Here is a 55,764-nt window from a genome sequence, read left to right on the forward strand (position 1 = left end):
GCCGCGCTGCGGCAGCGCCTTCAGCGGCGACGGCATGTGCCTGCAATCCGGCTGGAAGACCATCATAGTTGCAGGCGCGGCTCTGCTCGCGCTTGCCGCCGTCCTCGTCCGGCGCCGGGAATGGACGCGCGACGTGCTCCGTCTGTCGAAGATCCGCTGGGTCTGGCCGTGCTTCGTGGTCGTCCTCTTCCTCGCCGGCGGAGAAGCGGCGGAGCATCGGATCCATGTCGAGATCGAGGAGTCGCTGGAACTAGCGGCCTATCTCTATGTCACCGCTTACGGCCTCTGGATCCTGCGCCAGACGCGGGCCGCAACCAACGCTGCAGAGCCTCGGCTGGCGGCCGGGCGGCGGCGCGCCGACGAGGTTCCGGGGTAGACCGGCGGCCGGCCGACACGATCCATTAAGCCTTACAGAGCATCATGGCCGGGTCCCGTCGACGCTGGAAACCCATGTCTCTCGTTGTGTCCCCGACCCGTATCCCTCTTTTTCTCGGCCTCGCCGCCCTGCTGATGCTGGCTTCCTGCGCTAGCATGCCGCGGACGATGTCGTCCGAGGAATGCATGACGCGGGTGATGTATTTCGAGTCCAACCGTTCCAGCGCCGAGGGCATGCTGGCGGTCGGCACCGTGGTGATGAACCGGATGAACTCCGGCAAATATCCCAAAAGCGTCTGCGGCGTCGTCGGCCAGAAGAACCAGTTCGCGCCCGGCGTCCTGTCGAAGCCGATGGGCAAGGGCCGCGAGCTCGCGACGAAGACGGCACGCATCGTGCTGCGCGGCAGCAAGCATCCCGAGGTCGGCCGGGCGATGTTCTTCCACACCGCCGGCTATTCCTACCCCTACAACAACATGCACTACGTCGCGATCGCCGGCGGCAACGCCTTCTACGAGAAGCGCCGCGATGCCAGCTCGACGCAGGCCGAGGTCGCCGCCCGCGGCAGCCGCCTCAACTACGAGCCGCCGGAGCGCCGGGTCGTCGTCCGCACCGCGCCGGCGCGGCAGGTGATGGTGGTTCCAGAACCCGTGACCCCGGCGGACTGGAACCAGCCGCAGGACATCAGGACCTTCCAGGCCAGACCCCAGGCGACGCCCGCCCCCATTACGCCGGCGCCCCAGACCCTCGACGCACAGCGTCTTGCACCGATGAGCATTGACGAGGTCATCGCCGGACAAGGCCTCTATTAGGCGGCGCAGCCTGTTCGGGTAATCGACTTCCACCCTCCCGCCGGCTAAGTCCGGCCGTCTGCCGGCGAGCGACGCCGGCCCTCGTGGGAGAAAGCGCCATGTCCGACCAACTCGTCTGGGGCATCATGGGGGCGGCCAACATCGCCCTTCGCAAGGTCATTCCAGGCATGCTCGGCGATGCCACGTCGCACATCCGCGGCATTGCCTCGCGCGACAGGGCCAAGGCGAAAGCTGCCGCCGAACAGTTCGGCTTCGAGACGCACTATGACAGCTACGAGGCGCTGCTCGCCGACCCCGCGATCGAGGCGGTCTACATTCCACTGCCGAACCATCTGCATGTGCCTTGGTCGGTGAAGGCGCTGGAGGCCGGCAAGCACGTGCTCTGCGAGAAGCCGATCGCGCTCGACGCGGCAGAGGCCGGACAGCTGATCGCAGCGCGCGATCGCAACGGCAAACAGGTGCTCGAGGCCTTCATGGTGCGCCAGCATCCGCAATGGCTGCGCGCCCGTGAGATCCTGCGCAGCGGCGAGATCGGCCCGGCAAAACTGGTGCAGACGACGCTCAGCTACTTCAACGCCGACCCCGCCAATGTGCGCAACATCGCCGAGATCGGCGGCGGAGCGCTCTACGACGTCGGCTGCTATGCCCTGCAGCTCGGGCGCTTTCTCTTCGAGAGCGAGCCACTTCGCGCCATCTCGCTGATCGACCGCGACCCCGAGATGAAGACCGACCGGCTGACCTCGGCCATTCTCGATTTCGGCGCCGGCCGGCAGCTGGCCTTTTCCACCTCGACGCAGCTCGTCCCCGCGCAGCGCACGCAGATTTTCGGCACCACCGGCCGCATCGAGGTGCCGGTCTCGCTCAACGCACCGCAAGGCGAGGAAACGCGGATTCACGTCGACACGACGGGGGCGATCGACGGCAGCGGCATCCGCACCGAAACGCTCGCGTCTTGCGACCAGTACACGCTGCAGTCCGCCATGGCGGTCCGGGTATTCCAAGGGCTGGAGACACCAGATTTTCCGATCGAGGATGCCATCGCCAACATGCGGTGCATCGACGCGGTCTACCGCTCGGGGCTGAGCGGCGCCTGGGAGACAATCTGACGCGGCAGGACGGCAGCGCCTTCAAACGAGAACGCCGAGCAGCCGGAGCGAGCTAAGGATCAGGCCGTCTTCCAGACCGCGCTGCCAGCCATCGCAGCGGCAAGCTTGGTCTCGCCCCATCAAGAGTAGCCAAAGGCCGAGGGCGAGAGGAATACCGATACCGGCTGCCAGCTGACCGATCACGCCGACCGAGCGTTCCACCCGGTCGTCAGCGGTGACGGACGTTCCGTTTAATGCGACACGCCGGGCATGGCGGCGCCCGTCAGTGAAGCGTAGGAATGGCGGATGGCACACGAAGCGACGATCAATGAAGAGCCCTCGATGCGATATCGGTGCAGGCCACCTCTGTCTGCGATGATACCATCGCCATCGGCGATGTTTTCGACACTGGCGATGGTTCGGATACTGCGCGCCCCGGTTTCAAGGCACTAAGCTGCAATGGCGCATTTCGCCCTGATCTGCCCCCCGTTCTACAGTCACATCAAGGTGTTTGAGGCACTCGCGAGCGTCCTCGTGGCGCGCGGCCATCACGCCACCTTCGTGCTGAATGCCGGCGCGGAGAAGCTTCTGACGCCGGGTGAACAGGTGGCTTGGAGGATCGTCGGCCGCGGGGATACCGACCTTGCCGCGATCACGCGCCGCGCAGCGCGGCCGAACGGCCCGCTCGGCATCCTGCGCACGGTCGCAGATACCACTTCGCTGACCGCCGCCCTCTGCCGGGACGGACCAGCAATCCTCCGCGAGCTCGGCATCGATGCAGTGATCGGCGACCAGATGGAGCCGGCTGCCGGCCTTTTGGCCGCCGCGCTGGGCCTGAAACAGATCTCGGTGGCCGCAGCACTGCCGGTCAACAGCGCGCCGGGCGTCCCGCTGCCCTTCCTCGACTGGCCCTATGATCCCTCGCAGGAGGGACTGAAGCGCAACCGCGGCGGCGAGCGGGTGGCCGCGCTCCTTCTGCGCCGGCAACGGCGTGGGCTGGAGGAATGGTCACGGCATTTCGGCCTGCCGCGCCGGGGCAGCCTCGAGGACTGCCTGTCGCCGCTGCTGCAAATCGCGCAATGCCCGGCGGCGTTTGATTTCCCGCGGCCGCCGCTCAGCGGCTTCCACGCGGTGGGCCCGATCCGCAACGAGACCCATGCGGCGACCGCGTCCCTGCCGTTCGCCATCGACTCGGCAAGGCCTTTCGTCTTCGCCTCGCTCGGTACGCTGCAGGGACACCGCCTCGACATCTTCCAGGCGATCGCGACAGCGTCCCGGCGGCTCGGCGCGCAGCTGCTCGTCGCCCATTGCGGCGGCCTTACCCCGGAACAGGCCGGCACGATCGACGCCGACGCCGTCACCGACTTCGCCGACCAGGCCGCCGTTCTCGACCGCGCCGACGTTTGTGTGACGCATGGCGGCATGAACACCGTGCTCGATGCGCTGCAGCGCCACGTGCCGCTGCTGGTCATTCCGATCGCCTTCGACCAGCCCGGCATCGCCGCCCGCGTGGTGCACCATGGCGTCGGGCGGATGCGGGCGCGCCGCGGCCTGACGGCGGCCAAGGTCGAGATGGATCTTAGCGCCCTCATCGGATCGCCGGGCACGCGCGCCGCGGTCCTGGCGCTCGGTCGCGACATCAGTGCCGATCAGCACGGCGCCCGGCATGCCGCGGACCTGATCGAGGCGGCCATCGGCGGCTGAGATCGATCGGCAGCAGCGCCTCGGATCGACTGAGGACGCGCCTTCGTCAGAGCACCTTACCGTCCACGCCGAAACGGTGGACCGGTCCGCCCCGGGGCGACAGCCCGATCGTGGTGCCGACGGCGATCTCGCTTTGGCCGGGAAGGCGGACGGTGAGTTCCGCGCCCTCGCTCAGCGTCACGTAGAGATAGGTGTCGGAGCCGAGGTGTTCAGCGTGACGGACCGTGCCGGACCAGCGGGCGCCCTCGCCGTCGACGGCCAGATGCTCGGGCCGGATGCCGATCGTCTCGGCGCCCTCGCGCGCGGCATAGGCGCCGATGAGGAAGTTCATCTTCGGCGAGCCGATGAAGCCGGCGACGAAGAGGTTGTCCGGCTTGTTGTAGAGATCGATCGGCCGGCCAACCTGCTCGATGCGGCCGGCGTTCAGTACCACGATCTTGTCGGCGAGCGTCATCGCCTCGATCTGGTCGTGGGTGACGTAGATCATGGTGGCGCCGAGCGCGCGGTGCAGGCGGGCGATCTCCAGCCGTGTGTTGACGCGCAGTGCCGCGTCGAGGTTGGACAGCGGCTCGTCGAACAGGAAGAGTTTCGGGTCGCGGACGATCGCCCGGCCGATGGCGACGCGCTGGCGCTGGCCGCCGGACAGCTCGGACGGGCGGCGCTTCAGGAGCGCCGTGAGGTCGAGCAGGTTTGCGGCTTTCGCCACCGCCGCCTCGCGCTCGGCCTTGCCGATGCCGGCCTGCTTCAGCGCGAGATCCATGTTGCCGGCGACCGTGAGATGCGGGTAGAGCGCATAGGACTGGAACACCATGGCAATGCCGCGCTCGGCCGGCGGCACCGCATCGACCGACTTTCCGGCAATCTCGACCGAACCGGAGGTCTGGTCTTCGAGCCCGGCGATGATGCGCAGGAGCGTCGACTTCCCGCAGCCGGACGGGCCGACGAAGACGACGAACTCGCCGGTCCCGACCTCGAGATCGATGCCCTTCAGGACCTCGGTGGTGCCGAAAGTCTTGACGATCCGGCTGAGACGCAGCGACTTCATGATGGCATCCTTGTCTGGCTCACAGCGTCACGCTGCGGTTCTCGCGCATGCTGACCTCGGCCGCGAGCACGATTTCCAGCGAGCGCACCGCGTCCTCGTTGTGGCGGGTGAGGTCGAGGTCTTCGCAGATGGCTTTCAGCACAAACGCCTGCTCGCGGTCGCAGAGCGCCTGGTGGTCCGGCTCGTCCGCCGTCGACAGCCATGTGTCAGGCCTCGCGAAACGGCCATCGGCGCCGCGCTCGGCATGGTGGACGCGGATGCGGGCGGTGCGGGTGTGCGTGTCGATGTCGCTGGAGGCGGCGCCTTCCTCCATGACGATCGACACCGAGCCTTTCGGGCTCATCACGTCCTTCACGAAGAAGGCGGTCTCGGAAATCATCGGGCCCCAGCCCGCCTCGTACCAGCCGACCGACCCGTCGTCGAACAGCACCTGCAGATGACCGTAATTGACCTGGCTTTCGGCGATCTCGTCCGACAGCCGCACGCCCATGCCGCGCACCTCGACCGGCCTGGCATCGGTGATCTGGCACATCACGTCGACATAGTGGACGCCGCAATCGACCAGCGGCGAGGTCGTCTGCATCAGCCGCTTGTGGATCTCCCAGGCAGGCCCCGTCGACTGTTGGTTGAGGTTCAGCCGCATGACGAAGGGGGGGCCGAGCTCGCGGGCCGTCTCAATGAACTGGATCCAGGACGGGTGGTGGCGCAGGATGTAGCCGATGACGAGCTTTTTGCCGGTGCGCTTGGCCGCGTCCGTCACCCGGCGCGCCTCCTCGGCGGTGCCGGCGAGCGGCTTCTCGACGAAGACATGCGCGCCGGCCTCCATGGCGCGCACGGCGAAGTCCGCATGGCTGTCGGTATAGGTGCTGATGGCGACGAGGTCCGGCGATAGCGCCAAACCCGCATCGAAGCTGCTCAGCAACGGATAGGCGGCGAGTTCCGGTGGCAGGTCGACGGGCGAACGGTTGTAGAAGCCTACGATCTCGAAGCCGGGATGGGCGTGATAGGCCAGCGCATGGCTGCGGCCCATCTGGCCGAGCCCGGCGACGAAGACGCGAAGGGGTGGGCTGTCACTCATTCGGTGTTCCATCTTCGAAACTTGCGAGCGCTGCCTTAGCGGCATCGACGATCGCAGGCACAGACTGACTGGCGGCGGACCAGAGCCGATCGACAGCGATCTCGAAATATCCGTGGCTCAGCTTGTTGCGGATTGCGTAGGCCGTGCGCAGGTCGAGCCCGGCAAGGACGCTCGTGTGATCAGGTACGAGCCTCATCAGATGTCCCGAGGCCTCGCCGATCACCTCGATGCATTTCATGACGGCATGCTGCGTCATCAAGTCTGCTGCAAAAGTCTTTCGGTCCTTGCCAGCAATATGGCGCGCGACCGCGTCCCCCCACTCAATAATGTCTTCAAGCCGGGCTCTGGGGCTTCGCTGCGTCGCCATCGTCAAAGTGGCCGCTGGTCACGCAGGACGTTCGGGCGAATGTCCTTCTTCAGCGTGTCCAACGTGAAAAGATCGACGCGGACTCCCAAGAGATCGATGAGCTGGAGCTCCAGTCCAACCAGGTCGAAGAGCGACACGTCAGCGGGCGCATCTACCAGGATGTCGAGATCACTGCCGTCGCTGTCGTCACCACGCCCAACGGAGCCGAACAGCCGTGGATTGTTAAACTGCGAGGCGGCAATCACCGCCAGCACCGCGTCGCGCTTTTCCGCCAGGATCTCCGAAGGCTTCATCTCACCCTCCCTCACTTCACCGCGCCGGAGGTAATGCCGCGGATGAGGTTCTTCGAGAAGAGGAGATAGAGCACCAGAACCGGCAGGATCGCCAGCGACAGCGCCGACAGCACCGCCTCCCAGTTGGTGAGGTACTGGCCAAGGAACTGCTGGGCGCCGAGCGTGACCGTCTTAGTGGACTCGCCGGGGGCGAGGATCAGCGGGAACCAGAGGTCGTTCCAGATCGGGATCATGGTGAACACCGCGACCGTCGCCATCGCCGGCCGCACCAAAGGCAGGACGAGGACGAAGAACACCTTGTACTCCGACATCCCGTCGATCCGCCCGGCATTCTTCAGATCGTCCGAGACCTGGCGCATGAACTCCGACAGGATGAAGACGGCCAGCGGCAGGCCTTGCGCGGTGTAGACGAGGACCAGCGCCGTCAGCGTGTTGACGAGGCCCGACGCCACCATCATCTCGAGGATTGCCACCGTACCTAGCCGGATCGGGATCATGATGCCGAGCGCCAGGAAAAGGCCGAGCAGCATGTTGCCGCGGAACTTGTATTCCGACAGCGCAAAGGCCGCCATCGCCCCGAACAAAAGGACCAGGAAGATTGCCAGCAGCGTGACGATCAGGCTGTTCTGGAAGTAGAGCAGGAAGTCGCCTTGCGCCGCGACGGTGCGGTAGCCGGCGACGTTCGCCGTCTCCGGCAGCGGCGGCATCAGCGGGCTGCCGAAGATGGCGCGGCGGGTCTTGAACGAGTTCATCACCACCAGGAGCACCGGCAGGACGGCGATCAGCGAATAGGCGACGAGCGCGAGATGGACGAGGCCGGTGCGCAAGGATGCGGGACGGGAACGGGCCATGTCAGCGCCTACATCTGGTAGCGGCGAATGCGCCGCTGGATGACGAAGAGATAGAGCGACACGCCGAGGAGGATGATCAGGAACATCGCCGTCGCGATGGCCGCGCCCATCGACCGGTCGCCTTGCTGCAGCTGGAAGCCGAAGAAGGTGCGGTAGAGGAAGGTGCCGAGGATGTCGGTGGAGCCGTTCGGACCGGCGAGCGCCCCTTGCATGGAATAGACGAGGTCGAAGGCGTTGAAGTTGGCGACGAAGGTGAGGATCGCAACGAGGCCGATGGTCGGCAGGATCAAGGGCAGCTTGATCTTCCAGAACTGGCTGAAGCCGGTGACGCCGTCGCACTCGGCTGCCTCCAGGATCTCATCGGGAATGGTCAGGAGCGCGGCGTAGACCAGCATCATCGGGATGCCGACATACTGCCAGACCGAGACCAGCGAGACCGTGGTCAGCGCATAGGCTTCCTGGCCGAGATAGGGCGCGAACAGGCTCTTCAGACCGACGGCGCCGAGGAGGCCGGGCGCGACGCCCCAGATCGGCGAGAGGATCAGCTTCCAGATGAAGCCGACGATGACGAAGGACAGGATCGTCGGCAGGAAGATCACCGTCCGGTAGATGGCGACGCCCCTGAGTTTCGGGATCGACAGGAGGGCGGCGAGCGCGATGCCGACCGGGTTCTGCACCAGCATGTGGATGGCGAAGAAGTAGAAATTATTGCCGAGCGCGTTCCAGAAGCTTTCCGACCAGCGTGGGTCGCCGAACAGAACCTTGAAATTGGCGAGGCCGACGAACTCCGTCCCCTCGGCGGTGCGCCGCTGCAGCGCCGCCCAGAGCGTGTCGGCGAGCGGGAAGATCATGATCGCGGTGTAGACGATTAGCGCCGGCGCGAGGAACACGGCGATGTGCCAGCGTCGGGGCTTCTTCGGGGCCGTATCGTGCATGGGCTCTGGTTTCCGATGCCGGATGCGGGGACGGCGGCAGGGTTTTCGCCCGCCGCCGCGATGGATGGGTCGGCGCTTACTTCGCGATTGGCGTCGCGGTGCCCGGCTTGTACCAGCTGTCGAGGCCCTTCTGCAGCTTGGCGGCGGCTTCCGCCGGGGTTTCGACCTTGTTCATGACATTGGCCGATTCCGCCCAGGTCTCGTTCTCAAGGTTCGGCGTGCCGCGCGACAGGATCTGGTAGGTCGAGCGGATGGTCGGCTCGCATTCCGAGCGCCACTTCACGAACTCCTGCGCCAGCGGATCCTTCAGCTCGATCTTGGCGTCGATCAGCGGGAAGAAGCCCGGCGCCTCGTTGGCGTAGATCGTCGCGAACTCCGGCGACGCGACCCAGGACAGGAAGGTCTTCGCCGCCTCGGCATTCGGGCTGGCGGCGTTGAGGCCCATGGCGATGTCCGGATGGTCGGAGATGTAGCACTTGTCGCCGGCCTTCGGCACCGGCGGCTTGAAGGCGCCCATCTCGAAGTCCACCTGACCCTTGAACGGCGAGATTTCCCAAGAGCCGGTCGGGTAGATCGCGGCGCGGCCGAGGGTGAAGAGGTTCTGGCTGTCGGGATAGGTCTGCGCCTCGAAGCCGTCGCCCATATAGGGCACCCACTTCACCAGTTGCTCGTAGGGTTTTACCCAGTCGGCATCAGTCAGCTTCTGCTGGCCGCCGACCAGCGCCTTGCGGCCCTCCTCGCCCTTCCAGTAGTTCGGACCAATGTTCTGGTAGCCCATGGTGGCCGCCTCCCACTGGTCCTTGGTGCCCATGGCGAGCGGGACATAGGTGCCGTCGGCCTTGATCTTGTCGAGCACCGCGAAGAACTCGTCTTCGGTGGTCGGCACCTCGAGCTTCAGATCGGCGAACGCCTTCTTGTTGTACATGAAGCCGTGCAGCACCGAGGCCATCGGCACGCAGAAGGTCTCTTTGCCGTCGTCGGTCGACCAGGCGGTCTTGGCGATGGCGCCGAAATTCTCCATGCCCGGCAGGCCGGTGAGATCGGCAAGCTGCTTCTTCTGGAACAGCGCGAGCGATCCGTCGAACGGGCGGCAGGCGATGAGGTCGCCGCCTGAGCCGGCGTCGAGCTTGGCCGAGAGGGCCGAGTTGTACTCGGTCGGCGCCGAGGGCGAGAACACCACCTTGATGTCGGGATGCTGCGCCTCGAAGGCCGGGATGATCTTCTCCTGCCAGACGGCGAGATCGTCATTGCGCCAGCTCTCGATCGTCAGCGTCGTCTCGGCCATCGCCGGCAGCGACGCGGTCAGCGCGGCAAGGCTTGCGAAGGTCTTCAGAAACATGCGGTTCATCACGGGCGTCTCCATCGGGTCAAGGTTCGGGTCAACAGACAGACGACGGGCGCCGAGCGCGCCCGCTAGAGATCGGAGAGGGCGCGACGGAGACTTCCGTCATGCCCGGCGAGGCGCGCCCTTGCGGCGTCCAGGCCAGGCGCGCCCGATGCGATGAGCACGGCAAGTTTTACGTCGCCGCCGGCCGCGCCGACGGCAGCGACCGCGGCGGCCGCGTCGACGCCGGCGATGTCGCCGACCATGCGCGCCGCCCGCTGCCGCAGCTTCTCGTTGTCGGCGCGAAGCCCCACCATGTGGCCGTCATGGACATGGCCGAGCCGCAGGGCGACGAGGGTAGACAGCATGTTGAGCGCGATCTTCTGCGCGGTTCCGGCGCCCATGCGGGTGGATCCGGCGACGACCTCCGGCCCACTGTCGAGGACAACCGCGACGTCGGCGACCGCCAGCATCGGCGCGCCGGAATTGTTGGCGATGGCGGCGGTCGCGGCCCCGGCGGCGCGCGCCGCGACAAGGCCCGCCAGCGTATAGGGCGTCGAGCCGCTGGCGGAGATGGCGATGACGCAGTCCTTTGCGCCGACCTTGGCGGCCGCGACATCGAGCGCCGCCTGTTCGCCGTCGTCTTCCGGCCCACCGACAAGGCTCTCCGTGATCGCGAGGCCGCCGGCGAGGATGGTCGCAAAGCGCTCGGCCGGCTCGCCATAGGTCTGCGGTATTTCGAGCGCGTCGCCGAGGGCGATGAGGGCCGGGCTGCCGGAGGCGAGATAGATCAGGCGGCCGCCGTCCTTCAAGCGGCCGACGGCCAGCACTGCTACCTTTTCCAGCGCAGGAATGGCGGCACCGACACAGGCGACCGCGCGCGCCTGGCCCTCGAGCAAGACCTTCAGGACCTGCGCATCCTCCCATCCGTCGATGCCGACCACCGCCGGATCCCGCCGCTCCGTCGCGCGCAGCGTCATCGCGGGATGCCCCGAAAGGCCTCGGCGCAGACAAGGGCGGGATGATGGGAAATGGCGATCACTCTCGGTTTCGGTCCACTGGTTTCGGTCGAGCTTGATTTTCGCCAGCGCGCTGAGAGCATTGGCTGGCTTGCAGGGATGTTACCAACTTAATGCCATTCGTCCAGCCGAAACTGTTAACTTTTTCATCTGCTGCAATGCAGCATGATTTTTGTGCATAAACCATGAATATTCGCGGTCGCGTGACCTTTCGGTAAGAGCACGTCTAGGTCAGATCCCCAATATTGGTTGCACCTCTGGCCTGTTTTGGTATTACTTCGGGATGGAGGCCTCATGCAGCAGCCTATCTTGATCGGTGTCGATGGCGGGGGCAGCCGGTGCCGTGTGCGGGCCCGACTGCGCGACGGAACGCCGCTCGGCGAAGCCGAAGGCGGATCGGCGAACATCTTCAGCGATCTCGACGGCGCGCTGGCGACGATCGTCGCGGTGGCGGCCGAGTCGCTCGCAGCGGCAGGGCTCGGCAAGGCCGATCTCGGCCGATGCCATGTCGGGCTCGGGCTCGCCGGCGCCAACATCCCCTCGCTTTCGGCCGAGCTGATGCAACGTCCCTTGCCCTTCGCCGCCCGCGCGCTGGAAAGCGACGCCGTGGTCGCCTGCCGCGGCGCGCATGCCGGAGCGGACGGGGCGATCGCGATCATCGGCACCGGCACCGCCTATGTACTGCGGCGCGGCGACGCCTTCACCTCGATCGGCGGCTGGGGCTTCGCCCTGTCCGACCATGGCAGCGGCGCCTTCCTCGGCCGTGCCGCGCTCACCGCAGCGCTCCTCGCCCATGACGGCATCGGTCCGGCGAGCGGGCTGACGGACACAGTGCTCGAGCGCTTCCACCAGGATGCGGCGCGGCTGGTGGAGTTTGCCGACGAAGCGCGCCCGGGCGATTTCGGCGGTTTCGCGCCGCTCGTCGTCGACCGGGCACAGGGCGGGGACACGGTCGCCGAGGCGATCCTTTCCGATGGCCAGCGCCACATCGAGGCGGCGCTGCAGCGGCTGCTCGACCTCGGCGCGCCGTCGATCGTCCTCCTCGGCGGACTGGCGCCGCGCTACCGCCCGCGTTTGCCGCAGACGCTTCAGGAAAGACTCGCCGAGCCGCGCGGCGACGCGCTCGACGGCGCGCTGGCGCTGGCCGCGACGCTGCTGCCGGAGGCCCGGCCTTGAACGAGGTCTTCGACCAGAACTTCATGACGCCCGGCACCGGCGGCCCGCTCTACCGCCAGCTGCAGGAGCGTATCCGCCGCTCGGTCGCGGAGGGCCGGCTGAAGCCCAACGAGGCCTTGCCGCCCGAGCGCGACATCGCCGCCGGCATCGGCATCTCGCGCGTCACCGTTCGCAAGGCGATCCAGGCGCTGGTCGGCGAGGGCGTGATCCGCCAGCGGCATGGGTCCGGCAACTTCGTGGCGGAAGCGCCGAGCCGGGTGCAGATGGGCCTGTCGCACCTCAAATCCTTCACCGAGGACATGCGGAGCCGCGGCTCGGCCACCGGCTCGCGCTGGCTGGAACGCACGCTGTCGACCGTCAGCCCCGACGAGGCCATGCAGTTGCGGCTTTCCCCCGGCGAGCCGGTCGCGCGCTTCCACCGTCTCCGCCTCGCCAACGCGTTGCCGATGGCGATCGAGCGGGCCGTGGTGCCCGCCCGCATCCTGCCCGACCCCGCCGCGGTCGAGGCCTCGCTCTACCAGGCGATGGAGGCAGCCGGCCACCGGCCGGTGCGGGCGCTGCAGCGGATGACGGCGGCCAATCTCGCCGCGGCCGATGCGGCCCTCCTTGGGTTGGAGCCGGGCGCCGCGGCGCTGTCGATCCTGCGGCTCTGCTTCGACGCCCATGGCGAGGCCGTCGAGTTCACCCGCTCGCTCTACCGCGGCGACGCCTACGACTTCGTCGCCGAACTCACGATCTGAAGGATCCCATGAGCCAGTCCCAGAAGAGCCTGATGCGGTCCGAAATCGACGAGACGCCAGAGGCCGTGCGCTGCCTCCTGGCGCAGTCCGGCGCCGCGATGCATGCGGCAGGGCGGGCGCTGCGCGATCTCGATCCGCCGGTGGTGGCGACCGTCGCCCGCGGCTCCTCCGACCATGCCGCGACCTATTTCAAATACGCGACGGAGATTCTGAGCGGCGTGCCGGTCGCTTCCTTCGGCCCCTCCGTCGTCTCGATCTATGGCGCCCGGCTGAAGCTGAAGGGCGCCGCGGCGCTCGCGATCTCGCAGTCCGGCCAGAGCCCCGACATCGTCTCGCTGCTGACCGCCGCCCGCGCCGGCGGCGCGAAGACGATCGCGCTGGTCAATGCGCCGGACTCGCCGCTCGAGGCCTCGGCCGACCACGCCGTCCGCCTCTCGGCCGGCCCGGAGCAAAGCGTCGCGGCCACCAAGAGTTTCGTCGCCTCGGTCGCCGCCGCGCTCGGCATCCTCGCCGCCTGGACCGGCGACGAACAGCTCGGCGCAGCGCTCGACGCCCTGCCCGGCCACCTCGACGCGGCGCTGACGCACGACTGGTCCGAGGCGCTCGAGGCAACCGTTCAGGCGGGGTCGCTCTATACGCTCGGCCGCGGCGTCGGCTTTGCGGTCGCCGGCGAGGCAGCGCTGAAGTTCAAGGAGACTTCGCTCCTCCACGCCGAATCCTATTCCGGCGCCGAGCTGCTGCACGGGCCGGTCTCGCTGGTCGAGGGCGGCTTCCCGGTCTTTGCCTTCCTGCCGGACGATGCCGCGCACGCCAATCTCGTCGGCGTCGCCGGGCAGCTGGCGGCCAAGGGTGCAAAACTCTTCGTCGCCGGGCGCAACGCGCCGGGCCACCTCCTGCCGACGACCGCCACCGGGCACCCGCTGACCGAACCGCTGGTCATGCTTCTCTCGTTCTACGGCTTCGTCGAAGAGGTGGCGCGCGCCCGGGGGCTCGATCCCGATGTGCCGCGCGGCCTCTCGAAGGTGACGGAGACCGTCTGATGGCCGCATTTGCGCTGGTCGGCGCCGAGATCTTCGATGGAGAAAGCCGCCATGCCGGGCAGGCGCTGGTCGTTGCCGGCGGCGTGATCCGGGCGATGGTGCCGGCGGCGGCACTCGACCCCGTGGTCGAGCGGGTGACGCTGGACGGTGGCCTTCTCGCACCGGGCTTCATCGATATCCAGGTAAACGGCGGCGGCGGCGTGCTCCTCAACGACACGCCGACCGTCGAGGGCGTCCGCGCGATCTGCGCCGCGCATGCCCGCTTCGGCTCCACTGCCTTGCTGCCGACGGTCATCACCGACCGGCCGGCGGTGACGTTCGCCGCCATCGCCGCGGTCGAGGCGGCCTTGGCGGCCGGCGTGCCCGGTTGTCTCGGCATCCACGTCGAGGGCCCGTTCCTGTCGGTCGCCCGCAAAGGCGCGCACGACCCAGCGCTGATTCGCCCAATGCAGTACGACGACCTCGCCGCATTGGTCGCGACGACCGTGCGGCCGCTGCTGCTGACCGTCGCACCGGAAAGCGTTTCGCCAGAGCAGATAAGCCGGCTTAGCAAATCTGGAATCGCCGTCTCGCTTGGGCACACCGACACCGATTTCGACACCGCTAACGCCGCCTTCGACGCCGGCGCGCGCGGCGTGACGCATCTCTTCAACGCCATGAGCCAGCTCGGGCACCGCGCGCCCGGCCTTGTCGGCGCGGCGCTGGCACGGCCGGAGATCTGGTGCGGGATCATCGCCGACGGCCACCACGTTCATCCCGCCGCCATCGCCGCCGCCTTGCGCGGCAAACGCCTGCCCGGCCGGCTGATGGCGATCACCGACGCCATGCCGACGGTCGGCGTCGACGACGATGTCTTCGTCCTCAGCGGCCGCACGGTCACCCGGCGCGACGGCCAGTTGACGCTCGACGACGGCACGCTGGCCGGCTCCGACCTCTCGATGATTTCAGCCGTCCGCTATCTCGTCGACACCGTCGGCATCGACCTCGACGAGGCGCTGCGGATGGCGGCGGTGTATCCGGCGGAATTCCTCGGGCTCTCGGCAAGCCACGGTCATCTCCGCGTCGGCGCCCGCGCCGACATCGTCCACCTCACCGCCGCGACGGAGATCGCCGGTGTCTGGATCGGCGGCGAGCGTTCGGCCTGAGCGGCGGTCGAACAGAGCCATTCTTCCCAGCGAAGCGCGGGAACCGATGCGGAGGCATGGAAACTGGCTTCGCTGGTGAAAGCGGGCCGGCACTTCCGTTACCGAACCGGCGTGGGAACGCAGAGGCATGGGTCCCCGGGGCCAAGGCCCCGAGGATGACGAGCGTCAGCGTTGCTGCACAAACGGCGCCGCAGCTACGCCTCAGGCAAGCCGCTGCGCGTGCCAGCGCAGATGGTCTTCCATGAAGGTCGAGATGAAGTTGTAGCTGTGGTCGTAGCCGGGCTGGCGGCGGAGTTCGAGCGCGATGCCGGCCTTGGCGCAGGCGGCCTCGAGCAGTTCCGGCTTCAGCTGACCCTCGAGGAAGTTGTCGGCCTCGCCTTGGTCGACCAGCAGTTCCTTCACCCGCGCGCCGTCCTCAATGAGCGCGACGGCGTCGTGCTTGCGCCAAGCGGCGCGGTCGTCGCCGAGGTACATGGTCAGCGCCTTGTGGCCCCAGGGAACCTGGCTCGGCGCGACGATCGGCGCGAAGGCTGAGACCGAGCGATAGCGATCAGGGAGACTGAGGCCGATGGTCAGCGCGCCGTGGCCGCCCATCGAATGGCCGAAGATCGACTGCCGGGCCGGATCGACGGGGAAATGGGCGGCGATGAGCGCCGGCAGCTCCTCGGTGACATAGCGCCACATCTGGTAGTTCTTGGCAAAAGGCTCCCGCGTCGCATCGACGTAGAAGCCGGCGCCGAGGCCGGCGTCGTAGGCGCCCTCGGCGTCGTCCGGCACTCCCTCGCCGCGCGGCGAGGTGTCGGGCGCGACGAGGATCAGGCCGAGTTCGGCGCAGACCTTGCGGTACTCGCCCTTGTCCATGACGTTGGCATGCGTGCAGGTGAGGCCCGAGAGGTACCAGACCACCGGAAGCTTCGCGCCTTCCGCATGCGGCGGCACGTAGACCGCGAAGGTCATGTTCGTGCCGGTCGCGGTGGAGGCATGGCGGTAGACACCCTGCACGCCGCCGTGCGCCTTCGCCGTCGAGACGGTTTCCATCGCCGCCGCCATCAGAACACCACGACCGAGCGGATCGACTTACCCTCGTGCATCAGGTCGAAGCCCTTGTTGATGTCCTCCAGCGGCAGGACGTGGGTGATCATCGGATCGATCTGGATCTTGCCGTCCATGTACCAGTCGACGATCTTCGGCGTGTCGGTGCGCCCGCGCGCGCCGCCGAAGGCCGAGCCCTTCCAGACGCGGCCGGTGACGAGCTGGAACGGCCGGGTGGAGATCTCCTTGCCGGCCTCGGCGACGCCGATAACGACCGAAACGCCCCAGCCGCGGTGGCAGGCTTCGAGCGCCTGGCGCATGACCATGGTGTTGCCGGTGCAGTCGAAGGTGTAGTCGGCGCCGCCGTCGGTGAGCGCCACGAGATGCTGGACGATGTCGCCGTCGATCTTCTTCGGGTTGACGAAGTGGGTCATGCCGAACTTCCGGCCCCACTCCTCCTTATCGTCGTTGAGGTCGACGCCGATGATCTTGTCGGCACCGACGAGGCGGGCGCCCTGGATCACGTTGAGGCCGATGCCGCCGAGGCCGAAGACGACGACATTGGCGCCCGGCTCGACCTTGGCGGTGTTGACCACGGCGCCGACGCCGGTGGTGACGCCGCAGCCGCAATAGCAGGCGCTCTTGAACGGCGCGTCCTTGCGGATCTTGGCGACAGCGATCTCCGGCACGACGGTGAAGTTCGAGAAGGTCGAGCAGCCCATATAGTGGTGGATCGCCTGGCCCTTGTAGCTAAAGCGCGTCGTGCCGTCCGGAAGGAGGCCCTTGCCCTGGGTAGCGCGGATGGCGGTGCAGAGGTTGGTCTTGCCGGAGAGGCAGGATTTGCACTGCCGGCATTCCGGTGTGTAGAGCGGAATTACGTGGTCGCCGGGCTTCACATAGGTGACGCCGGCGCTGACCTCGCGCACGATGCCCGCGCCCTCATGGCCGAGCACCGAGGGAAACAGGCCCTCGCTGTCGAGGCCGTCGAGCGTATAGGCGTCGGTGTGGCAGATGCCGGTCGCCATGATCTCGACCAGGACCTCGCCGGCCTTCGGGCCTTCCAGGTCGAGCTCGACGATCTCGAGTGGCTTCTTGGCCTCGAAGGCTACGGCGGCGCGGGTCTTCATGTCAGTCTCTCCTCTTCCCTGGCGGCGATTGCTAGCCGCTTCTGGCCGCGTTGCAAATGCCGTCGCGGCCAAAAAACGACAGGCTGTGGGAAGCGTGGCCGGGACGCCGGGCGTTAAGGAAGTGGTTACCATCCCAGGCCGATAACCCGGCTCCCCAATGCAAAGGAGCCAGCATGAGTGACACGGTCGGTATCGCAGGCGGACAGATCCGCGCCTTCGTCGAGCGCATCGAGCACATCGAGGCCGAGATCGCCGAGCTGAACGAAGGCAAGAAGGAAGTCTTCGCCGAGGCCAAGGGCGAGGGTTTCGACGTCAAGATCCTGAAAGAGATCATCAAGCTGCGCAAGCAGGACCAGGAAGAGCGCGACGAGCACGACACCGTCCTCGACCTCTACATGCGCGCCATGGAAGAAGAGGCAAAGGCCCCCGCCAAGGCCGCCTGAGCCGCCACAAGCGCCTGTGCCAAAACCGTCGAGGGAGGGATGCGCCTCGAGCGCCCCTCCCCTGAGCGGTTCGGCACGCATCCGCCCCGCATGGCGAACGCGGCAGGTTCTCGCCTCGCGCCAAACTCCAGGCGATCGCTTTAGCGAAGGTCGCCCGGCGCTCCGCTTTCCACGAGCCGCAAGCGCGGACGAAGGCCGGGCTCCAGCGACGCATAGATATCGCCGAGAGCCAGCACGCTGCCGATCTCGGGCAGCGCGATCGCCTGATCGAGGCCATCATACTTCTCGACCTGCCAGAAGCCACCGCCATCGCGCCGGTAGAGCTTCGCCGAAACGAGATCGGGATCGACGAGCAGAATCAGCAAGACCGCGCCGTGAGCTCGGTATTCGTCGAGTTTGTCCGTCGCATCCATGGCAGAGGTGCCGGGAGAAGCAACCTCCACGACCAGCGTCGGACGCAGCGCTTCGACGGCATTCGGGTCGCTGGCCGCGCAATCGACGACGACATCGGGATAGCGGATGCTGCCGGGCCCCGTCCGCACGGCGGTGTCGCTGGCGGTCGTCCGGCATCCCCCGCGCCGCGCCTGCGGCAGCAAGGCCGCCAGGATATTGGCGGCCACCACGTTGTGGCTCTGCTTGGCACCCGCCATCATGCGGACGATGTGACCGTCGACCAGCTCGAACCGATCTTGCTGGGTGGAAATCCAGCCGAGGAATTCGTCCGAAGAGACCAGTTCTGGGTCGGGGAAGGCCATCTTGATCCCATCTGAATCGCCGTCCCGGACAATAGGCGAGGCAACGGACGCGATCAACGCGCCCCTGGCCTCGAGCCTTTGCGGTTCAGTCCTTCAGCGTGCGCTCCAGCAGCGCTAGCCAGTTGCCGCCGGCGATCTTGCGGACCAGCGCCTCGCCGTAGCCGTGCTCCTTGAGATAGGCGAGGAGCCGCGGCAGGCCGGCGACGTCGCCGATCGCATCGGGGATGACCGCGCCGTCGAAATCCGAGCCGAGGCCGACGCGATCCTCGCCGAGTTGCTCGATCATCGCGTCGAGATGGCGGGCGACGACGTCGAGGCCGGTGTCGGGGAGCATCTGCCCGTCGGGCCTCAGGAAGGCCGCGGCGTAGTTCAGCCCGACCATGCCATTGCTCTCGCGGATCGCGGCGAACTGGCGGTCGGTGAGGTTGCGGGCGTGCGGGCAGATGGCGTGGACGTTGGAATGCGTCGCCACCAGCGGCGCATCAGAGAGTTTCGCGACATCCCAGAAGCCGGCTTCGTTGAGATGCGAGAGGTCGAGGAGGATGCCGAGGTCGTTGCAGCGCCGGACGAGCTCGCGGCCGTGATCGGTGAGGCCCGAGCCGGTATCAGGGGAGCTCGGATAGCGCATCGGCACGCCGTGGCCGAAAATGTTCGGGCGGCTCCAGACCATGCCGATGGAGCGGAGGCCCGCGGCATGCAGCAAGTCGAGCATGCGGAAATCGCCGTCGATCGCCTCGGCGCCCTCGACATGCATCACGGCGGCGATGGCGCCGGCGGCGAGCGCCGCGCGGATGTCGGCGTTGGAGCGGCAGATTTGGAACTGGCCTTGCGAGGCGCGCTCCAGCCGCAGCATGATCGAGGCCATCTTCAAGGTGTGGTGCTGGGCGTCCACCCAATCAAGCGGCTTTGGCAGCGGCAGGTCGTAGGCGTGGCCCTGCATCATCGCCAGCATGTCGCGTTCCATCACCGAGGGCGGATAGATCGCGAACAGGCCGCCGACGAAGCCGCCCTGGCGCATGCGCGGCAGGTCCATCTGGCCGCCTTGCCCGCCTTCGATAAACCCACGCTCGACGTCGCCATCCTCCTGCAGCGACAGGCGGAACAACACGTCATTATGGCCGTCAAAGACGGGCACGGGGTTATGGCCGTCAAAGACGGGGATGAGGTCGCTCATGTCGTGATCCCTTGCCGGCGGCGCGTGGCGACGCCCGTCCGGCTGGGATAGCGGGCGCCCCGGGCCGAGACAACCGTCCCGGACCGAGCTTTCCGCCTCAGGCGGCGCTGAACGCCTCCAGGCGCGCCAGCCGCTCGCGGACGCGCAGGTCGCGCGGATCCTCGGCGTCGAAGCCGGCGTCCCCGTCGTCCTCCTCGGCCTCGGTCTCCACCGTCTCGTCCGCATCCTCGTCGAGCGTCGTGCAGAAGATCTTCCAGGGCGCAAAGCGGTTGCCGAGGGAGACAGTCGTCGGGGTCGCCGTGTCGGTCCAGTTCGTCATCGGGTTACCTCCGCGTTTCATACCGTTCGATATGATTGAAATGCAGCAGCTGGCGGCTGAAATCAAGCTAAAACGTATCGGACGGTATGAAATTCCCGTGACGCCGATAAGATGCCCGCACGGCTAGGGAATTCGCTTGGGCTGAAGAGCCCAGTGGGCTTGACGCTCGCCGGCTTTCCCTGACTGTGCCGGAAAGAGAATCGGGCTGAGACAAGCGTCCCAAAAGGAGCGACGACACTGGAAATCGACGTCGCCACCATTGTCGTGCTGATCGCCGCCGTCGTCGCCTTCGGCGCGCTGGCCCGCCCGCTTTCGAGCCGGCTGCAGGTTCCGGTCTCCATCGTGCTGGCGCTCGGCGGCGCGACCCTCGGTTTCGCCAGCGCCTATTCGATCGCCCATCCCGGCAGCCTGCTGCCGACCGATTTCGCTCTGTTCATCTCCGACCTGCCGATCGGCTCGAACCTCTTCCTCTACGTCTTCCTCCCGACCCTGTTGTTCCAGAGCGCGCTGGGGGTGGACATGCACCGGGTGCGCGAGGACCTGCTGCCGATCATCGCCTTGGCGCTGGTCGCGGTGATCGCCGCCACGATCGGCGTCGCCCTCGCGCTCTGGCCGTTCTCCGGCATGCCGCTGCTGGCCTGCCTGCTCTTGGCTTCGCTGATCGCCACGACGGACCCGGTCGCGGTGATCGCGATCTTCAAGGATGTCGGCGCGCCCGAGCGGCTGACGCAGCTCGTCGAGGGTGAAAGCCTGTTCAACGATGCGGCGGCCATCGCGCTGTTCCTGATCTTCTCGGCGGCGATCGTCTCGCCGGCGAGCCTGACCGTCACCGATGCCGCGCTCGACTTCCTGCTGCTGCCGCTCGGCGGGGCAGCCGTCGGCTTCCTGATCGCGCTGATCTTCCTGTCCCTCCTGAAGCTGATCGGCGACGACCGCCTCACCGCCATCTCGCTGAGCCTGGCCGTCCCCTATTTCTGCTTCTGGGGCGCCGAGCACATGCTGCACGTCTCCGGCATCATCGCGGTGGTGACCGCCGGCGTGACGCTCGCAACGCTCGCGCCGGGGCGAATGACCACCGACACCTGGCGCCATCTCGCCGACACCTGGGAGCAGCTCGCCTCCTGGTCGGCGATCCTGATCTTCGTCCTGACCTCGCTGACCATCCCGCGCCTTCTCGGCAAGGCCGAACCCTTCCATCTCGTGCTGCTTGGCATCGTCTTCGTCGCCGCGCTGCTCGCCCGCGCGCTGGTGCTGTTCGGCCTGCTGCCGCTGCTGACGCGGCTCGGGCTATCGGCCGAAGTGTCGCGTCCCTATCGCATCGTCGTGCTCTGGGGCGGCCTGCGCGGATCGATGACGCTGGCTCTGGCACTCGCCGTAACCGAGCATCCCGGCATTCCGGACGAGACCGCAGGCTTCGTCGCGACCCTTGCCACCGGCTTCACGCTGATGACGCTGCTGGTGCAAGGCACGACGCTGCGGCCGCTGATCCAGAGGCTCGGGCTCAACAAACTGACGGGCGTCGACCGGGTGCTGCGCGACATGGCGCTCGACGTCACCGCCACCCGCGTCGGACGGTTCTCCCGCGACATGGCGCAACGCTTCCAGGCCGACGGGGCCGTGGCCGAGGGTGCCGACGACGCTGCGCTGGCCGAGGAGGTGGCGACCACGGCCTCGGCGGAACGCGCTGCCGACGCGCTGACCGAGGCCGAGAGGGTCGCCATCGCGCTCGTGTCGATCGGGCTGCGCGAGCGCGAGACGGTGCTCGAGCATTTCGCCATGGGCACCGTCGCCCCGCGCATCGCCCAGCGGCTCTCGGCCGAGGCCCGGCGGCGGCTCGACATGGCGCGCGCCGACGGCATCGAGGGCTATCGCCGGGCGAACCGCGAGGAAATCGAGTTCCTCTGGCTCGACCGCGTCGCCTTCAGCCTGCAGCGCCGCTTCGGCTACAGCCGGCTGCTGTCACTGCGGCTGTCGGTGCGGTTCGAGACGCTGATCGAGACCTCGCTGGTGGTCAGCGAACTCCTGATGTTCGTCGAGAGCGACCTGCGGCCGGTGGTCGGCATCGGCACGCTCGACACCGCCACCGATGCGCTGCGCGAGCGGCTGGCGCTGATCGAGCGCGAGATCGATGCGGTGCGGCTGCAATATCCGGCCTATGTCGTGGCGCTGGAAAGGGCGGTCATCGCCCGGTCGGCGCGGGCGCGCGAGGCGATGGAACTCGCGCATCTCCGGCGCTCCGGCCTGATCAGCAGCGAGGTCGAGCGCGACGTGCTGCTGACACTGTCGGAACGCGACGACGCCGACACGCTGAGCCCGCCGCTCGATCTCGGCCTCGACACCCGCGACATGATCGACCGCTGCGACCTGTTCAGCCCGCTTTCGCCGGATGACCGCACCGATCTCGAACAGTTCCTGAAACCCTTTTTCGCCGCGCCCGGCATGCGCATCATCACCCGCGGCGAGGTCGGCGACGCCGCCTATTTCCTGCTCTCGGGCGCCGTGGAGATCGACACCGGCGCCACCGTGATCCGCCTTGGCCGCGGCGAGGTGTTCGGCGAGATGGCGCTGCTTTTCGACGTCAAGCGCCAGGCCGACGTCACGGCGATCGCCTACTGCACGCTGCTGCAGCTCTCGCTCGCCGACTTCCAGCGCTTCCTGTCGATGCACCCGGCGCTGCGGACGGCGGTCGAAACGGTCGGCCAGCGCCGGCGCGACGAAAATGCGGGGGTTGCCGACGTCGAGGCGGCCTGACGCCGGCCTGTCAGTCCCGCTGACCGGCGGCTGGACCGGAATACCGAGGTTGCGGACGCTTCGTCCCTGCGGTCGAACGTCGCCGGCGCTGATGGGCGGGTTGCCAGACCTTCCGCAGGGATAGGAAGCATGCATGATGGCGTCTTCGCACCGCGAGAGGGCCGCCCATGTTCCCGCTGTCCCACATGATGAAAAGCTTCATCCGCAAGGGCACCCTCGTGGTCATCGACGCCGACGGCCGGCGGCACAGTTTCGAGGGCGCGCCCGGCCCGCGCGTCGTGATGCGGCTGACAGACAAGGCGCTCTACCGCAAGCTGGTGCTGAACCCCGACATGGCCGTCGGCGAGGCCTATACGGATGGCACGCTCCTGTTCGAGGAAGGCTCGCATCTCCGCGACTTCCTGGCGCTGTTCTCGCTGAACCGAACGGGGCTCGGCGCCTATCCCCTGCAGAAGTTCGTCCGAAAATGGTCGGGCCTCTTGCGTCAGCGCCGGCGCAGCAACGTCGTCGGCGAGGCCGAGAAGAACGTCGCGCACCACTACGATCTCGGCAACGCGTTCTATCGGCTATTCCTCGACCGCAACATGCTCTACTCCTGCGCCTACTTCCGCAGCGAGGACGAGAGCCTGGAACAGGCACAGCGCAACAAGTTGCGGCTCTTGGCCGCCAAGCTCGACCTGCGGCCGGGACAGAAGGTGCTCGACATCGGCAGCGGCTGGGGGGATCTCGCGCTGTATCTGGCCGCCATGGAGGACGTTGAGGTGCTCGGCGTGACGCTGTCGACGGAGCAGCAGGCGCTGGCGACCCAGCGGGCCGCGGAAGCCGGCCTGTCGCACCGCGTCCGCTTCGAACTCATCGACTACCGAAAGGTCGAGGGACGGTTCGACCGCATCGTCTCCGTCGGCATGTTCGAGCATGTCGGCGTCAGCCACTACGACGAGTTCTTTTCGAAGATCAACGCCCTGCTGCCGAACGACGGCATCGCCCTCCTTCACTCCATCGGCCATATGAGCCCACCGGCGCGCACCAGCGCCTGGCTGCGCAAGTACATCTTTCCCGGCGCCTATTCGCCCTCGCTGTCGGAGGTCCTGCCGGTGGTCGAGCGGCATTCGCTGTGGGTGGCCGACCTCGAGTGCCTCAGGCTGCACTATGCCCGGACGCTGGCGATCTGGGAAAGCCGCTTCCAGGCCAACCGCCCGGCCGTGGTCGCGCTCTACAACGAACGCTTCGCCCGGATGTGGGAGTTCTATCTCCTGTCCTGCGAGACGATGTTCCGGTCGGGCGCGCAGATGGTCTTCCACCTGCAACTCTGCCGCCAGCGCGATGCCGTGCCGATCGTGCGGGACTATGCGATCGATACCCAGCGCCGCTACGCCGCGCTCGAAGCAGAACGGCTGCCGCCGCTCTGAGCGCCGGCGTCTCGCCGAGTCCTGACGGAAGGCCCCAAAGTAACGCGCTTGTCCCTAGACAGTCTCGCCGCGCCGTCGCCGCCGTTTACCATTTCTGCAATTTGTCCTTTGCCGCCCTTCGGGGAAACCGAATCATTTAGACTCGGCGCAGTAAGGTAATGCAGCTAACGACCGTAAAGCGGCGAGTAGAAGAGGGGCGAAGGGCCCGGGACAGTCAAACTGCCGACCGGCATGGGTCGGCTCGTATCGAGCGCAGACGATGACGAACATTGTTTTCCTGCCCGTCAGGAAACGCGAGAAGGAACAGCCCCCTCCGCCTTTGCCGAACCTGACGGCGCGGGTGAAGGAAGTGCTCGCCTTGTTTCGCTAGAACGCGGCCCGTCCGACTGGCCGCTAGATCCATTCTGTCCGCTTGATCATCATTCGTCCTCGAGTCTCGCGAGGTCGGTGCCTTTGCCGGAGCCGAATGCGTTCCGCCGCCTCAGCGCAGCCGCCCGTTGACGTAGCGATCCCGGAGCGCCTCGACGATGTTGGTAAAGTCGTCGGTCCAGGGACGGCGGTTGAGGTCGGGCACTATCCTCTTCCAGATGCCGGCGGTGGCGATATTGCCAAGATCCTCCGGCGCGGCGGCAAACGCCATGACCTCGCTCGATTGCCGCAGCCGCTTCTCCGGCGGCTCGCTGGAGTGATCCTCGATCTTGTAGGCGACAAGGCCGGCCTCTGCCGCCGTTCGCGCCAGGATCTGGGTGAGGTCGAGGTGCCGGTTGGAGATGTGGACGAGGATGGCGCCGTTCGCCGAGAGCGTCTGCCGGTATAGCGAGAAGGCTTCGCGCGTGATGAGGTGCGCGGGGATGGAGTCGGACGAGAAGGCGTCGATGACGATGAGGCTCTCCCCTCCGGCGTTCTTGCCGAGCGTCAGCCGGGCATCGCCCAGCACCACGCCAGCTGTCGGCGCACAGGCTGCGAGGAAGTGGAAGTAGCGGGGATCGCGGGCGATCTTCAGCACTTCCGGATCGATCTCGTAGAAGCGCCAGTCCTCGGACGGCGCGCTGTGGCAGGCAAGACTTCCCGAGCCGAGCCCGATCGCCGCGACGCGGGCGAGTTGCCCGCCTTGCGCCGCCCGGATCGATGCAATGCCGACGCCGAGACCGCCCTCGTAGGTGTAGTAGGTCGTCGGCTCCGGGCGGCCGGTAACCGGCGTGCCGTCGTCGTTGAGACGCCGCTCCGCGCCATGCAGCGTCGTGCCGTGGGCGAGCGTCAGGTAGCGGCCGTCCGCGGTGACATCGAGCTTGTGCACGCCGTAGAACGAGCGGATCGCCTGCTCGGCCGGCGAGCCGAAGCCCGCCAGCAGCATCGCCGCCGCAAGCGCCGCGGGGGCCAGCCAGGACGGCGCCCGCCACTGGGCCATCAGCAGCACGGCGACGACCAGCATCAGCCCGCAGCGCACGAGCGGCAGCGTCCCCAGCCGCGTGCCGAGGGCATGGCCGAGAAGGACGAGCGCGCCAAGGCCGAGGGCGAGCGCCAGCGGCGTGCGCCAGCCGCCCTTGCGCAGGCCAGCGACAAAGCCGGGACTGCAGAACAGCGAGCACAGAAGCAGCAGCGGATATTCAAGAACGGTCGAGAAGATCAGCGGCGCGACGAGCCCGGCGAAGATGCCGCCGAGGCAGCCACCCAGCGACATCAAGAGGTAGAATTCGGTCAACTGCCGCGCCGGCGGACGCTGCCCGTAGAGCGTCGCATGAGAGACCATCGCCGCAAAGAAGAAGGCGACGAGATGGATGAGGATGCCGAACCAGAACGGGGCGGGCAGCACGAGGTTGATCAGCGCGATCGCCACGGCCCAGACCTGCAGCCGCGCCAGCGCAGGAGCGGCGTTCTTGAACCGGTCGCCGAAGACCAGCACGAAGGTCAGGAGGAACAGCGCCAGCGGCACGACCCACAGCAGCGGAACGGCGGCGATGTCTGTCGAAATGTGCGCGGTGACCGAGACGAGGAGGCCAGAGGGCACGAAGGCGAGAAGCACCCAGCTCAGCCGCTTCCGGCCATTGACGACCGCCGCCTCGCAAGGTGTTGCCGGTGCCTGGGCGACCATCCCCCTCCCCCGATGGAGGGCCGCAGCGCCCGAGGCCGCCAGGAGCACGGCGAGGACGACGAAACCGCCGGCCCAGAGCCCTGTCTGGACACCCAGACGCAGGAAAGGCTCGATCACCACGGGATAGGACAGGAGCGCGGCAAACGAGCCGACGTTCGAGGCGGCATAGAGGAAATAGGGCTGGTCAGCATCCGGACGGCCGCTGCGGGCGTACCAGGCCTGCAGCAGCGGCCCGTTGGCGGACAGCCAGAAGAACGGCAGCCCGACCGCGACGAGGAACAGCCCGAGCAGCCAGACCGGCTGGTAGCGCTCGGGCATGGCGCCCCAGCCGCCGGGAATTGCCACCGGCAGCATGGCGATCGCCAGCAGCGCCAGGCCGAGATGCACCGGCAGGATGAGCCGGCGCGGACAAAACCGCGTCAGGAGGTGGGCATAGCCATAGCCGAACAGCAGGATCGCCTGGAAGAAGACCATGGCGATCGACCACACTGCGGCCGAGCCGCCGACGACCGGCAGGACGAGCTTGTTGAACATCGGCTGCACGCTGAACAGCAGGGCGGCCGAGAGGAACGCCGTCGCGACGAAGAGGACAGGCAGCAGCCGGTCGGCCGACCCGGTCCGCGGCAGAACGTCAGCGGGCGACGAAAGGGACATGGCGCGGTCTCGGCGGGTCGGTCGAACCTTGCTAGCAGGCGCATGGTAAAGATCCGGTTTCCCCCGCGGCAGGCACGCCGCGCCCGCCCGCGGCGCCTCAGGACGGAGCGGTGGCGAGCCAGATGACGTGGCGGGCGCCGCCGCGGCGACCATTGGCGCGGACCTTGACCTCCTCGGCGCGGAAGCCGGCCCGCGTCAGGCGCGCGGTGAAGGCGCGGTCGGGCGCCGAGGACCAGACCGCGAGGACGCCGCCGGGGCGCAGCGCGCGCCGGGCCGCGATGAGACCAGCCGCGTCGTAGAGACTGTCATTGCCCCGCCGCGTCAGCCCATCCGGCCCGTTGTCGACGTCGAGGAGAATGGCGTCGTAGCGTCGCTCTGCCGTTCGGATGCACGCGCCGACATCGCCCTCGATGATGGCGACTCGCGGATCGTCGAGGCAGCCGGCAAAGACCTCCGCCATCGGCCCCCGCGCCCAGGCGACGACCGCCGGCACGAGTTCGGCAACGGTGACCTTTGCCGCCGGACCAAGCGCTTCAAGCGCCGCGCGCAGCGTGAACCCCATGCCGAGCCCGCCGATCAGAAGGGCGGGCGCTGCCCGCCCGCCGAGCCGGTCGATCGAGAGCGACGCCAGCGCCTCTTCGGAGCCGCTGAGGCGGCTGTTCATCAGCTCTGTCGCACCGGCCATGATGGAGAACTCCTGGCCCCGCCGCATCAGCTTGAGCTCGCCGCCACCGGGCACGGCGGCGACATCAAGGGGGATCCACGGAATCATGACGGCCTTATCCTCGATCCCTACGGCGCGACGGCGGCAACAAATCCTGACGCCATTCGGCCACGCTCCACCTCTGGAAAGCTTTGATATGCTGGTAGCTTTGCCAGAGACGTGCCAATAGTTAAGAATTGGTAAAATGCCGATTCCACCGATTTGCTTATTGAGCTATCATTCGGTGATGCGCAGTGTTGGCGGAGTTGACGATGGAACAACCGACAAGGTGGGCGAACGGTCTGGAAGCCTGGGCCTTGCGCGGGACGGGCAACGAGGCAGGTGCGGGTGGCAGGCTCCCGGCGCCGGAAACCGTCGAGCTGCTGCCGCCATCGGAGGACGCAGCGCCACGCGAAGGTCCTGCCTCTGCTCCGAAGGCCGACTGGTCCGGCGCGCTTTCCCTGGTCGAGGATGCCAGCGCCGCGCTGCGCAACAGCGAAGAGCGGATCGCGCGTCTTGAGGCCGAGGCCGAACAGACACGCGAAGAGTCTCGCGCCGAACTGGAGGCGCTGCACGCGCAGCTGCGTCTGGCGCAGCGCGAGATCGAGCGCGCTTACGGCCAGGCCGCCGCCGCGACGGCGCGGGCGACCTCTGCAGAAGCATGGCTCGATCGTCTGGGCGGCACGATCGTCAACAGCTTCGGCAAGCTCGGCGGCAGCTCGCAGCGCCAAGCTTCCTGACGCTGCACTCTTACGGAACAAACGACCCCTGCGTTTGCAGGCGCGGGGCACGTCAAGGAATCAGGGATCATGGCCGAGACTCTTCGAGCACACGCTTTCGCAGACCACGATCGACAGCTGCGGGACGCGGGCGAGGACAGCACGCCCGTGCTGGCCGCGCTGAACTCCAACGCCATTGCGGTAACGACAGAGGCCATCGAGGAAACCGACGGCAACTGGCCGTCCGCCATGAAGCTGGTCGAGCGCGCGGCAGCCACGATCAAGGACTACGAGCGCAAGTTCAAGGACGTGGAAGCCGACACGCGTGCCTTCATGCAGCGGGTCGAGGAAGAACAGGCGCGGCTTCACGCCTATATCGCTTCGCTGGAAGCCAATGTCGCCGAACTGGAGACACGCGCCCAGGAAACCGACGCTGCCCTGCATGACGTGAAGATTGAGGCCTGGGAGACCAAGCTGAAACTGCGCTCGACCGAGACCCGGCTGGCCGAGGCCGAAGCGGAGACGCAACGCGCCAACGGCTATGCCCTGCGCGTCGGGGAACTGCTCGGCGAGATCTGATCGGCACGGTCTGATTGACCGGAGCGGGCCTTGCCTCTTCCGTACACAGCGCTGATTCACGCTGCCGGGCGAGCTTCAAGCATCGCTGATCCGTTAGTCTGGAAGTGCCCGCACCTCTTCTCCGGCGTCAGGCCTCCAGCGTCTCGACGCTGACGCCAAAATGGCGTGCCAGCGCCCGCACCGCCTTGTTGGCGGTGCCGATCCGGCCGTTCTCGATCGACAGGATCATCGCTTTTGGCAGCCGCGTGGCGGCGGCAAGCTCTTCCACGGTCTGTCCGTCGGTGATCCGCAGCCGCTGCACGTTGTCTGCAAGGCTCATTCCGTCTCCTCGTTGCCCTGCCAGCCCCTTCGCCCGCATGGCCTCCCCGCTGGGGCCGTCTGAGCTGTTCCCCGCCAGACCTTGCCGCACCCCCTCGAGAGTGGCGCTTCCCGGGACTTAGGGCGGCGGGTCCGGTTTCGGCAAGAGCGCGCGGCCGCCCTGCCCCTGCCGCGCGGCGGGCGTCCACCCAGCTTCGCTCAAGCCCCCGCCCGCTATGGATAGGCGTTCAGGAGCTGATGATGGCCTACGCACTCGACGACCTCAATGCTTTCGGCAACCACACGCCCGCCACGCGGCCCTACCGCTATGCGGCCGCCCGGCTTGCCGTTGAGCATGCCGAACGCCGCCTGCAGCAGGCGGTCGCGGCTTTCGTCGACTCGCTGGATGCGCCGAGCGAGCGCCGCGACTCGCTCGCCGAGCCGCTGTCGCGCCGGCTGGCCGCGCTGCGCGAAGCCGCGACGCCCGCGGGAACCGTGTCGGCCGGCTGACCGCTTCGCCGACCGGACACACTCCTCCCCACCCGCGAATGCAAAAACCTGACGCTGCTTCCGCCCCGCGGCTTGGCCGGCACTGGGAAGCCTTTGCCAAATGCTGCGATCGGCGTTACCGGAGAGCTGTGCCGAACGATCCCTCGGTCGGCGCCGGCGATGGTGTCAAAGCCTGTTCCTGCTCGCGGAACGGGAGGACAACGCCGCTGCGGGGCGGCTTTCAGCGGGCCGGACGCTCCTCTCCCATCCCGCCTTGCCCCACTGGCCAACCAGCTCAGGAACTTCTCCATGACGGACACCAAAGCGGATATCGGCGTGCTCGGCCTCGGCACCATGGGCGCCAATCTCGCGCTCAACATCGCCGAGGAAGGTTTCCTCGTCGCCCTCCACAACCGCACGACCGCGAAGGCCTTCGCCCTGCGCGACGAGAACCCGGCGCTCGCCGGCAACCTCGTCCCCTCCGAGACGATCGAGGCCTTCATCGACGGGTTGAAGAGCCCGCGCACCGTGCTGTTCATGGTCAATGCCGGCGCCCCGGTGGACGAGCAGATGGACCTCGTCATGCCGCTGCTGTCGCCCGGCGACATCATGATCGATGCCGGCAATGCCGACTTCAACGATACCGTCCGCCGCTCGAAGCGCGTCGAGGGCACCGGCATCCACTTCGTCGGCATGGGCGTCTCCGGCGGCGAAGTCGGCGCGCGCAACGGCCCCTCGATCATGGTCGGCGGCGAGGAGAAGATCTGGCAGACGCTGCAGCCGATGCTGGAGCCGGTCTCGGCGCAATACGAGGGCCAGCCCTGCGTCGCCTGGCTCGGTCCGGACGGCGCCGGCCATTTCGTCAAGACCATCCACAACGGCATCGAATATGCCGACATGCAGATGATTTCCGAGATCTACGGCATCCTGCGTGACGGCACCGGCATGGCCGCCTTGAACATGGCGGAAATCTTCGCCGACTGGAACACGCGGGGCCTCTCCTCCTACCTCGTCGAGATCACCGCGACGGTCCTCGCAGAGACCGACCCCGACACCGGCAAGCCGATGGTCGACGTGATCCTCGACGAAGCCGGGCAGAAAGGCACCGGGCGCTGGGCGGTGATCGAGGCGCAGAAGCTCGGCATTGGCGCGACGACGCTGGAATCGGCGGTGTCGGCGCGGGGCGTCTCCTCCCGCCGGACCGAGCGTGCGGGGGCAGAGGCGCTCTATGCCGGCGTCGCGACGACCGCGCCCGCCTTCAAGACCGATGCCGCCGGGCTCGGCGAGCTCGAGGCAGCGCTCGAGACCGCGAAGATCATCGCCTATGCGCAAGGCTATGCGACGATGGCCGAAGCCTCGACCGCCTTCCATTGGAACCTGCCGCTCGGCGACATCGCCCGCATCTGGCGCGCCGGCTGCATCATCCGCTCACGCTTCCTCGACGACATCGCCCAGGCCTACGACACCGGCGAGACGGTGGTGAACCTTCTGCAGGCGCCGAGCTTCGTCGCCCGTGTCACAGAAGGCCAGACGGCGCTGCGCAGCGTCGTCGCCAAGGCCGCGCTTGCCGGCATCCCGGTCCCGGCACTCTCGGCCGCCCTCGCCTATTTCGACGATTACCGGCGCGCCCGCGGCACGGCCAACCTGATCCAGGGACAGCGCGACCTGTTCGGCGCGCACACCTATCGCCGGCTCGACCGGGAGGGCGTGTTCCACCACCATTGGCCGATCGTCTGACACCTATCCGCACCCGGTCCATGCACCAGTTGCATGGACCGGGTGCGGCAGCGAGCGAAGACCGGTTAAACAGAATACGCACGCCATCTCTGTCGCGGCCCACGTCGTCCGCGTCATCGCCCTCGGCATCTATCTCTATCGTGATGAGACCGAGCCGAAAGGCGTCGAACTAGGATCGACAGGTCCGGCATCGCCTTTCGGTTAAAATAGCGCAGAGCGTTGCCGGGTGAGAGCGCCCGGTATGGCTCTGCGCACGGCTCGTCCCGACCGCTTGCCGGCTTGGCTCTCCGGCTGCCCCCCGTGACATGAAGCAACGTCCCTAACCGCAGCCGGCGCAACGCTCACGGCCGCTTGCGCTTGACCGGATCTGCGCGTTCATGCATGTTTTGGCATGTTGTTGCACGATTGGACGCCATGAGCCCGCATCTTCTCACCGCTGAACGCCAGACGCAGATCCGCAGCCTGCTCGCGCAGGACGGCCGGGTGCTCGCGGCGCGGCTTGCGCAAACCTTCGGGGTTTCCGAGGATACCGTCCGGCGCGATCTCAGGGAGATGGCCGAGGCCGGGCTTTGCCAGCGCGTCTACGGCGGCGCCGTGCCCCTGGCACCGTTCGAGGGCTCGCTTAGCGCGCGGCGGCACGTCCGCACCGATGGCAAGTCCGCTCTCGCCACCGCCGTTGCGACCTCCATAGCACCGGGCTCGGTGGTGTTTCTCGACGCCGGATCGACCAACCTCGCCATCGCCGGACGCTTTGCCGAAGACGCCGGCCTCACCGTCATCACCAATGCGCCGGCGATCGCCACGGTTCTGCTGGAGCGCCGCGGCATCGAGACCATCCTCCTCGGCGGCAGGGTCGACCCGGTGACCGGCGGCTGCTTCGGCGCGAAGGCACTCGCGGATGCCGACCGCTTCCGTCCGGACGTTCTGGTGCTCGGCGCCTGCGGTGTCGATGCCGTGGCCGGCATCACCGCTCATGTCTTCGAGGAGGCCGAGTTCAAGGCGGCGCTGGCCGCCTCCAGCCGGCAGGTGATCGTTGCCGCCACCACCGACAAGATCGGCACCGCCGCGGCCTATGCCGTGCTGGCGCCGGAGGGAATCTCGACCCTCTTCGTGGAGGCCGACTGTCCGGCAGCACTGCTCGCACCGTTCACGGCAAGCCAGATTGCCGTCGTGACCGCAGGCGCCGAGAAACCGTCGGCGACGGGCCGCCGACGATCTCGGGCCTGATGCACTTCCGCGTGACAGCATAACCCTTGATAGCCCCCAGCGAGACCAGATGACCCTCAGCCTCGACATCCCTGCCCACTCATGGCCCCGCGAGCGCATTGCCGTCGCCGCCGCCTTTCTCGCCAACGGTCTTTTGATCGGCAGCTGGGCGCCGGAGATTCCGCTGTTCCGCGAACGGCTCGGCCTGTCGGAGTCGCAGCTGGGGCTGATGATCCTCGCCTTCGGCGTAGGGGCGGTTGCGACGATGCCGCTCGCCGGCCGGGCGATCGCCGCCATGGGGTCGCGCCGGCCGACGATCATCCTGCACCTCGCGCTGATCGCAGCCCTCCCTTTGCTGGTCTTCGCACCATCCTTGCCGCTGGCGATCCTTGCCATCGTCTTCGCCGGGATGACCACGGGCGGGCTCGACATCGCGATGAACGCCAACGCCGTCTCGGTGGAGCGGCGTCTGCCGAACCCGATCATGTCCTCCTGCCACGGCTTCTGGAGCGTCGGCGGTCTTGTCGGCGCAGGCGCCGGCGGCTTCCTGATCGAGGCCGTGGGGCCCGAGGGTCACGCTCTCGTCGTGGCCGCCGTCACGCTGCTGCTGTGGTTCGTGGTCTGGCGCCATGCGCTGTCGGACAGGCTCGAGGCCCAGACCCATGTGGCGACAGGATCGGCTGGCGATACCGCCGCTCCCAGAAGCGACACCACCGCTGGCCTGCTGCTGGCCGCCGCCGTCGGCATGTTCGCGCTGTTCGCGATGATCCCGGAAGGGGCGGCGATCGACTGGAGCGCCCTCTACATGCGCCAGGAACTCGGCGCGGATGCCGCCACCTCGGGCCTTGCCTTCGCGGCGTTCTCCCTCAGCATGGCCGTGCTGCGCTTTGCTGGCGACGGGATTCGCCGCCGCTTCGGCGCGGTCACCACCACGCGTTTCAGCAGCCTCGCCGCCGGCCTCGGCCTCGTGCTCATCGCCGCCGCGAACGGCACGCCAATGGCGCTGGTGGGCTTTGCCGTGATGGGCATCGGCGTCGCCAACATCGTGCCGATCGCCTTTTCCGCTGCTGGCAACGTGCCCGGACTGAAGCCCGGCACCGGCCTCAGCATCGTGTCGGGGCTCGGCTATTCCGGCATCCTGATCGCGCCCTCGGTGATCGGCTTCGTCGCCGAGCACACCGGTTTTGCAGCGGTCTTCGCCGGCCTGTCGCTGCTGCTGGTGGTGACCTTTTTCGCCGCCCGGCTGGTCGCCGTCGCCGATCGCGCGGACGTTTGAACGCCTCAACGCAAAACGCCGGCCCCTTCCGGGACCGGCGCTTCGACGGCAGACTACTGAGACAGTTAGATCCGCCCCATCAGCAGCAGGATCAGGATCACCACGACGACGACACCCAGGATGCCGCTCGGGCCATAGCCCCAGCTGCGCGAATGCGGCCAGGACGGCAGAGCACCGATCAGGACGAGAACGAGGATGATGATGAGGATTGTGCCGAGCGTCATGTCGATATTTCCTGCCTGAGAACAACGTATGGTGTCACAAACTCGCGAGGCTACCGTGAGTTCCACTGTCGCCGCAGAAGCGCCATCTTCTGGTTCGGCATGAAGGGCCTTACAGTGTTCGTTCCAGCCGACGGCAGGACTTGATGCGGTTGCGATCAGACCGCATTTGACAAGCTGCGCCGAAAGCGCGAACTCGAAGTGATACACGCCCCTTTGCCCGTGACCTCGACCGTCCCGGGACCTCGACCGCCTAGAACCTCGACCGCCCCATGACCTCGACCGGATGTCGCCGATGAACATCGAAGCCCCCATCGAAGCCTTCGAGGCCCAGCCGACACCGAAGCGCCCGACCGTCGGCGTCAGGGTCGGCGGCGTGCTGGTGGGCGGCACCGCCCCGGTCGTCGTGCAGTCGATGACCAACACGGACACAGCCGACGTCGATGCGACCGTCGCCCAGGTGGCGGCGCTTGCCAAGGCCGGCTCGGAGATCGTGCGCATCACCGTCGACCGCGACGAATCGGCCGCCGCCGTGCCGCATGTGCGCGATCGACTGGAGCGGCTCGGCATCTACGTGCCGCTGGTCGGCGACTTCCACTATATCGGCCACAAGCTGCTCGCCGATCACCCGGCCTGCGCCGAGGCGCTGGCGAAATACCGGATCAATCCCGGCAATGTCGGCTTCAAGGACAAGAAGGACCGGCAGTTCACCCAGATCATCGAGACCGCGATCCGCTACCAGAAGCCGGTGCGTATTGGCGTCAACTGGGGCTCGCTCGACCAGGAACTGCTGACCGCGCTGATGGACGCCAACTCGCTGCTGCACCGCCCGCGCTCTGCCGGCGCGGTGATGCGCGAGGCGATCATCCAATCGGCGCTGCTCTCGGCGGAACTCGCCGAGGAGACTGGCCTTTCGCGCGACAAAATCATTCTCTCGGCCAAGGTCTCCAACGTCCAGGACCTCATCGCCGTCTACCGCGACCTCTCCAGCCGCACCGATCTTGCGCTGCATCTCGGCTTGACCGAGGCCGGCATGGGCTCGAAGGGCATCGTCGCCTCCTCCGCGGCGCTGGGGATCCTGCTGCAGGAAGGCATTGGCGACACCATCCGCGTTTCGCTGACACCCGAGCCCGGCGGCGACCGCACCCGCGAGGTGCAGGTCGCGCAGGAAATCCTGCAGACCATGGGCTTTCGCCAGTTCGTGCCGATCGTCGCCGCGTGCCCCGGCTGCGGGCGCACAACCTCAACCGTGTTCCAGGAACTCGCCGAGCAGATCCAGGACGACCTGCGCACGTCGATGCCCGTCTGGCGGGAGAAGTATCCGGGCGTCGAGGGCCTGAAGGTCGCCGTCATGGGCTGCATCGTCAACGGCCCCGGCGAATCCAAGCACGCCGACATCGGCATCTCGCTGCCTGGCACGGGCGAAACACCGTCGGCGCCAATCTTCGTCGACGGGCAGAAGGTCGCGACCTTGCGCGGTCCCAACATCGCGGAGGACTTCAAGGTGATGGTCGCCGACTACATCGAGAAGCGCTTTGGCGTCACCCGCGCTGCCGCCGAGTAAACGGCGTCCGTCTCAATTCAGCCGACCGTCCCTGGCCTTTCGAACCGGCCTTGCGGCGAGTGCTGTGGCCATGGCGCTGCTCTGGGCCCTGGTGCCAGCATCGGCCGCTCCCACGCTGACCAATCTCGACCCGGGAACGCATAACCTTGCCCTCGTCCCGCCCGATCTCGTCCGCATCTCCATCCCGGTCAAGGAGCGCAGCGGCATCGACCTCGTGTGCGACCTCATCGCTGCCAACGCCGCCGCCACCGCCATGCCCCCGGACTATTTCGCCCGGCTGATCTGGAAGGAAAGCCGCTTCGACGCCGACGCACGCTCGCCGGTGGGGGCACAGGGCATCGCCCAGTTCATGCCCTACACCGCCAAGGAGCGGGGGCTCGCCGACCCGTTCGACGTGCGCGAGGCGATCCGCCATTCCGCGCTGTATCTGCGCGACCTGAAGTCCGAGCTCGGCAATTGGGGCCTTGCCGCCGCCGCCTACAATGGCGGCATCAACCGCGTGAAGCGCTGGCGCGTCAGCGGCGGGGCACTGCCCTACGAGACCGAGAACTACGTCCTCTCGATCACCGCGCGGCCGGCCGACTGGTTCGTCGACGAAGGCCGGGAGATCGAGGAGATCCCGCTCGACGAGGGCAAGGGTTTCGACGAGGCCTGCCGCGCTCTGCCGGTGATGCGCACCCGCACGCCGAAGATCGAGAGCGCGCCGATGCAGCCCTGGGGCGTCCAGATCGCCGGCCACCCCAACCAGTCGATGGCGCTGAAGTCGTTCCGGCGCGTGCAGGGCCGCTTCTCCTCGGTGCTCGGCGACAAGGCGCCGATCGTCCTGCGCGACCGCGCCAGCCATGGCCGCATCTACGCTGTGCGCATCGGCGCCGACTCGCGCGGCGAAGCCGACAGCCTCTGTGGCAAGCTCCGCAGCGCGGGCGGGGCCTGTGCGGTGTTCAGGAATTAGAGCTACCGGATAAGCTCGACGGTTACGCCGACGTCAGCCGCAATGGTCAGCCAAGCCCGGTCCGCTGTCAGTGCCGGAAGGCCGCGTTGCCGAGCCAGGGCAAGGCATATTCGATCACCTAGGGACAGCCCAGCCTTTCGACAAAGCGGGAGCAAGAGACCCGCGTCGAAGGCGAGTTGCCGCCCAACTGGCACGATTTGCATGTCCAGAATCCGCAGCGACGTCTCAATATCAGCGCTTCCAACACCGGCTCGCGCAAAGATAGAGACGACTTCGCCGAAGTTGATCGACGCCATGATGGATGCTGACAGAACTCTTCTTACCACCTCGGCGCCGGGCTCGTTGTTCAGCAGGGCAAAAGCAGCCGATGCATCGACGACATGGCTCATTCGTTTTCGGCTTCACGTCGCCTCGCGGCGATAAAGCTATCCACCGAGTTCACTTCAGCATTTCCAAGAATTGACCGTGTCCAAGCTTGTACACGTCGCAGTTCTTCGTCCCGCGTCAGGCGAATAGTAAGACCGCCCGGCGATTCCTCGACCGTCACCTCGGCGCCCGCCCTAATGCCGAGACGTTCCAGGATGCTGGCCGGCAGATGAAGCGAGCCATCGGGATTAATCCGCGCCAACGAAGTCATTGATGCCTCCGCAACTGAGAGAGTACTGATTTACTACCACAAGCGCAGCGATCTCGGGACGAGAATCACGTTCGGTGAGGATCAGAGCCTACCTCAGCTCTTCCGCTCCGCAATAAACCGCGCCGCCGCCACCAGCACCGCCGCCCGCTCGCCGTAGGGCGCGAGCAGTTCGCTCGCCTCGGCGACAAGGGCCGCCAGCCGGTCCTCCGTCCAGGCATGGCCATGCAGCGCCGGCAGCGTCTTCTTGCCCCGCGCCCGGTCCTTGCCGGCGGCCTTGCCGAGGGCTGCGGCATCGGCGGTCTCGTCGAGCAGGTCGTCGGCAAGCTGGAAGGCAAGGCCGATGGTCTCGCCGTAGCGCCGAAGCCGCTCGCGGTCCTCAGGCAACGCTTCCGCCAGCATCGGCCCGGCCTCGCAAGCGAAGGTGATGAGCGCGCCGGTCTTCATGCTCTGCATCCGCGAAATTTCGGCCTCGCCGAGATCCTGCTGCTCGGCCGCCAGATCCAGCGCCTGCCCGCCGACCATGCCCGCCGCTCCGGCCTCGCGCGACAGGGCGCGGACGAGGTCCAGCCGGCCGGACGCGCCAATCCCCGGTGCGTCCGCGAGGAGGCCGAAAGCCAGCGTCAGCAGCGCGTCGCCGGCGAGGATCGCCGTCGCCTCGTCGAACGCCTTGTGCACCGTCGGCTGGCCGCGGCGGAGGTCGTCATCGTCCATTGCCGGCAGATCGTCGTGCACCAGCGAATAGCTGTGGATGCACTCGAGCGCCGCCGCCACCGTCACCGCCTCATCCTGCGGGCGGCCAAAAAGCTGTGCCGTCTCGATCACCAGGAAGGGCCGCAGCCGCTTGCCACCGTTCAAGACGCCGTGGCGCATGGCGGCGCGCAGCCGCTCCGGCGTGCCGCGCATCAGCGGATGGGCGGCGTCGAGGCAGAGATCGAGCGCCGTCTCCACCGCCAGCGCCGCCGCCCTCAGCCGGGCCTCGAAGGAGTGTGTGCTCATCTGACGTCTCCGGCATTCGGCGACCCTTTGCCGGCCGCAAGGGGAGCTTCGAACGGCCCACCATCCCGGTCGGCTTCGCCGATCGCGCTTCGGCCGTCAAGCGCCGGGGACGGCGCGGGAGAAAGCGCGGCGCGGCAACCGTTGCGAGTCGCCGCACGCGCCGATATGACGGAAGGCGATCCCCGTCCGACGGCCGGGCACTTCTGCCCCCAAGGCCCACCGGAAAGCCCTCCATGCTGCGACGTGTCCTCGGCCTTCTGATCGTTACGCTAGTCGTGCTGATCGCCCTGCCGATCGCGCTGGTGCCGGTCTACGCCATTCCCGGCATCCGCCCGGTCTCGACGCTGATGCTGGGCGACTATCTGACATTCCGGCCGGTCACCCGCGACTGGGTCGATCTCGAGGATATCGCACCCGTGCTGGTGCATTCGGTGATGATGTCGGAGGACGGTCAGTACTGTTTCCACGGCGGCGTCGACTGGCGGGAACTGAACGCGGTGATCACCGAGACGCTGGATGGCGAGGAGACCCGTGGCGCCTCGACCATTCCGATGCAGACGGCCAAGAACCTGTTCTTGTGGAACAGCCGCTCCTTCGTGCGCAAAGGTCTGGAAGTGCCGCTAGCGGTTTACGCCGACTTCTTCCTGTCGAAGAAGCGGCTGATCGAGATCTATCTCAACATCGCCGAATGGGGCGACGGAATCTACGGTATCGAGGCCGCCGCCTGGCACTATTTCAACAAGCCGGCCTTTGCCCTCACCGGCCGCGAGGCGGCGCTCCTCGCGGTGACCTTGCCGGCGCCGCGCAAGCGCAATCCGGCCAAACCTTCGCGGGGCCTTTCGCGGCTGGCGGGCACGATCGCCGCGCGGGCGCAGCGGTCCGGCGACTATGTCGATTGCGTCGCCGTCACACCGAACAAGCGCACCGCCGGCCAGTAAATTTCGCTTCCGCCCTTCCCATCCCCCCATGGTTTTGCTATGGGCTGCGGCGAATTCCCGTCATCCCCGAGCCTGATGCGGTCGACATCGATCGCCGGGTTCGCGACGTGAATGCCAGGATCTGACAAGGGCACCCGACGCCTCGCGGATTTCGGCAGACATTCAATCCATGCGGATCAGCCCTCGCGGCGCCGCCGCTATCCGAACGGAGCAGACCGATGGCCGTACCGAAGAGAAAGACCTCGCCCTCCAAGCGTGGCATGCGTCGTTCGCACGACGCCCTGACCGCCCCGACCTATGTCGAGGACAAGAACTCCGGCGAACTGCGCCGTCCGCACCATGTTGACCTGAAGACCGGCATGTACCGCGGCAAGCAGATCCTGACGATCAAAGGCAACGCCTGATCTGATCGGGCTGCCGGATCACACCGGTGGTCAATGGACCGCCGTCTGATCATATCGACTTCCAAGGCCGGGCCAAAAGCCCGGCCTTTTTCATGCGATCGGTAAAGGCCCAAAAGGGACTAGAGAAAGATTCCTTTGGCGGCGTGCCGTGGGAGAGCGGGGCGAAAGCCTCCGCTGCGGACCGCTCTGCACCAGGCCCGCGGGAGGGCGGGACCGAATGGTCAAGTCGGCCCTGCCCGTGTGTCGCGGCGTTCAGGCCTTGGTCGCGGCCATCGCCTCGATCCGCTTCTGCATCTCGTCGAGCTGGCGGCGCATGTCGGAGAGGTCTTCGGGCGCAGCGGCCGGGGCCGGCACCGGGCGATCCTCGGCCGGTGCCATGGCGTTGGCGATAAACGGATTGAACATGGTCATGGCCTGCCGGAACATCTCGGTATTGCGGCGCACCTGCGATCCCATCAGTTTCATCGGGTTCTGGCCGGCGACGCCGCCCGGCTTGTCGCGATAACCCTCCTGCTCGCGCGAGAAAGCCGCCATCGTCTGCTCGAGATAGCCGGGAATCACCATCTGCATCTGGTCGCCGTAGAAGCGGATCAGCTGACGCAGGAAGGCGATCGGCATCATGTTCTGGCCAACCTTATTTTCCTGCTCGAAAATGATCTGGGTCAGGACGGAATGCGTGATGTCCTCGCCGCTCTTGGCGTCCTGCACCACGAACTCCTCGTTGCCCTTCACCATCGCGGCGAGATTCTCGAGCGTCACGTAGGTGCTGGTGCCGGTGTTGTAGAGCCGCCGGTTGGCGTATTTCTTGATGACGGTGGTTTCCGCTGACTTGGCCATGGGTGTTTTCCTCTCCCCGCGCCGCACACTGCCTGTCGGTCTCAAGGCCGACTTCCGGCGTATTGCGTTGCGCCATCGAAAGCATTCCACAAAAAAGCCTATCTTCCAAATATTTCCCGCATTGCACGCAGACTTGGCTGCGGCGCGGTCTTGCCTAAGACTTGAGCAGGATTCGCCAGCGCGAGAGGGGCCGCGCGGTGCCCTGTCGAAGCCGTTTGACAGTGCCGAACCCGGTCTGCGAAACTCGCCCTAAAGGCCTTGGGTACTGCAGATTGTAGACCTTGCAGAGCGCCGCCACGGGAGGAAAACCCCATGTCCGTCGTAATCGTGGGCGCAGCCCGCACGCCCGTCGGCTCGTTCAACGGCGCCTTTGGCGACGTCCCCGCCCACCAGCTCGGCGCCGCGGTGATCCGCGAGGCGCTTTCCCGCGCGAGGGTCGAGCCCAGCGAAGTGGACGAGGTGGTGATGGGCCAGATCCTTTCGGCCGGTGAAGGCCAGAATCCGGCGCGCCAGGCGGCCATGGCGGCTGGCATCCCTAAGGAAGCGACCGCCTGGGGCCTCAACCAGCTCTGCGGCTCGGGTCTTCGCGCCGTCGCCATCGGCATGCAGCAGATCGCGCTCGGCGATGCGAAGATCGTCGTCGCCGGCGGCCAGGAATCGATGTCGATGGCCCCGCACGCCGCGCACCTGCGCGCCGGCCAGAAGATGGGCGACATGAAGCTCGTCGACACCATGCTGAAGGATGGGCTGATCGACGCCTTCCAGGGCTATCACATGGGCGTCACCGCCGAGAACGTCGCCCGCCAGTTCCAGATCACCCGCGATATGCAGGACGAGTTCGCCGTCGCCTCGCAGAACAAGGCCGAGGCCGCACAGGCGGCCGGCCGCTTCCGCGATGAGATCGTCGCCTTCACGGTCAAGGGCCGCAAGGGCGACACGGTGGTGTCGGAGGACGAGTACATCAAGGCCGGCACGACGCTCGACAAGGTGCAGAAGCTGCGCCCGGCCTTCGACAAGGAGGGCACGGTCACCGCGGCCAACGCCTCCGGCATCAACGACGGCGCGGCGGCGACCGTTCTGATGAGCGAGGAAGAGGCGGCGCGCCGCGGGCTGACGCCGCTGGTGCGGATCGCCTCCTGGGCGACCGCGGGCGTCGACCCCGCGGTGATGGGCACCGGGCCGATCCCGGCGTCGCGCAAGGCGCTGGAAAAGGCCGGCTGGTCGGTCGCGGACCTCGACCTCGTCGAGGCGAACGAGGCTTTTGCGGCACAGGCCTGCGCCGTCAACCGCGAACTCGGCTGGGATCCCGCCATCGTCAACGTCAACGGCGGCGCCATCGCCATCGGCCACCCGATCGGGGCGTCCGGCGCGCGGGTGCTGAACACGCTGATCCACGAGATGATTCGCCGGGATGCCCGCAAGGGCCTCGCCACCCTCTGCATCGGCGGCGGCATGGGCGTCGCCATGTGCCTCGAGCGAATGTAGGAAAGATCCGGACAGGACAGAGGCGGCAGCAAGCCGTCCTTGCAGCGGTGGGAGGCACGGCATGGGCAGAGTAGCGGTCGTCACGGGCGGCACGCGCGGTATCGGCGCGGCAATATCGAAGGCGCTGAAGGCCGAGGGCTATCAGGTGGTGGCGGTCTATGCCGGCAACGACGCCGCGGCCGGGGCCTTCACCGCCGCCAACCACATTCCGGCGCGCAAATGGGATGTCGGCGATTTCGATGCCTGCACCGCGAACCTTGCCGCCATCGAGGCCGAGCTTGGCCCGGTCGAGATTCTCGTCAACAATGCCGGCATCACCCGCGACGCGATGTTTCACAAGATGACGCTGGCGCAGTGGCAGGCGGTGATCTCGACCAACCTCAACGGCCTCTTCAACATGACCCGCCCGGTCTGGGAGGGCATGCGCGAGCGCGGTTTCGGGCGGATCATCAGCATTTCATCGATCAACGGGCAGAAGGGCCAGATGGGCCAAGCCAACTACTCCGCCGCCAAGGCGGGCGACATCGGCTTTGCTAAGGCGCTGGCGCAGGAGGGCGCCCGCAAGGGCATCACCGTCAACACCATCTGCCCCGGCTACATCGCCACCGACATGATGGCGACGATCTCCGACGACGTCATGCAGAGGCAGATCCTGCCGCAGATCCCGGTTGGCCGGCTCGGCGAGCCCGAGGAGATCGCGCGCTGCGTCGTCTTCCTCGCCTCGGACGCCGCCGGCTTCATCACCGGCTCCACCATTTCCGCCAATGGCGGGCAGTATCTGGCGTAGGGTAAGCCGCGGGCCTAGACTACGCTCTCGGGCATTCGGACCTGGCTGCGGTCCGGACACCCTTTCATCCGGCGACGCCGCACCCAGATAGACCCCATGAACCGCAGCCAGACCGAGACGATCCGATTCGACGGGACCAACGTCACCGCCGTCCTCGGGCCCACCAATACCGGCAAGACGTTTCTCGCCATCGAGCGGATGGTCGCGCACTCGTCCGGCGTCATCGGCCTGCCGCTGCGCCTTCTGGCGCGCGAGGTCTACCAGAAGGTCTGCGACCGGGTCGGCGTCAGCCAAGTGGCGCTGATCACCGGCGAGGAGAAGATCCGGCCGCCCAAGGCCCGCTTCCACATCTGCACGGTCGAGGCGATGCCGCGCAAGACCGACGCCGCCTTCGTCGCCATCGACGAGGTGCAGCTCGCTGCCGATCTCGAGCGTGGCCACGTCTTCACCGACCGTATCCTTCATTGCCGCGGCCGCGAGGAGACGCTGCTGCTCGGCGCCTCCACCATGCGCGGCGTCCTCGAGAAGCTCCTGAAGGGCGTCCAGACCGTCACCCGGCCGCGCATGTCGAACCTCGTCTATGCCGGCTCGAAGAAGACCACCCGACTGCCGCGCCGTTCGGCCATCGTCGCCTTCTCGGCCGACGAGGTCTATGCCGTCGCCGAGCTGATCCGCCGCCAGCGCGGCGGTGCGGCAGTGGTGATGGGGGCGCTGAGCCCGCGCACCCGCAACGCCCAGGTCGAGCTCTACCAGTCCGGCGACGTCGACTTTCTCGTGGCGACCGACGCCATCGGCATGGGCCTCAACCTCGACGTCGACCACGTCGCCTTCGCGCAGGACTGGAAGTTCGACGGTTTTCAGTACCGCCAGCTGACCCCGGCCGAGCTCGGCCAGATCGCCGGACGGGCCGGGCGGCACCTGCGCGACGGGACGTTCGGCGTCACCGGCCGGGTCGATCCGTTTCCGCAGGAGCTGGTCGAATCACTGGAATCACATGCGTTTGCGCCGGTCCGTGTGCTGCAATGGCGCTCGCCGGACGTGGATTTTCGCTCGATCGACGCGCTGAAGGCGAGCCTCGACCGGCTGCCGCCGGTGCCCGAGCTCACCCGTTCGCTGCGCTCGGTCGACCAGGAGGCGCTGGAATTCCTGTCGCGCTCGCCGGAGATCGTCGACCGTGCGACCAGTGCGAAAAGCGTCGAACTCCTGTGGGAAGCCTGCAAGCTGCCGGACTACCGGCGCATTGCGCCGGCCCAGCACGCGGAGATTATCGCCAGCGTATACCAGGACTTGGTCTCCAACGGCCACATCTCGGAAGACTACATGGCGACCCAGGTGATCAGGGCCGACCGGACCGAGGGCGACATCGACACACTGTCGCGGCGCATCGCCGAAATCCGCACCTGGACCTATATTTCCCACCGGCCGGGTTGGCTTGCCGATCCGTCACACTGGCAGGAAAAGACACGTGCCATCGAGGACCGTCTGTCGGACGCATTGCACGACAGGTTGACGAAACGCTTCGTAGACCGCAGGACAAGCGTCTTGATGAAGCGGCTGAGAGAGAACGCAGTCATGGAAGCTGAAATCGGCGGCGACGGCAAGGTGCTCGTGGAGGGCCACCATGTCGGCGAACTGCAGGGGTTCAGGTTCACGCCGGACGTTAAGGCCGATGGGCCGGACGCCAAGGCCGTGCGTGCCGCAGCCCAGAAAGCACTCGCCAGCGAGTTCGAAAACCGCGCGGAGCGTTTCGGCAATTCGCCGAACGGCGACCTTGCGCTGGGTTCGGATGCGCTGCTGCGCTGGCTCGGCGCGCCCGTTGCCTCACTGACCCAAGGCGACGATCCCCTGCAGCCCCGCGTCGTGCTGCTCGCCGACGAACAGCTGACCGGTCCGATGCGCGACAAGGTCGCCGCGCGTGCCGAGCGCTACGTGACCTATCAGGTCTCTACCGTTCTGAAGCCGCTGGTCGAGTTGAAAACCGCCGAGGGTCTCGAAGGCGCGGCGCGCGGCATCGCCTACCGGCTCTGCGAGAATTTCGGCCTGATCCAGCGCCGCGACGTCGCCGAAGAGGTTCGCGCGCTCGACCAGGACGCGCGCGCGGCGCTCCGCCGCTACGGCGTGCGCTTCGGCGCCTATCACATCTTCATTCCCGCTTTGGTGAAGCCGGCACCGGCCAATCTCCTGACGCTGCTCTGGGCGATCGCCCATGACGGCCGCGACAAGCCGGGCTTCGGCGACGTCACCCATCTCCTGTCGACCGGGCGCACCTCGGCGCTGCCCAATCCCGAGTTCGATCCGGTTTTCTACGGTCTTGCCGGCTACCGCCTGCTTGGCCGCCGCGCTGTCCGCATCGACATTCTCGAGCGGCTCGCCGATCTCATCCGCCCGGCTTTGTCCTGGAAGCCCGGCAACGGCAAGCGCCCCGAGGGCGGCTATAACGGTGCGCAGTTCCTGGTGACGCCGGCGATGATGTCGATTCTCGGCGCCACCGCCGACGACATGGACGAAATCCTGCGCGGTCTCGGCTACCGCCCGCAAGGCGTCGACGCCAAGCAGGTCGAAGAGGCTCTGGCAAAGTACGACATCGAAGCCATGACGCCCTCGCCGGCCGTCCAGCCGACGGAACCCGCGGCAGCTGCCGACGCCGTTTCGGTGGATGACAACGCACCGTCGAGCGAGGCCGTGACACCGGCGCCGTTCGAGGCCGACCGCATGCCGGCCTCGATCGCGGCAGAAACCGCGTCTGCCGAGGATGCCGAGGTCGGCGAAGGTGACGACGTCGTCACCAGCATTGCCGTCGCCAATGAGGATGAGAACGAGACGCCCGCCGAGTTCGCGGAAGGCGAGGCGGTCATCCTGCAGCGCGACGAGAATGCCGCGATGACGGCGGAGAGCGATAGTTCCGCCCCCGAGGACGTCGCGGGTGACGCCACTGCCGCGAACGGCGATCCGCTGCCCCTCGACGTCGTGTTCGGCGAGGCGGAGGCCCCCCGGACGGACGAGACTAACGAAGCTAGCGAGACCGAAGAGACCGAGGGCGTCGCGGACGACGCCGATACCGTCGAGATCCGTCACATCAAACCTGCCAGCGCTACCGAAGCGTCCGAAGCGTCTCCCGCCGAACACGCTCCTGCTGCCGACAAGGCCGCTGAAGCGCCGAAGGTGTCCGAGGGCAAGGCCGAGGAGCCAAAGCTGGTGCAGGTCTGGCGTCCGCAGCGCCAGGAAGCGCGCGGCGGCGCCCGCGACAACGCCCGTTCGGGCCGCAACCGTCCGAACCGCGACGGCCAGGCACGCACCGCCGCGACCGGCGAAGGCGCGGCGACGGGTGATGCAGTGGCGGCACCGTCCGGTGAACGCGGTCCACGGCCAGGCCGCAACGACGGTCAGAGCCGCTCGCAACGGTTCGCAAAGGCTGGCGAGGCGGCAGGCAATGCCCGTCCGCCGCGCACCGGCGGAAAGCCCGGCGAAGGGCGCAACGAGCGCAACGACCGGTCCGGCCGCGACCAGCGCAGCGACAGCAAGCCGGCACCCCGCTTCGACAAGGCCCCTGCCCCTCCTGCCAAGCTTGACCCCGACTCGCCCTTCGCCAAGCTCGCGGCTTTGCGTGACAAGTTGGGAAAGTAAGGCCGCGTGCCGGGCACGGAACAGCGGATCGACAAGTGGCTGTTCTTCGCGCGCGTCTGCAAATCCCGCAGCTTGGCGCAGAAACTCACGCAGTCCGGCGCCGTCCGGATCAACCGTGAGAAGACGACGAGCGCTGCCAAGCTCGTGCGCCCCGGCGATGTGCTCACCGTCACCCTCGGGGGCGGCGTCAAGGTTCTGAAGATCCTCGATCCCGGGGAACGCCGGAGCCCGGCACCGGAAGCGCAGACGCTTTATGAGGATCTGACGCCGCCACCGGTGAAGCCGGAGACCGCGGCAGAGGCCGCCGCGGCGATCGGCTATCAGCCGAGCGACCGGCCGCCGAACAAGCGTGAACGCCGGGCTCTCGATCGCCTTCAATGGAACGAAGGCGACTGACGCAGTTGGAGCGCCGCTGGGATCGGGCAGACGGTGCCGGAAAAAGCGTTCCGATCTGCGGCCCGCCCGCGACATGCTTTACCCTTGCCAGTCCGGTGCCGAGCCGCTACGTCCCGGGATCAGAACGATACCAGCCTCTGCGAGCGCTGCGCCGTTCGCTTCATCCCATTCGCGTCGCGCCGGTCGGGCCGCTCGAAGATCGCCGAGGATCCGTTATGACCTATGTCGTGACCGACAACTGCATCAAGTGCAAGTTCATGGACTGCGTCGAAGTCTGTCCGGTGGACTGCTTCTACGAGGGCGACAACATGCTCGTCATCCACCCGGACGAATGCATCGATTGCGGCGTCTGCGAGCCGGAATGCCCCGCCGAGGCGATCAAGCCAGATACCGAGCCGGGCCTCGACAAGTGGCTGAAGGTCAACGCGGAGTACGCCGAGCAGTGGCCGAACATCACCATCAAGCGCGACGCGCCGGCCGATGCTGCTGAATTCGACGGGCAGACGGACAAGTTCGAAAAATATTTCTCGCCGGAGCGCGGTCAGGGCGACTGACAAACGCTTGCCGTCCTTGATCTATTCGAGCTGGGTTGCGCGCGCTATCGGTTGCTCCCTGGCTGGACCGGGGGCGGCGTAGGGCGCGTAAGCTCTCAAACTATTTTATTTGCCAGCTATGCAACCGGCGTTAAGCGGATGAGGGCGGATTGTTCTCTTCCCTGCCCTGCCTTGAATTTTAGCGAGCAATAGGGTAGTATTCTCGCAACAGTCGAGCGAAAACCTGCATCCAGGTCGATCTCCCGCTCTTGGTAGTTCCGGAAGGACGCTTTCATCCCAGTTTCGGTCATGACGCCCCATCTTCCGATGGGCCGCCGTTCCCTGACTGGAATGCCGGCGTTGACGGTCTGCTGCTGTTGCTTTCCGCCTCGGAGAGCGCGTCGAAATCGGCGGTGCTTCGCACCGTCATTGTGTTAGCGGCTGTCGTGGCCGGGCACAACAGGGAGTTTTGAAAGCGTATGACCATCCCGAAGAAGACCTCCCAGCGCCAAGGTTTCAAGACAGGCGAGAGCATCGTTTATCCCGCGCACGGCGTCGGCCAGATCGTCGCGATCGAAGAGCAGTTCGTTGCCGGCATGACGCTGGAACTGTTCGTCATCGACTTCGAGAAGGACAAGATGCGCCTGAAGGTACCGGTCGCCAAGGCCGAGGCCGTCGGCATGCGCAAGCTCTCAGAGACCGATTTCGTCGAGCGCGCGCTGAAGGTCGTACAGGGCCGGGCCCGGGTCAAGAAGACCATGTGGAGCCGCCGTGCGCAGGAATACGACGCGAAGATCAACTCCGGTGACCTGATCCAGATCGCCGAGGTCGTTCGTGATCTCTACCGTGCCGATAGCCAGCCGGAGCAGTCCTATTCCGAGCGCCAGCTCTACGAGGCCGCCCTCGGCCGTATGGCACGCGAGCTTGCAGCGGTGAACGAGGTCTCCGAGACCGAGGCCGTGCAGCTGATCGAAGTGAACCTCAACAAGGGTCCGAAGCGCACTGCCAAGGCCGACGAGGATACGGAAGCCGACGCGGACGCCGACACCGAAGAGGCAACAGTCGAAGTGCAGGCTGCCTGATCCGGCAACCGCCGCCTCAAGCGGACAGAGACGTCCTTATCAAAACCGGCTGCGACCCTGTCGTGGCCGGTTTTTCTTTGGCAGGATTACCTCTCCCGATCCCCAGGGTACCGCCGTCAGGCACCCCGGATGGGCCTCCTAAGTCCGCCCGCTGGGCAGCCTCCCTTGCCGAAGCGGGATACGGCGCTACCTCAGCTCTTAAAGTTTAACCTTTCAGGAACGTTTGCTGCCGGGTGCCGTTTGAAGATGGCTCGGTGCGCGGAACTGTCTGTCGGCCGCCTCTCCGGGCCCCAAGCGCATTTGCTACTGGAGGGTAATCCCATGAAGTCCCAGTCCGCAGGCCGTACGATGATCCGGGCCGCGATGGCGGCGCCCTACCTCCTGCGCGAGGAGGAATACGAGCTCGCCGTGAAGTGGAAAGAGCACAGCGACCAGGATGCGCTCCATAAGATCACCTCGGCCCATATGCGGCTGGTGATCTCGATGGCGTCGAAGTTCCGTCACTTCGGCCTGTCGATGAACGATCTCATTCAGGAAGGCCATGTCGGGCTTCTCGAGGCGGCCGCCCGTTTCGAGCCCGAGCGCGAGGTTCGCTTCTCCACCTACGCCACCTGGTGGATCCGGGCCTCGATCCAGGATTACATCCTGCGCAACTGGTCCATCGTTCGTGGTGGTACGTCCTCCGCTCAGAAGGCGTTGTTCTTCAACCTCCGCCGTCTGCGCGCGCGCCTCAGCCAGGGTTCCGAGAGCCTGACGGGAACGGCGATGTACCGCGAGATCGCAACTGCGCTGAAGGTTTCCGAGAGCGACGTCGCGCTGATGGATTCGCGGCTTTCCGGTCCCGACTCCTCGCTCAACGCACCGCTGATGGAAGATGACTCCGGCAGCTCCGACCGTCAGGACTTTCTGGTCGCGAAAGAGCCGCTCCCGGACGAGATGGTCTCAACCTCGATCGACGACGAGCGCCGCGTTACCTGGCTGAAGAGCGCGCTCGATGTTCTCAGCGAGCGCGAGCTCAAGATCATCCGCGAGCGTCGGTTGCAGGACGACGGTGCGACGTTGGAAGCGCTCGGCACGAAGCTGGGCATCTCCAAGGAACGTGTCCGCCAGATCGAGACGCGCGCACTGGAGAAGCTCCGCACGGCTCTGCTGCAGACCAATCCGGATCAGGCGGCCTACGTCAGCTGATCTTGTGCTGCTCACGTCCAGTTCGATAACGAAACGGCCGCCGCAAGGCGGCCTTTTCGTATCCGGTCAGGCGACCGCGTTGACGCCGCAGCATTTCTTGTACTTGCGGCCCGAGCCACAGGGACAGGGATCGTTGCGCCCGATCTTCACGACCTGAACCGGCCTCTGGACAGGATCGGGCCGGAAGGCCATCCGCCAATCGAATAGTGTTTCGGTCCAGACGGCGAGAAGGTCGGGTGCCTCCGCAACCAGTTCTGCATCCGCGTCGGATAGCGGCGCCTTGAGGTCGGGTCGCATGGCGAGGCGGGCCAGCGACAGCATGCCGTTGAAGGCCTCGATGGCTTTCTCGTCTCCGGTACCAGTGATTGCGCCCCAGCTGTCCATCCGGACCTGCATCGCCTCGGCAAAACCGGTCACCCATGGCTCCCAGATCACGTCGTTAGTCTTGTCCTCGAGATAGAAGACCGGTGCATACTCCTCCTCGGCGGCACGAAGGCCGAGCGAGGTCAGACGGTGGTGGTCGAGGATGCGGCGGGACAAAGCAGCCGCGTCGGCATCCGACACTAGCTGCGTCTTGCCGTCGTCGGCGAGGTCGCGCCAGAGGAGGCCGAGCCATTCCTCCGCGGGGATCTCGACGGGACAGATGAGAATGCCGGCGATGAAGCCGTCGATCTCGCCGAGCGTCATCGCATCGCTTTCCTCGGGCAGCGCCTTTAGCGCGTCCTCAAGGGCTTCCAGTCGGCGCGGAAGGGTTTCCATCGCTCGTGTCTCCGGCGCTGATGGGTGGATCTGGTGATGGAGGCCGAAGGCCGGCCTACTCGGCGATGATCTTGTACTTCGCCCCAGCCTTCACCGCATCGGTCGGCTCGAAGTCGTTGAGCAAGCGGAACATGTCCGGCTTGCGGTCGATGCCGTCCATCCGGTTCGACAGCGAATCGACGGTGTCGCCGGCGCGCGCCGTGACGATGCGGATGCGCAACGGCTTCAGCTGCGTCTTCTCCGCCTCGGTCAGCAGGCGGAACGACCCGGCGACGCCGGCCGCGATCTGCCCGACGCTGGCGTCCGACGCCGTCGGCAACGCGGTGAGGAAACGGTAGACCTGCCCCTCGACGCGGATCACCGTGACGTCGAAGACGTATTCGCCGCCGGAAGCCCGCGCCGAAACCGCCTCGAGATTGCCGATCCGCTCCTGCTTGATGCTCGAGGGGTCGAGCCCGCCGATCCAGCCGCTGGTGATGTAGTCGGTAAGGCTCGACGAGCGCGGCAGCGCGACGCCGTCGAAGCGAATGGCGGTGTCGCCGGGACCGGTCGCCAGCACCGCCTCAGCGGTGTTGTCGATGACGAAGCCGTTCGGCACGGCAAAGGTGATGCCGAGGCCGGGATGGTAGAACTGCCGCCCGCGCACATAGCCCTCGACGGCCGAATCGCCGAACAGCATGCCCTCGATGCCCGCCAGATACCGGTCGCGGTCGATCGAGCCGGTGCCGGGCGGCCCGAACTCGCGGGCATGCCGGTCGGCCAGCTCCATGCGCTGGGGCGCCGCCGGGTGGGTGGCGAGGAAGTCGAGATTGGGGTTCTCGGCCTGGAAGGCGTTGCGGAAATGCGAGTAGGAGTCCATCGCCTTCAGAAAACGCTCGGCGGCATAGGCGTCGTAGCCGGCACGGCCGGTCTGCTTGATGCCGATGGCGTCGGCCTCGAGCTCCTGGTTGCGCGAGAAGCTGGCAAGGTTGAGCCGCCCCCGTGCCAGCGCCGCTCGCCCGGCTGAATCGCTCTCCAGCACTTCCGAGACAACGCGCCCGGCCAACTCGGCCGCAGCTTCTCGGCGCTGACGCTCGATGCCATGGTTCAGCGTGACGTGGCCCATCTCGTGCGCCAGCACCGCGGCGACCTCCGCCGAGTCGTTGGCAAGCGCGAGCAAGCCACGCGTGACGTAGAGGTAGCCGCCCGGCAGCGCGAATGCGTTGACGTTCGGCGAGTTGAGGACCGTGATGCGGTAGGCGCGGTTTGGATCGTCCGTGACCGCGCTGAGGCGCCCGACAATGGTCGCCAGCGTCTGCTCAAGCTCGGGATCGGAATAAGCCCCGCCATAGGCCGCGAGGATTTTCGGATGCTGCGACCGACCGATCGAGGCCTGCGGGTCGCCCTTCTGCAGGTTCTCGAACGTCACCGGCTCACGCGCCGGGCCTGGCAGATAGCCGGTCTGGGCCGGCGTCGCGCCACTGGCGACATCCTCGAGGCTCTTGTTGATGCTCTGGCAGGCGCCGAGCAGCAGCACGGCACCGAGGAGGCCAGCCACACGAAAGCCTTGCCGAACCGCGAGCGGTCGGTTTGAGGCCCGTCCTGAGCTGAACACCTGCGCCGTCATTTCCTGCCTGATCCCCGATCTGTCCACATCCGCCGGCACCGGTCCGCGCCGAAACGGGACGGGTTGCGCCCATGCTCTACGCGTACGGCAACGCAGTGCGAAAGAGCAAGCCGAGCACACGAAACGCATTTTTCGCCCGCACGGTGTTTCGAGAGCAAAACACATGGTGCCCTAACCAGTGAATCCGCCTGAAATGCGGTCCCGTCAGACCGGCCGACGGCCAAGATAGTCTGAAAGCCCGGGATGTCCCTTGGCCGCGAGAATCTCTCCGGTCGCGCCGATCGCGGCGATGCGGCCATCCTCGAGAAAGGCCATCCGGTCGGCGTAGCCCCGCGCATCCTCCGGCTGATGGGTCACCATGACGACGCTGATCGGCAGCAAGCTGCGACGGCGCAGATCCTGCAGCAGTTCCAGCATTTCGCGGCGCAGCGCCGGGCCGAGCGCCGCGAAGGGCTCGTCGAGCAGCAGCAACGGGCGCCCCCGCAGGAAGGCCCGCGCCAGAGCGACCCGCTGGCGCTCGCCGCCCGACAGCTCCGCAGGGCGACGGTGCCCAAGGTCGGCAAGGCCCACCGCGCCGAGCGCCTCCCCAACCGCCCGCCGCTCCTCCACGGTGAGCCGGAGGGAGGGCGACAGGCCGAGCGCGACGTTCCGGAACACGTCGAGATGGGAAAAGAGGTTGTTCTCCTGGCAGACGAAGCTCAGCGCCCGATCGCCTGGCGCGTCGGCGGTGACGTCCCGTCCGGCGATCTCCACCCGGCCGGCATCGGGTGCCAGAAAGCCCGCGGCAAGATCCAGCAGCGTCGACTTGCCGGCGCCGCTCGGGCCGATGATCGCCAGCCACTCGCCGGTCTCGACGGCAAGGTCGAACGCCATGCGCCGGTCTTCGTATCGATGGGTGACGCCGTCGAGGCGGAGCGCATGGGTCATGTCGTCTTCCGGAAGCCGCGCTCGGCGATCGCCATCAAGGCGAGGCTGAGCGCGCCGAGGATCAGCGCGATGCCGGCCGCATCGGTGCTGCGGTAGCTGCCCATGCGCTGGTGCAGGAGCAGCGGCAAGGTGACGAAATCCTGGTTGCCAAAGAGGGCGGCAACGCCGAGATCGCCAAGCGACAGCGCCAGCGCAAAGGCGAAGCCGAGACCGAGGGCGCCCCGCACCGCCGGCCACTCGACGTACCGCCACCGCGACCAGCCGGTCATTGCGAGACTGGCCGCCAGGCGGTCGTGGCGCGCCGCCGACGTTGCCAGCGCCGGCCCGGCAATCCGCATGACGAAGGGCATGGCCATCACCGCATTGGTCAGCACCACCATCACCGGCGCCAGGGCGAAGACGTCAGTCGCCTGCCGCAGCACCAGGAACCAGCCGGCGCCGAGCACGATCGGCGGGATCACCAGCACCAGGCTGCCGGACAGGTCGAACACCCCCCGCAGCGATCGCAGCCGCCCCCTCTGATGAGCGAGGCTCGATGCGCCGAACAGCAGCGCCAGCGACAGGATGAGGCTCAGCGTCGCCGCGGCAAATCCAACCGCAAGGCTCGTCGCCAGCGCGCGCTGCAGCAGCGGCTCGCCGATAAGGCGGACGAGATCGGCGCCAAGGCCCTTGACGAGCACCGCGACGAACGGCGCGGCGATGAAGCCGAGGCCGAGGAGAATGACGAGGAGGCCGGCAGCGCGCTGCAAAGCCGTCTGCCGGTCGAAGCGGACCGCCTTGCGCCCGAGCGTCACGCCGGCGTCGAGATTCCCGCCGAGGCGCAGCACGGCGGCGAGCACGAGGCCGGTCAGCGTGATCTGCACGAGGGCCAGGAGCACTGCCCGGCCGGGGTCGAAATCATAGCGCAGCGACTGGAAGATCGCGACCTCGAGCGTCGTGCCGCCCGGCCCACCTCCCAGCACCAGCACCAGGGTAAAGCTCGTGATGCAGAGCATGAAGACGAGGCTCGCCGCCCCCGGCAGCGCTGCGCGCACCGCCGGCCATTCGACCAGCCGGAACACCGCCATCGGTCGGAGCGACAACTGCCCCGCGAGCTTCCAGCTCTCGGCCGGCACGGCGTCAAGCGCGGCAAAGATCAGCCGCGTCGCCAGCGGCAGGTTGAAGAAGACATGGGCGAGGAGGATGCCGGAGAGGCCGTAGACGTCGAGGCGCGGCTGTCCCAGCGCGGCGAGCCCGTCCGACACCACGCCGCCCCGGCCCCAGACCGCGATGATGCCGAGCGCGCCGACCAGCACCGGCAGCGCCTGCGGCAGCAGGAACAGCCGCAGCACCAGCGCCCGCCCGGGAAAACGGAAGCGGTGAAGGGCGATCGCCAGCGGCACCGCTCCTGCGACCGACAGGACCGCCGAGAGCAGCGCCTGCTGCAAGGTGAAGAGGACGACGCCCTGCAGATAGCCGTCGCGCGCCAGCGCCGGCACGTCAGGAAAGGCGCCGGCGAAGCCGAGCAGGGCGGCGAACGGGCCGGCGACGAAAAGCGCAAGGAAGCCGAGGCCGGCGATGCCTAAGGCAAGCTTCCCGCGCCGGTCGGCGGCAAGGCCCGGGCTCAGCGGCCGATCGCCTTCAGCCACTCGTCGGTCCAGGCCTTGCGGTTGGCCGCGACGTCCTCCGCCGGCACCGCGAGCGGCCTTGCCGGCTGCACCAGTTTTGCAAATTCCGGCGGCAGCGGGGTGGACGGCGCGATCACCGGCAGCGACCAGTTGGTGGTCGGGATCACGTCCTGGAAGGCGGGGGTGAGGATGAAGTCGAGGAAGGCTTTCGCCAGTTCCGGCTGCTTCGAGCCCTTCAGCCGGCCGGCGAGTTCCACCTGCAGATAGTGGCCTTCGGCGAAGCTGGCCGCCTGGTAGCGCTCCACCTTCTCCTCGATCATGTGGTAGGCCGGCGACGTCGTATAGCTCAGCACGATCGGCGCCTCGCCTTGCGTGAACAGGCCATAGGCCTCGCTCCAGCCGGGGGTGACCGTCAGGATCCGCTTCGACAGCGTCTGCCATTTCGCCGCGGCCCCCTCGCCGTAGACCGCCTTCATCCAGAGCAGCAGGCCGAGGCCCGGCGTCGAGGTGCGGGCATCCTCGATGACGATCTTCTCGTCGGGGTCGCCGTTGATGAGGTCGTCAAAGCTCTTCGGCGGGTTCTTCACCGTCTTGGTGTCGTAGATGAAGGCTAGGTAGCTGTAGTCGAACGGCACGAAGACCTTATCGTCAAAGCCGCCCGGCACCGTCAGCGCGGCGAGATCGACGCCGCTGTCGGCGAAGAGGCCGGTCGCCTTCATCTCCGGCACCATTTCGGCGGTCATGCCGAGTGCGACGTCGGCCTTGGTGCCCGCGCCCTCGAGCTTCAGACGGTTGAGGATCTCGACGCCGTCGCCGAGCCCGACCCATTGCAGGTCGCAGCCGCAGGTCTTCTCGAAGGCCGCCTCGATCTTCGGGCCCGGGCCCCATTCCGGCAGGAAGCTCTCATAGGTGTAGACGGTCAGCACCGGCTTTCCGTCCGCCGCGAGCGCCGGCAGAGCGGAAGCGGCGACAAGCGACAGCGTGGAGGCGAGGGAGGCAAGACGCACGGCGTTTCCTTCGACAGGGCGGCCGTCTCGCGGATCGACAGGGTGCGCTTCCGCGCGCTGCGCGGACGCCCTCATCCCTCCGCCGGTACGAGCCGGATCAGGTTCGGCGGGTTGGCGAAAAGCCTCTCAGCCCGAAGGCACCCCGTGTGAGCCAAGCCAGCATAGCCGGCTCTGCGGGCAAGGCAAGACAGGGGCACGGCCGCTGCATGCCTTCCGGCGCCAAAAAGAGGTCGCTGCATCCGCAGCCCTAACCTTCCCCCGCCCCTTGGGCGAGCGCTGCGGTGTCTCCCGCCGCGGCAATTCGCTTAAGGGAGGGAGGCCGTGCGGATCGATGGTTGCCCCTCCCCTCGCCGGCCGCTACAGCCGCGGCATGAGCCGCTTCACCATCCTTCTCGCAGGCCCGATCCGGCCGACCGGAGACCTCTGCCGCGCCGTTGCGGCGACGCGCATCATCGCCGCCGACCG

54 protein-coding genes, 1 pseudogene and 1 riboswitch (2 of these 56 running past the window's edge) are annotated in these 55,764 nt (G+C 67.1%); of the genes and pseudogenes, 29 read left to right on the forward strand and 26 right to left on the reverse strand.

The window, feature by feature from the left end; genetic code table 11:
- The 4 genes and pseudogenes from ACZLZY_RS20340 to ACZLZY_RS20355 all read left to right on the forward strand — a co-directional run.
- On the forward strand, positions 1-376 hold the 3' portion of the coding sequence (locus ACZLZY_RS20340) for a hypothetical protein (RefSeq protein ID WP_472935872.1). It extends 314 nt beyond the left edge of the window; 376 of the gene's 690 nt are visible here — the last part of the coding sequence; its start codon lies off the left edge, out of view; the stop codon is at positions 374-376.
- A gap of 134 nt (positions 377-510) precedes the next feature.
- Positions 511-927: pseudogene (locus ACZLZY_RS20345) on the forward strand (cell wall hydrolase); the annotation flags it as partial.
- A gap of 356 nt (positions 928-1,283) precedes the next feature.
- Entirely contained in the window at positions 1,284-2,291 is a 1,008-nt protein-coding gene (locus ACZLZY_RS20350) for a Gfo/Idh/MocA family protein (protein ID WP_472935873.1), read from the forward strand.
- Between the two features lie 438 nt (positions 2,292-2,729).
- Positions 2,730-3,974, forward strand: a complete 1,245-nt coding sequence (locus tag ACZLZY_RS20355) for a glycosyltransferase (RefSeq protein ID WP_472935874.1) — start codon at positions 2,730-2,732, stop codon at positions 3,972-3,974.
- A 46-nt stretch (positions 3,975-4,020) separates the two neighbouring features.
- Here ACZLZY_RS20355 and ACZLZY_RS20360 read toward each other — a convergent pair whose 3' ends face one another.
- The 8 genes from ACZLZY_RS20360 to ACZLZY_RS20395 form a co-directional block, all read right to left on the reverse strand.
- A complete protein-coding gene (locus ACZLZY_RS20360) occupies positions 4,021-5,019 on the reverse strand; it encodes an ABC transporter ATP-binding protein (RefSeq protein WP_472935875.1) in 999 nt (332 codons plus the stop codon).
- Between the two features lie 19 nt (positions 5,020-5,038).
- Complete coding sequence (locus tag ACZLZY_RS20365) at positions 5,039-6,097, reverse strand: Gfo/Idh/MocA family protein (RefSeq protein ID WP_472935876.1); 1,059 nt, start codon at positions 6,095-6,097, stop codon at positions 5,039-5,041.
- The gene (locus ACZLZY_RS20370; protein ID WP_472935877.1) at positions 6,090-6,464 is read right to left on the reverse strand and encodes a HepT-like ribonuclease domain-containing protein; all 375 of its coding nucleotides are present in this window, start codon (positions 6,462-6,464) and stop codon (positions 6,090-6,092) included. The genes ACZLZY_RS20365 and ACZLZY_RS20370 overlap by 8 nt, the downstream gene beginning before the upstream one ends.
- 2 nt (positions 6,465-6,466) lie before the next feature.
- Positions 6,467-6,757: a nucleotidyltransferase family protein gene (locus ACZLZY_RS20375; RefSeq protein ID WP_472935878.1), complete on the reverse strand. Its 291-nt coding sequence runs from the start codon at positions 6,755-6,757 to the stop codon at positions 6,467-6,469.
- A gap of 11 nt (positions 6,758-6,768) precedes the next feature.
- A complete protein-coding gene (locus ACZLZY_RS20380; protein ID WP_472935879.1) occupies positions 6,769-7,608 on the reverse strand; it encodes a carbohydrate ABC transporter permease in 840 nt (279 codons plus the stop codon).
- An 8-nt stretch (positions 7,609-7,616) separates the two neighbouring features.
- Positions 7,617-8,543, reverse strand: coding sequence for a carbohydrate ABC transporter permease (locus ACZLZY_RS20385; RefSeq protein WP_472935880.1), 927 nt, complete (start codon positions 8,541-8,543; stop codon positions 7,617-7,619).
- Positions 8,544-8,619: 76 nt separating this feature from the next.
- Positions 8,620-9,891 carry an ABC transporter substrate-binding protein gene (locus ACZLZY_RS20390; RefSeq protein ID WP_472935881.1) on the reverse strand — a complete coding sequence of 424 codons (1,272 nt, stop codon included), beginning with the start codon at positions 9,889-9,891 and terminating at the stop codon, positions 8,620-8,622.
- A gap of 65 nt (positions 9,892-9,956) precedes the next feature.
- Complete coding sequence (locus ACZLZY_RS20395) at positions 9,957-10,847, reverse strand: N-acetylmuramic acid 6-phosphate etherase (RefSeq protein WP_472935882.1); 891 nt, start codon at positions 10,845-10,847, stop codon at positions 9,957-9,959.
- Between the two features lie 333 nt (positions 10,848-11,180).
- Between ACZLZY_RS20395 and ACZLZY_RS20400 the strand changes: the two genes are divergently transcribed.
- From ACZLZY_RS20400 to nagA, 4 genes are read left to right on the forward strand one after another with little or no spacing between them, the layout of a single operon-like run.
- A complete protein-coding gene (locus ACZLZY_RS20400) occupies positions 11,181-12,062 on the forward strand; it encodes a glucosamine kinase nucleotide-binding domain-containing protein (protein WP_472935883.1) in 882 nt (293 codons plus the stop codon).
- Positions 12,059-12,802, forward strand: a complete 744-nt coding sequence (locus ACZLZY_RS20405; RefSeq protein ID WP_472935884.1) for a GntR family transcriptional regulator — start codon at positions 12,059-12,061, stop codon at positions 12,800-12,802. Before ACZLZY_RS20400 ends, ACZLZY_RS20405 begins: the two co-directional genes overlap by 4 nt.
- An 8-nt stretch (positions 12,803-12,810) precedes the next feature.
- Complete coding sequence (locus tag ACZLZY_RS20410; protein WP_472935885.1) at positions 12,811-13,842, forward strand: SIS domain-containing protein; 1,032 nt, start codon at positions 12,811-12,813, stop codon at positions 13,840-13,842.
- Positions 13,839-14,987 carry an N-acetylglucosamine-6-phosphate deacetylase gene (gene nagA, locus ACZLZY_RS20415; protein ID WP_472935930.1) on the forward strand — a complete coding sequence of 383 codons (1,149 nt, stop codon included), beginning with the start codon at positions 13,839-13,841 and terminating at the stop codon, positions 14,985-14,987. Before ACZLZY_RS20410 ends, nagA begins: the two co-directional genes overlap by 4 nt.
- A gap of 201 nt (positions 14,988-15,188) precedes the next feature.
- Here the strand turns inward: nagA and fghA are convergent, their stop codons facing one another.
- Both fghA and ACZLZY_RS20425 read right to left on the reverse strand, forming a co-directional pair.
- Entirely contained in the window at positions 15,189-16,025 is an 837-nt protein-coding gene (gene fghA / locus ACZLZY_RS20420) for an S-formylglutathione hydrolase (RefSeq protein WP_472935886.1), read from the reverse strand.
- 11 nt (positions 16,026-16,036) lie between these two features.
- A complete protein-coding gene (locus ACZLZY_RS20425) occupies positions 16,037-17,146 on the reverse strand; it encodes an S-(hydroxymethyl)glutathione dehydrogenase/class III alcohol dehydrogenase (protein ID WP_472935887.1) in 1,110 nt (369 codons plus the stop codon).
- A 173-nt stretch (positions 17,147-17,319) separates the two neighbouring features.
- Here ACZLZY_RS20425 and ACZLZY_RS20430 point away from each other — a divergent pair, with 173 nt between their 5' ends.
- Positions 17,320-17,589, forward strand: coding sequence for a DUF2312 domain-containing protein (locus ACZLZY_RS20430; protein WP_472935888.1), 270 nt, complete (start codon positions 17,320-17,322; stop codon positions 17,587-17,589).
- 140 nt (positions 17,590-17,729) lie between these two features.
- Here the strand turns inward: ACZLZY_RS20430 and ACZLZY_RS20435 are convergent, their stop codons facing one another.
- The 3 genes from ACZLZY_RS20435 to ACZLZY_RS20445 form a co-directional block, all read right to left on the reverse strand.
- Positions 17,730-18,344, reverse strand: coding sequence for a Uma2 family endonuclease (locus ACZLZY_RS20435; RefSeq protein ID WP_472935889.1), 615 nt, complete (start codon positions 18,342-18,344; stop codon positions 17,730-17,732).
- Between the two features lie 85 nt (positions 18,345-18,429).
- The gene (locus ACZLZY_RS20440; RefSeq protein ID WP_472935890.1) at positions 18,430-19,518 is read right to left on the reverse strand and encodes a dipeptidase; all 1,089 of its coding nucleotides are present in this window, start codon (positions 19,516-19,518) and stop codon (positions 18,430-18,432) included.
- A gap of 97 nt (positions 19,519-19,615) precedes the next feature.
- Entirely contained in the window at positions 19,616-19,837 is a 222-nt protein-coding gene (locus ACZLZY_RS20445) for a hypothetical protein (protein ID WP_472935891.1), read from the reverse strand.
- A 264-nt stretch (positions 19,838-20,101) separates the two neighbouring features.
- Between ACZLZY_RS20445 and ACZLZY_RS20450 the strand changes: the two genes are divergently transcribed.
- On the forward strand, positions 20,102-22,588 hold the full coding sequence (locus ACZLZY_RS20450; RefSeq protein WP_472935892.1) for a cation:proton antiporter: 2,487 nt from the start codon (positions 20,102-20,104) through the stop codon (positions 22,586-22,588).
- Between the two features lie 167 nt (positions 22,589-22,755).
- The gene (locus ACZLZY_RS20455; protein WP_472935893.1) at positions 22,756-23,997 is read left to right on the forward strand and encodes a class I SAM-dependent methyltransferase; all 1,242 of its coding nucleotides are present in this window, start codon (positions 22,756-22,758) and stop codon (positions 23,995-23,997) included.
- 481 nt (positions 23,998-24,478) lie between these two features.
- On the opposite strand, the gene ACZLZY_RS20460 is transcribed toward ACZLZY_RS20455, so the two are convergent.
- Together ACZLZY_RS20460 and ACZLZY_RS20465 are read right to left on the reverse strand one after the other, a co-directional pair.
- The gene (locus ACZLZY_RS20460) at positions 24,479-26,743 is read right to left on the reverse strand and encodes a fused MFS/spermidine synthase (protein WP_472935894.1); all 2,265 of its coding nucleotides are present in this window, start codon (positions 26,741-26,743) and stop codon (positions 24,479-24,481) included.
- Positions 26,744-26,840: 97 nt separating this feature from the next.
- Positions 26,841-27,515, reverse strand: a complete 675-nt coding sequence (locus tag ACZLZY_RS20465) for a spermidine synthase (RefSeq protein ID WP_472935895.1) — start codon at positions 27,513-27,515, stop codon at positions 26,841-26,843.
- A gap of 203 nt (positions 27,516-27,718) precedes the next feature.
- Here ACZLZY_RS20465 and ACZLZY_RS20470 point away from each other — a divergent pair, with 203 nt between their 5' ends.
- Positions 27,719-28,186 carry a hypothetical protein gene (locus ACZLZY_RS20470; protein WP_472935896.1) on the forward strand — a complete coding sequence of 156 codons (468 nt, stop codon included), beginning with the start codon at positions 27,719-27,721 and terminating at the stop codon, positions 28,184-28,186.
- 147 nt (positions 28,187-28,333) lie between these two features.
- Positions 28,334-28,744: a hypothetical protein gene (locus ACZLZY_RS20475; RefSeq protein WP_496253595.1), complete on the forward strand. Its 411-nt coding sequence runs from the start codon at positions 28,334-28,336 to the stop codon at positions 28,742-28,744.
- Positions 28,745-28,871: 127 nt separating this feature from the next.
- Here ACZLZY_RS20475 and ACZLZY_RS20480 read toward each other — a convergent pair whose 3' ends face one another.
- On the reverse strand, positions 28,872-29,063 hold the full coding sequence (locus ACZLZY_RS20480) for a helix-turn-helix domain-containing protein (RefSeq protein ID WP_472935898.1): 192 nt from the start codon (positions 29,061-29,063) through the stop codon (positions 28,872-28,874).
- A 239-nt stretch (positions 29,064-29,302) separates the two neighbouring features.
- Here ACZLZY_RS20480 and ACZLZY_RS20485 point away from each other — a divergent pair, with 239 nt between their 5' ends.
- The 4 genes from ACZLZY_RS20485 (at position 29,303) to ACZLZY_RS20500 (ending at position 33,749) form a co-directional block, all read left to right on the forward strand.
- Entirely contained in the window at positions 29,303-29,551 is a 249-nt protein-coding gene (locus ACZLZY_RS20485) for a hypothetical protein (protein ID WP_472935899.1), read from the forward strand.
- Between the two features lie 288 nt (positions 29,552-29,839).
- A complete protein-coding gene (gene gnd / locus ACZLZY_RS20490; protein ID WP_472935900.1) occupies positions 29,840-31,267 on the forward strand; it encodes an NADP-dependent phosphogluconate dehydrogenase in 1,428 nt (475 codons plus the stop codon).
- A gap of 414 nt (positions 31,268-31,681) precedes the next feature.
- Positions 31,682-32,494 (forward strand): DeoR/GlpR family DNA-binding transcription regulator, encoded by an 813-nt coding sequence (locus ACZLZY_RS20495; protein ID WP_472935901.1) that lies wholly within the window; start codon positions 31,682-31,684, stop codon positions 32,492-32,494.
- 49 nt (positions 32,495-32,543) lie between these two features.
- Positions 32,544-33,749, forward strand: coding sequence for an MFS transporter (locus tag ACZLZY_RS20500; protein ID WP_472935902.1), 1,206 nt, complete (start codon positions 32,544-32,546; stop codon positions 33,747-33,749).
- A gap of 65 nt (positions 33,750-33,814) precedes the next feature.
- Here the strand turns inward: ACZLZY_RS20500 and ACZLZY_RS20505 are convergent, their stop codons facing one another.
- Positions 33,815-33,973 carry a DUF3309 family protein gene (locus ACZLZY_RS20505; protein ID WP_472935903.1) on the reverse strand — a complete coding sequence of 53 codons (159 nt, stop codon included), beginning with the start codon at positions 33,971-33,973 and terminating at the stop codon, positions 33,815-33,817.
- 292 nt (positions 33,974-34,265) lie between these two features.
- Here ACZLZY_RS20505 and ispG point away from each other — a divergent pair, with 292 nt between their 5' ends.
- Positions 34,266-35,534, forward strand: a complete 1,269-nt coding sequence (ispG, locus tag ACZLZY_RS20510; RefSeq protein ID WP_472935904.1) for a flavodoxin-dependent (E)-4-hydroxy-3-methylbut-2-enyl-diphosphate synthase — start codon at positions 34,266-34,268, stop codon at positions 35,532-35,534.
- Between the two features lie 70 nt (positions 35,535-35,604).
- The gene (locus tag ACZLZY_RS20515; protein WP_472935905.1) at positions 35,605-36,486 is read left to right on the forward strand and encodes a transglycosylase SLT domain-containing protein; all 882 of its coding nucleotides are present in this window, start codon (positions 35,605-35,607) and stop codon (positions 36,484-36,486) included.
- Positions 36,487-36,488: 2 nt separating this feature from the next.
- On the opposite strand, the gene ACZLZY_RS20520 is transcribed toward ACZLZY_RS20515, so the two are convergent.
- The 3 genes from ACZLZY_RS20520 to ACZLZY_RS20530 all read right to left on the reverse strand — a co-directional run bounded on the left by ACZLZY_RS20520 (position 36,489) and on the right by ACZLZY_RS20530 (position 38,119).
- Complete coding sequence (locus tag ACZLZY_RS20520) at positions 36,489-36,875, reverse strand: type II toxin-antitoxin system VapC family toxin (RefSeq protein ID WP_472935906.1); 387 nt, start codon at positions 36,873-36,875, stop codon at positions 36,489-36,491.
- Positions 36,872-37,123: an AbrB/MazE/SpoVT family DNA-binding domain-containing protein gene (locus ACZLZY_RS20525; protein WP_472935907.1), complete on the reverse strand. Its 252-nt coding sequence runs from the start codon at positions 37,121-37,123 to the stop codon at positions 36,872-36,874. Before ACZLZY_RS20525 ends, ACZLZY_RS20520 begins: the two co-directional genes overlap by 4 nt.
- 93 nt (positions 37,124-37,216) lie before the next feature.
- Positions 37,217-38,119, reverse strand: coding sequence for a polyprenyl synthetase family protein (locus tag ACZLZY_RS20530; protein WP_472935908.1), 903 nt, complete (start codon positions 38,117-38,119; stop codon positions 37,217-37,219).
- A gap of 233 nt (positions 38,120-38,352) precedes the next feature.
- Between ACZLZY_RS20530 and ACZLZY_RS20535 the strand changes: the two genes are divergently transcribed.
- Positions 38,353-39,057, forward strand: coding sequence for a biosynthetic peptidoglycan transglycosylase (locus tag ACZLZY_RS20535; protein ID WP_472935909.1), 705 nt, complete (start codon positions 38,353-38,355; stop codon positions 39,055-39,057).
- 218 nt (positions 39,058-39,275) lie between these two features.
- Positions 39,276-39,461: a 50S ribosomal protein L32 gene (gene rpmF / locus ACZLZY_RS20540; protein WP_472935910.1), complete on the forward strand. Its 186-nt coding sequence runs from the start codon at positions 39,276-39,278 to the stop codon at positions 39,459-39,461.
- A 252-nt stretch (positions 39,462-39,713) separates the two neighbouring features.
- Here rpmF and phaR read toward each other — a convergent pair whose 3' ends face one another.
- On the reverse strand, positions 39,714-40,298 hold the full coding sequence (phaR, locus tag ACZLZY_RS20545) for a polyhydroxyalkanoate synthesis repressor PhaR (protein ID WP_472935911.1): 585 nt from the start codon (positions 40,296-40,298) through the stop codon (positions 39,714-39,716).
- A gap of 312 nt (positions 40,299-40,610) precedes the next feature.
- Between phaR and ACZLZY_RS20550 the strand changes: the two genes are divergently transcribed.
- The 7 genes from ACZLZY_RS20550 (at position 40,611) to ACZLZY_RS20580 (ending at position 49,393) form a co-directional block, all read left to right on the forward strand.
- A complete protein-coding gene (locus tag ACZLZY_RS20550) occupies positions 40,611-41,783 on the forward strand; it encodes an acetyl-CoA C-acetyltransferase (protein WP_472935912.1) in 1,173 nt (390 codons plus the stop codon).
- Positions 41,784-41,844: 61 nt separating this feature from the next.
- The gene (gene phbB, locus ACZLZY_RS20555; RefSeq protein ID WP_472935913.1) at positions 41,845-42,570 is read left to right on the forward strand and encodes an acetoacetyl-CoA reductase; all 726 of its coding nucleotides are present in this window, start codon (positions 41,845-41,847) and stop codon (positions 42,568-42,570) included.
- A 96-nt stretch (positions 42,571-42,666) separates the two neighbouring features.
- Positions 42,667-46,194, forward strand: a complete 3,528-nt coding sequence (locus ACZLZY_RS20560; RefSeq protein WP_472935914.1) for a helicase-related protein — start codon at positions 42,667-42,669, stop codon at positions 46,192-46,194.
- A 6-nt stretch (positions 46,195-46,200) separates the two neighbouring features.
- Positions 46,201-46,590 (forward strand): RNA-binding S4 domain-containing protein, encoded by a 390-nt coding sequence (locus tag ACZLZY_RS20565; protein ID WP_472935915.1) that lies wholly within the window; start codon positions 46,201-46,203, stop codon positions 46,588-46,590.
- Between the two features lie 215 nt (positions 46,591-46,805).
- Positions 46,806-47,144, forward strand: a complete 339-nt coding sequence (fdxA, locus tag ACZLZY_RS20570; protein ID WP_472935916.1) for a ferredoxin FdxA — start codon at positions 46,806-46,808, stop codon at positions 47,142-47,144.
- Positions 47,145-47,602: 458 nt separating this feature from the next.
- On the forward strand, positions 47,603-48,205 hold the full coding sequence (locus ACZLZY_RS20575; protein ID WP_472935917.1) for a CarD family transcriptional regulator: 603 nt from the start codon (positions 47,603-47,605) through the stop codon (positions 48,203-48,205).
- Between the two features lie 321 nt (positions 48,206-48,526).
- Positions 48,527-49,393 carry an RNA polymerase factor sigma-32 gene (locus ACZLZY_RS20580; RefSeq protein ID WP_472935918.1) on the forward strand — a complete coding sequence of 289 codons (867 nt, stop codon included), beginning with the start codon at positions 48,527-48,529 and terminating at the stop codon, positions 49,391-49,393.
- A gap of 66 nt (positions 49,394-49,459) precedes the next feature.
- Here the strand turns inward: ACZLZY_RS20580 and ACZLZY_RS20585 are convergent, their stop codons facing one another.
- The 5 genes from ACZLZY_RS20585 to thiB form a co-directional block, all read right to left on the reverse strand.
- Positions 49,460-50,152, reverse strand: coding sequence for a UPF0149 family protein (locus ACZLZY_RS20585; RefSeq protein ID WP_472935919.1), 693 nt, complete (start codon positions 50,150-50,152; stop codon positions 49,460-49,462).
- A 55-nt stretch (positions 50,153-50,207) separates the two neighbouring features.
- Positions 50,208-51,758: a M48 family metalloprotease gene (locus ACZLZY_RS20590; RefSeq protein WP_472935920.1), complete on the reverse strand. Its 1,551-nt coding sequence runs from the start codon at positions 51,756-51,758 to the stop codon at positions 50,208-50,210.
- A 204-nt stretch (positions 51,759-51,962) separates the two neighbouring features.
- Positions 51,963-52,685, reverse strand: a complete 723-nt coding sequence (gene thiQ / locus ACZLZY_RS20595) for a thiamine ABC transporter ATP-binding protein (RefSeq protein ID WP_472935921.1) — start codon at positions 52,683-52,685, stop codon at positions 51,963-51,965.
- A complete protein-coding gene (thiP, locus tag ACZLZY_RS20600; RefSeq protein ID WP_472935922.1) occupies positions 52,682-54,313 on the reverse strand; it encodes a thiamine/thiamine pyrophosphate ABC transporter permease in 1,632 nt (543 codons plus the stop codon). Before thiP ends, thiQ begins: the two co-directional genes overlap by 4 nt.
- Positions 54,289-55,299 carry a thiamine ABC transporter substrate binding subunit gene (thiB, locus tag ACZLZY_RS20605; RefSeq protein ID WP_472935923.1) on the reverse strand — a complete coding sequence of 337 codons (1,011 nt, stop codon included), beginning with the start codon at positions 55,297-55,299 and terminating at the stop codon, positions 54,289-54,291. Before thiB ends, thiP begins: the two co-directional genes overlap by 25 nt.
- A 57-nt stretch (positions 55,300-55,356) precedes the next feature.
- Positions 55,357-55,454, reverse strand: a riboswitch (TPP riboswitch).
- A 215-nt stretch (positions 55,455-55,669) separates the two neighbouring features.
- Here thiB and ACZLZY_RS20610 point away from each other — a divergent pair.
- On the forward strand, positions 55,670-55,764 hold the start of the coding sequence (locus ACZLZY_RS20610) for a thiamine diphosphokinase (RefSeq protein ID WP_472935931.1). It continues 568 nt past the right edge of the window; 95 of the gene's 663 nt are visible here — the first part of the coding sequence; its start codon is at positions 55,670-55,672; its stop codon lies off the right edge, out of view.

The organism is Mesocryomonas lacus (assembly GCF_055730135.2).

Coding starts and splice junctions, on each gene's coding strand:
- ACZLZY_RS20530 (WP_472935908.1), bottom strand. CDS start 38,119: ATGAGCACACACTCCTTCGAGGCCCGGCTGAGGGCGGCGGCGCTGGCG.
- ACZLZY_RS20430 (WP_472935888.1), top strand. CDS start 17,320: ATGAGTGACACGGTCGGTATCGCAGGCGGACAGATCCGCGCCTTCGTC.
- ACZLZY_RS20350 (WP_472935873.1), top strand. CDS start 1,284: ATGTCCGACCAACTCGTCTGGGGCATCATGGGGGCGGCCAACATCGCC.
- ACZLZY_RS20375 (WP_472935878.1), bottom strand. CDS start 6,757: ATGAAGCCTTCGGAGATCCTGGCGGAAAAGCGCGACGCGGTGCTGGCG.
- ACZLZY_RS20485 (WP_472935899.1), top strand. CDS start 29,303: ATGGCCTACGCACTCGACGACCTCAATGCTTTCGGCAACCACACGCCC.
- ACZLZY_RS20590 (WP_472935920.1), bottom strand. CDS start 51,758: ATGACGGCGCAGGTGTTCAGCTCAGGACGGGCCTCAAACCGACCGCTC.
- ispG (WP_472935904.1), top strand. CDS start 34,266: ATGAACATCGAAGCCCCCATCGAAGCCTTCGAGGCCCAGCCGACACCG.
- ACZLZY_RS20440 (WP_472935890.1), bottom strand. CDS start 19,518: ATGAGCGACCTCATCCCCGTCTTTGACGGCCATAACCCCGTGCCCGTC.
- ACZLZY_RS20355 (WP_472935874.1), top strand. CDS start 2,730: ATGGCGCATTTCGCCCTGATCTGCCCCCCGTTCTACAGTCACATCAAG.
- ACZLZY_RS20425 (WP_472935887.1), bottom strand. CDS start 17,146: ATGAAGACCCGCGCCGCCGTAGCCTTCGAGGCCAAGAAGCCACTCGAG.
- ACZLZY_RS20525 (WP_472935907.1), bottom strand. CDS start 37,123: ATGACTTCGTTGGCGCGGATTAATCCCGATGGCTCGCTTCATCTGCCG.
- phaR (WP_472935911.1), bottom strand. CDS start 40,298: ATGGCCAAGTCAGCGGAAACCACCGTCATCAAGAAATACGCCAACCGG.
- gnd (WP_472935900.1), top strand. CDS start 29,840: ATGACGGACACCAAAGCGGATATCGGCGTGCTCGGCCTCGGCACCATG.
- ACZLZY_RS20370 (WP_472935877.1), bottom strand. CDS start 6,464: ATGGCGACGCAGCGAAGCCCCAGAGCCCGGCTTGAAGACATTATTGAG.
- ACZLZY_RS20465 (WP_472935895.1), bottom strand. CDS start 27,515: ATGATTCCGTGGATCCCCCTTGATGTCGCCGCCGTGCCCGGTGGCGGC.
- ACZLZY_RS20560 (WP_472935914.1), top strand. CDS start 42,667: ATGAACCGCAGCCAGACCGAGACGATCCGATTCGACGGGACCAACGTC.
- thiQ (WP_472935921.1), bottom strand. CDS start 52,685: ATGACCCATGCGCTCCGCCTCGACGGCGTCACCCATCGATACGAAGAC.
- ACZLZY_RS20500 (WP_472935902.1), top strand. CDS start 32,544: ATGACCCTCAGCCTCGACATCCCTGCCCACTCATGGCCCCGCGAGCGC.
- ACZLZY_RS20455 (WP_472935893.1), top strand. CDS start 22,756: ATGTTCCCGCTGTCCCACATGATGAAAAGCTTCATCCGCAAGGGCACC.
- fdxA (WP_472935916.1), top strand. CDS start 46,806: ATGACCTATGTCGTGACCGACAACTGCATCAAGTGCAAGTTCATGGAC.
- phbB (WP_472935913.1), top strand. CDS start 41,845: ATGGGCAGAGTAGCGGTCGTCACGGGCGGCACGCGCGGTATCGGCGCG.
- ACZLZY_RS20445 (WP_472935891.1), bottom strand. CDS start 19,837: ATGACGAACTGGACCGACACGGCGACCCCGACGACTGTCTCCCTCGGC.
- rpmF (WP_472935910.1), top strand. CDS start 39,276: ATGGCCGTACCGAAGAGAAAGACCTCGCCCTCCAAGCGTGGCATGCGT.
- ACZLZY_RS20395 (WP_472935882.1), bottom strand. CDS start 10,847: ATGACGCTGCGCGCGACGGAGCGGCGGGATCCGGCGGTGGTCGGCATC.
- ACZLZY_RS20575 (WP_472935917.1), top strand. CDS start 47,603: ATGACCATCCCGAAGAAGACCTCCCAGCGCCAAGGTTTCAAGACAGGC.
- fghA (WP_472935886.1), bottom strand. CDS start 16,025: ATGGAAACCGTCTCGACGGCGAAGGCGCACGGCGGCGTGCAGGGTGTC.
- ACZLZY_RS20380 (WP_472935879.1), bottom strand. CDS start 7,608: ATGGCCCGTTCCCGTCCCGCATCCTTGCGCACCGGCCTCGTCCATCTC.
- ACZLZY_RS20435 (WP_472935889.1), bottom strand. CDS start 18,344: ATGGCCTTCCCCGACCCAGAACTGGTCTCTTCGGACGAATTCCTCGGC.
- ACZLZY_RS20390 (WP_472935881.1), bottom strand. CDS start 9,891: ATGAACCGCATGTTTCTGAAGACCTTCGCAAGCCTTGCCGCGCTGACC.
- ACZLZY_RS20505 (WP_472935903.1), bottom strand. CDS start 33,973: ATGACGCTCGGCACAATCCTCATCATCATCCTCGTTCTCGTCCTGATC.
- ACZLZY_RS20400 (WP_472935883.1), top strand. CDS start 11,181: ATGCAGCAGCCTATCTTGATCGGTGTCGATGGCGGGGGCAGCCGGTGC.
- ACZLZY_RS20580 (WP_472935918.1), top strand. CDS start 48,527: ATGAAGTCCCAGTCCGCAGGCCGTACGATGATCCGGGCCGCGATGGCG.
- ACZLZY_RS20515 (WP_472935905.1), top strand. CDS start 35,605: ATGGCGCTGCTCTGGGCCCTGGTGCCAGCATCGGCCGCTCCCACGCTG.
- ACZLZY_RS20365 (WP_472935876.1), bottom strand. CDS start 6,097: ATGAGTGACAGCCCACCCCTTCGCGTCTTCGTCGCCGGGCTCGGCCAG.
- ACZLZY_RS20460 (WP_472935894.1), bottom strand. CDS start 26,743: ATGTCCCTTTCGTCGCCCGCTGACGTTCTGCCGCGGACCGGGTCGGCC.
- ACZLZY_RS20360 (WP_472935875.1), bottom strand. CDS start 5,019: ATGAAGTCGCTGCGTCTCAGCCGGATCGTCAAGACTTTCGGCACCACC.
- ACZLZY_RS20470 (WP_472935896.1), top strand. CDS start 27,719: ATGGAACAACCGACAAGGTGGGCGAACGGTCTGGAAGCCTGGGCCTTG.
- ACZLZY_RS20495 (WP_472935901.1), top strand. CDS start 31,682: ATGAGCCCGCATCTTCTCACCGCTGAACGCCAGACGCAGATCCGCAGC.
- ACZLZY_RS20385 (WP_472935880.1), bottom strand. CDS start 8,543: ATGCACGATACGGCCCCGAAGAAGCCCCGACGCTGGCACATCGCCGTG.
- ACZLZY_RS20520 (WP_472935906.1), bottom strand. CDS start 36,875: ATGAGCCATGTCGTCGATGCATCGGCTGCTTTTGCCCTGCTGAACAAC.
- ACZLZY_RS20550 (WP_472935912.1), top strand. CDS start 40,611: ATGTCCGTCGTAATCGTGGGCGCAGCCCGCACGCCCGTCGGCTCGTTC.
- ACZLZY_RS20535 (WP_472935909.1), top strand. CDS start 38,353: ATGCTGCGACGTGTCCTCGGCCTTCTGATCGTTACGCTAGTCGTGCTG.
- ACZLZY_RS20585 (WP_472935919.1), bottom strand. CDS start 50,152: ATGGAAACCCTTCCGCGCCGACTGGAAGCCCTTGAGGACGCGCTAAAG.
- ACZLZY_RS20410 (WP_472935885.1), top strand. CDS start 12,811: ATGAGCCAGTCCCAGAAGAGCCTGATGCGGTCCGAAATCGACGAGACG.
- ACZLZY_RS20480 (WP_472935898.1), bottom strand. CDS start 29,063: ATGAGCCTTGCAGACAACGTGCAGCGGCTGCGGATCACCGACGGACAG.